The sequence below is a fragment of the Anabaena sp. UHCC 0253 genome (genome assembly GCF_009712085.1).
In the GTDB taxonomy this organism is placed as follows: domain Bacteria; phylum Cyanobacteriota; class Cyanobacteriia; order Cyanobacteriales; family Nostocaceae; genus Dolichospermum.
In genome coordinates, this window is sequence record NZ_VILD01000003.1 from 347,387 (window position 1) to 405,057 (window position 57,671).

General features: G+C 38.2%; 48 protein-coding genes, 1 tRNA gene and 5 pseudogenes (1 of these 54 cut by a window edge). 26 read left to right on the forward strand and 28 right to left on the reverse strand.

Going from position 1 to position 57,671, the window contains the following annotated elements:
* Positions 1 to 1,011 precede the first annotated feature (1,011 nt).
* On the reverse strand, positions 1,012 to 1,296 hold the full coding sequence (locus FJR38_RS09835) for an RNA-binding protein (protein WP_168495182.1): 285 nt from the start codon (positions 1,294 to 1,296) through the stop codon (positions 1,012 to 1,014).
* Between the two features lie 1,041 nt (positions 1,297 to 2,337).
* Positions 2,338 to 2,556: a hypothetical protein gene (locus FJR38_RS09840; protein WP_168536759.1), complete on the reverse strand. Its 219-nt coding sequence runs from the start codon at positions 2,554 to 2,556 to the stop codon at positions 2,338 to 2,340.
* A 199-nt stretch (positions 2,557 to 2,755) separates the two neighbouring features.
* On the opposite strand from FJR38_RS09840, the gene FJR38_RS09845 reads away from it, so the two are divergent.
* Complete coding sequence (locus FJR38_RS09845; protein WP_168536761.1) at positions 2,756 to 3,586, forward strand: DUF3598 family protein; 831 nt, start codon at positions 2,756 to 2,758, stop codon at positions 3,584 to 3,586.
* Between the two features lie 89 nt (positions 3,587 to 3,675).
* On the opposite strand, the pseudogene nrdJ (FJR38_RS09850) reads toward FJR38_RS09845, so the two are convergent.
* The 6 genes and pseudogenes from nrdJ (FJR38_RS09850) to FJR38_RS29305 form a co-directional block, all read right to left on the reverse strand.
* A pseudogene (gene nrdJ, locus FJR38_RS09850) lies at positions 3,676 to 4,749 on the reverse strand (ribonucleoside-triphosphate reductase, adenosylcobalamin-dependent); the annotation flags it as partial.
* 153 nt (positions 4,750 to 4,902) lie between these two features.
* Positions 4,903 to 5,508 carry a GIY-YIG nuclease family protein gene (locus FJR38_RS09855; protein WP_168537220.1) on the reverse strand — a complete coding sequence of 202 codons (606 nt, stop codon included), beginning with the start codon at positions 5,506 to 5,508 and terminating at the stop codon, positions 4,903 to 4,905.
* 139 nt (positions 5,509 to 5,647) lie between these two features.
* Positions 5,648 to 6,898: pseudogene (gene nrdJ, locus FJR38_RS09860) on the reverse strand (ribonucleoside-triphosphate reductase, adenosylcobalamin-dependent); the annotation flags it as partial.
* Positions 6,899 to 7,119: 221 nt separating this feature from the next.
* Positions 7,120 to 7,479, reverse strand: coding sequence for a hypothetical protein (locus FJR38_RS09865; protein ID WP_168536763.1), 360 nt, complete (start codon positions 7,477 to 7,479; stop codon positions 7,120 to 7,122).
* A 284-nt stretch (positions 7,480 to 7,763) separates the two neighbouring features.
* The gene (locus FJR38_RS09870) at positions 7,764 to 8,063 is read right to left on the reverse strand and encodes a hypothetical protein (RefSeq protein ID WP_168536765.1); all 300 of its coding nucleotides are present in this window, start codon (positions 8,061 to 8,063) and stop codon (positions 7,764 to 7,766) included.
* A gap of 98 nt (positions 8,064 to 8,161) precedes the next feature.
* Positions 8,162 to 8,382: pseudogene (locus FJR38_RS29305) on the reverse strand (ribonucleoside-triphosphate reductase); the annotation flags it as partial.
* A gap of 231 nt (positions 8,383 to 8,613) precedes the next feature.
* On the opposite strand from FJR38_RS29305, the gene FJR38_RS09880 reads away from it, so the two are divergent.
* Positions 8,614 to 9,639 (forward strand): isochorismatase, encoded by a 1,026-nt coding sequence (locus FJR38_RS09880; RefSeq protein ID WP_168536767.1) that lies wholly within the window; start codon positions 8,614 to 8,616, stop codon positions 9,637 to 9,639.
* A 168-nt stretch (positions 9,640 to 9,807) separates the two neighbouring features.
* On the opposite strand, the gene FJR38_RS09885 is transcribed toward FJR38_RS09880, so the two are convergent.
* Positions 9,808 to 10,689, reverse strand: a complete 882-nt coding sequence (locus tag FJR38_RS09885) for a M23 family metallopeptidase (RefSeq protein ID WP_168536769.1) — start codon at positions 10,687 to 10,689, stop codon at positions 9,808 to 9,810.
* A gap of 257 nt (positions 10,690 to 10,946) precedes the next feature.
* On the opposite strand from FJR38_RS09885, the gene FJR38_RS09890 reads away from it, so the two are divergent.
* Positions 10,947 to 12,149 carry an HhoA/HhoB/HtrA family serine endopeptidase gene (locus tag FJR38_RS09890; RefSeq protein ID WP_168536771.1) on the forward strand — a complete coding sequence of 401 codons (1,203 nt, stop codon included), beginning with the start codon at positions 10,947 to 10,949 and terminating at the stop codon, positions 12,147 to 12,149.
* Positions 12,150 to 12,240: 91 nt separating this feature from the next.
* Here FJR38_RS09890 and FJR38_RS09895 read toward each other — a convergent pair whose 3' ends face one another.
* The 3 genes from FJR38_RS09895 to ispD all read right to left on the reverse strand — a co-directional run bounded on the left by FJR38_RS09895 (position 12,241) and on the right by ispD (position 14,091).
* Positions 12,241 to 12,585, reverse strand: coding sequence for a DUF760 domain-containing protein (locus tag FJR38_RS09895; protein ID WP_168498835.1), 345 nt, complete (start codon positions 12,583 to 12,585; stop codon positions 12,241 to 12,243).
* Positions 12,586 to 12,709: 124 nt separating this feature from the next.
* Positions 12,710 to 13,252: an SMC-Scp complex subunit ScpB gene (gene scpB / locus FJR38_RS09900; RefSeq protein ID WP_174763569.1), complete on the reverse strand. Its 543-nt coding sequence runs from the start codon at positions 13,250 to 13,252 to the stop codon at positions 12,710 to 12,712.
* 158 nt (positions 13,253 to 13,410) lie between these two features.
* Positions 13,411 to 14,091, reverse strand: coding sequence for a 2-C-methyl-D-erythritol 4-phosphate cytidylyltransferase (gene ispD, locus FJR38_RS09905; RefSeq protein WP_168536773.1), 681 nt, complete (start codon positions 14,089 to 14,091; stop codon positions 13,411 to 13,413).
* A gap of 120 nt (positions 14,092 to 14,211) precedes the next feature.
* Here ispD and FJR38_RS09910 point away from each other — a divergent pair, with 120 nt between their 5' ends.
* Positions 14,212 to 15,153 carry a glycosyltransferase family 9 protein gene (locus FJR38_RS09910; protein ID WP_168536775.1) on the forward strand — a complete coding sequence of 314 codons (942 nt, stop codon included), beginning with the start codon at positions 14,212 to 14,214 and terminating at the stop codon, positions 15,151 to 15,153.
* Positions 15,154 to 15,297: 144 nt separating this feature from the next.
* Here FJR38_RS09910 and FJR38_RS09915 read toward each other — a convergent pair whose 3' ends face one another.
* Positions 15,298 to 15,786 (reverse strand): CRR6 family NdhI maturation factor, encoded by a 489-nt coding sequence (locus FJR38_RS09915; RefSeq protein ID WP_168536777.1) that lies wholly within the window; start codon positions 15,784 to 15,786, stop codon positions 15,298 to 15,300.
* Positions 15,787 to 16,020: 234 nt separating this feature from the next.
* Here FJR38_RS09915 and FJR38_RS09920 point away from each other — a divergent pair, with 234 nt between their 5' ends.
* Positions 16,021 to 16,455: a Fur family transcriptional regulator gene (locus FJR38_RS09920; RefSeq protein WP_168498843.1), complete on the forward strand. Its 435-nt coding sequence runs from the start codon at positions 16,021 to 16,023 to the stop codon at positions 16,453 to 16,455.
* A gap of 164 nt (positions 16,456 to 16,619) precedes the next feature.
* Here FJR38_RS09920 and FJR38_RS09925 read toward each other — a convergent pair whose 3' ends face one another.
* Positions 16,620 to 19,658 carry a pentapeptide repeat-containing protein gene (locus tag FJR38_RS09925; protein WP_168536779.1) on the reverse strand — a complete coding sequence of 1,013 codons (3,039 nt, stop codon included), beginning with the start codon at positions 19,656 to 19,658 and terminating at the stop codon, positions 16,620 to 16,622.
* A gap of 101 nt (positions 19,659 to 19,759) precedes the next feature.
* Between FJR38_RS09925 and FJR38_RS09930 the strand changes: the two genes are divergently transcribed.
* Entirely contained in the window at positions 19,760 to 21,457 is a 1,698-nt protein-coding gene (locus FJR38_RS09930) for a DUF3685 domain-containing protein (protein WP_168537222.1), read from the forward strand.
* A gap of 150 nt (positions 21,458 to 21,607) precedes the next feature.
* On the opposite strand, the pseudogene FJR38_RS09935 reads toward FJR38_RS09930, so the two are convergent.
* The 3 genes and pseudogenes from FJR38_RS09935 to FJR38_RS09945 all read right to left on the reverse strand — a co-directional run bounded on the left by FJR38_RS09935 (position 21,608) and on the right by FJR38_RS09945 (position 24,495).
* Positions 21,608 to 23,061 (reverse strand): annotated as a pseudogene (locus FJR38_RS09935) (NAD(P)/FAD-dependent oxidoreductase).
* Between the two features lie 49 nt (positions 23,062 to 23,110).
* Positions 23,111 to 24,184, reverse strand: coding sequence for a threonine-phosphate decarboxylase CobD (gene cobD / locus FJR38_RS09940; RefSeq protein WP_168498849.1), 1,074 nt, complete (start codon positions 24,182 to 24,184; stop codon positions 23,111 to 23,113).
* Between the two features lie 26 nt (positions 24,185 to 24,210).
* On the reverse strand, positions 24,211 to 24,495 hold the full coding sequence (locus FJR38_RS09945) for an HU family DNA-binding protein (protein ID WP_168498851.1): 285 nt from the start codon (positions 24,493 to 24,495) through the stop codon (positions 24,211 to 24,213).
* 733 nt (positions 24,496 to 25,228) lie between these two features.
* On the opposite strand from FJR38_RS09945, the gene FJR38_RS09950 reads away from it, so the two are divergent.
* Positions 25,229 to 26,590 carry a hypothetical protein gene (locus FJR38_RS09950; protein ID WP_168498853.1) on the forward strand — a complete coding sequence of 454 codons (1,362 nt, stop codon included), beginning with the start codon at positions 25,229 to 25,231 and terminating at the stop codon, positions 26,588 to 26,590.
* 53 nt (positions 26,591 to 26,643) lie between these two features.
* Here the strand turns inward: FJR38_RS09950 and FJR38_RS09955 are convergent, their stop codons facing one another.
* Together FJR38_RS09955 and FJR38_RS09960 are read right to left on the reverse strand one after the other, a co-directional pair.
* Positions 26,644 to 27,417 carry a Uma2 family endonuclease gene (locus tag FJR38_RS09955; RefSeq protein WP_168498855.1) on the reverse strand — a complete coding sequence of 258 codons (774 nt, stop codon included), beginning with the start codon at positions 27,415 to 27,417 and terminating at the stop codon, positions 26,644 to 26,646.
* A 90-nt stretch (positions 27,418 to 27,507) separates the two neighbouring features.
* Positions 27,508 to 28,377: a PD-(D/E)XK nuclease family protein gene (locus FJR38_RS09960; RefSeq protein ID WP_168498856.1), complete on the reverse strand. Its 870-nt coding sequence runs from the start codon at positions 28,375 to 28,377 to the stop codon at positions 27,508 to 27,510.
* Positions 28,378 to 28,494: 117 nt separating this feature from the next.
* On the opposite strand from FJR38_RS09960, the gene FJR38_RS09965 reads away from it, so the two are divergent.
* A complete protein-coding gene (locus FJR38_RS09965) occupies positions 28,495 to 29,922 on the forward strand; it encodes a phosphoglucomutase/phosphomannomutase family protein (protein WP_168498858.1) in 1,428 nt (475 codons plus the stop codon).
* A gap of 76 nt (positions 29,923 to 29,998) precedes the next feature.
* Positions 29,999 to 30,268 carry a DUF1049 domain-containing protein gene (locus tag FJR38_RS09970; protein WP_168536781.1) on the forward strand — a complete coding sequence of 90 codons (270 nt, stop codon included), beginning with the start codon at positions 29,999 to 30,001 and terminating at the stop codon, positions 30,266 to 30,268.
* A gap of 109 nt (positions 30,269 to 30,377) precedes the next feature.
* Here the strand turns inward: FJR38_RS09970 and FJR38_RS09975 are convergent, their stop codons facing one another.
* Entirely contained in the window at positions 30,378 to 30,653 is a 276-nt protein-coding gene (locus tag FJR38_RS09975; RefSeq protein ID WP_168498862.1) for a type II toxin-antitoxin system RelE/ParE family toxin, read from the reverse strand.
* Positions 30,643 to 30,885 (reverse strand): CopG family ribbon-helix-helix protein, encoded by a 243-nt coding sequence (locus FJR38_RS09980; protein WP_168498864.1) that lies wholly within the window; start codon positions 30,883 to 30,885, stop codon positions 30,643 to 30,645. The genes FJR38_RS09975 and FJR38_RS09980 overlap by 11 nt, the downstream gene beginning before the upstream one ends.
* Before the next feature lie 71 nt (positions 30,886 to 30,956).
* Here FJR38_RS09980 and FJR38_RS09985 point away from each other — a divergent pair, with 71 nt between their 5' ends.
* The 3 genes from FJR38_RS09985 to FJR38_RS09995 all read left to right on the forward strand — a co-directional run bounded on the left by FJR38_RS09985 (position 30,957) and on the right by FJR38_RS09995 (position 32,604).
* Positions 30,957 to 31,763, forward strand: a complete 807-nt coding sequence (locus FJR38_RS09985; RefSeq protein ID WP_168536783.1) for a DUF4351 domain-containing protein — start codon at positions 30,957 to 30,959, stop codon at positions 31,761 to 31,763.
* A 125-nt stretch (positions 31,764 to 31,888) separates the two neighbouring features.
* A complete protein-coding gene (locus tag FJR38_RS09990; RefSeq protein WP_168536785.1) occupies positions 31,889 to 32,317 on the forward strand; it encodes a hypothetical protein in 429 nt (142 codons plus the stop codon).
* Between the two features lie 83 nt (positions 32,318 to 32,400).
* The gene (locus FJR38_RS09995; RefSeq protein WP_371418185.1) at positions 32,401 to 32,604 is read left to right on the forward strand and encodes a DUF29 family protein; all 204 of its coding nucleotides are present in this window, start codon (positions 32,401 to 32,403) and stop codon (positions 32,602 to 32,604) included.
* Between the two features lie 107 nt (positions 32,605 to 32,711).
* On the opposite strand, the pseudogene FJR38_RS10000 reads toward FJR38_RS09995, so the two are convergent.
* The 3 genes and pseudogenes from FJR38_RS10000 to lepA form a co-directional block, all read right to left on the reverse strand.
* Positions 32,712 to 33,759 (reverse strand): annotated as a pseudogene (locus FJR38_RS10000) (cyanophycinase).
* A 165-nt stretch (positions 33,760 to 33,924) separates the two neighbouring features.
* Positions 33,925 to 35,112, reverse strand: coding sequence for a glycosyltransferase family 4 protein (locus FJR38_RS10005; RefSeq protein WP_168498876.1), 1,188 nt, complete (start codon positions 35,110 to 35,112; stop codon positions 33,925 to 33,927).
* A gap of 348 nt (positions 35,113 to 35,460) precedes the next feature.
* Positions 35,461 to 37,272: a translation elongation factor 4 gene (gene lepA / locus FJR38_RS10010; protein WP_168498878.1), complete on the reverse strand. Its 1,812-nt coding sequence runs from the start codon at positions 37,270 to 37,272 to the stop codon at positions 35,461 to 35,463.
* 366 nt (positions 37,273 to 37,638) lie between these two features.
* Between lepA and FJR38_RS10015 the strand changes: the two genes are divergently transcribed.
* Both FJR38_RS10015 and FJR38_RS10020 read left to right on the forward strand, forming a co-directional pair.
* Positions 37,639 to 37,875 (forward strand): hypothetical protein, encoded by a 237-nt coding sequence (locus tag FJR38_RS10015; protein WP_168498880.1) that lies wholly within the window; start codon positions 37,639 to 37,641, stop codon positions 37,873 to 37,875.
* A 174-nt stretch (positions 37,876 to 38,049) separates the two neighbouring features.
* The gene (locus FJR38_RS10020; RefSeq protein ID WP_168498882.1) at positions 38,050 to 39,756 is read left to right on the forward strand and encodes an ATP-binding protein; all 1,707 of its coding nucleotides are present in this window, start codon (positions 38,050 to 38,052) and stop codon (positions 39,754 to 39,756) included.
* A 34-nt stretch (positions 39,757 to 39,790) separates the two neighbouring features.
* Here the strand turns inward: FJR38_RS10020 and FJR38_RS10025 are convergent, their stop codons facing one another.
* Positions 39,791 to 40,039 carry a TIGR02450 family Trp-rich protein gene (locus FJR38_RS10025; RefSeq protein WP_168498884.1) on the reverse strand — a complete coding sequence of 83 codons (249 nt, stop codon included), beginning with the start codon at positions 40,037 to 40,039 and terminating at the stop codon, positions 39,791 to 39,793.
* A gap of 678 nt (positions 40,040 to 40,717) precedes the next feature.
* Here FJR38_RS10025 and bchL point away from each other — a divergent pair.
* From bchL to FJR38_RS10045, 4 genes are all read left to right on the forward strand, one after another.
* A complete protein-coding gene (bchL, locus tag FJR38_RS10030) occupies positions 40,718 to 41,584 on the forward strand; it encodes a ferredoxin:protochlorophyllide reductase (ATP-dependent) iron-sulfur ATP-binding protein (protein WP_168508042.1) in 867 nt (288 codons plus the stop codon).
* A 26-nt stretch (positions 41,585 to 41,610) separates the two neighbouring features.
* Positions 41,611 to 42,474 (forward strand): DUF5331 domain-containing protein, encoded by an 864-nt coding sequence (locus FJR38_RS10035; RefSeq protein WP_168536787.1) that lies wholly within the window; start codon positions 41,611 to 41,613, stop codon positions 42,472 to 42,474.
* Between the two features lie 175 nt (positions 42,475 to 42,649).
* Positions 42,650 to 44,053, forward strand: coding sequence for a ferredoxin:protochlorophyllide reductase (ATP-dependent) subunit N (locus FJR38_RS10040; protein ID WP_168536789.1), 1,404 nt, complete (start codon positions 42,650 to 42,652; stop codon positions 44,051 to 44,053).
* A 131-nt stretch (positions 44,054 to 44,184) separates the two neighbouring features.
* Positions 44,185 to 44,490 carry an SH3 domain-containing protein gene (locus tag FJR38_RS10045; protein WP_168498892.1) on the forward strand — a complete coding sequence of 102 codons (306 nt, stop codon included), beginning with the start codon at positions 44,185 to 44,187 and terminating at the stop codon, positions 44,488 to 44,490.
* A 564-nt stretch (positions 44,491 to 45,054) separates the two neighbouring features.
* On the opposite strand, the gene FJR38_RS10050 is transcribed toward FJR38_RS10045, so the two are convergent.
* A tRNA-Lys gene (locus FJR38_RS10050) sits at positions 45,055 to 45,126 on the reverse strand.
* Between the two features lie 50 nt (positions 45,127 to 45,176).
* Positions 45,177 to 47,075: a GAF domain-containing protein gene (locus tag FJR38_RS10055; RefSeq protein ID WP_168498020.1), complete on the reverse strand. Its 1,899-nt coding sequence runs from the start codon at positions 47,073 to 47,075 to the stop codon at positions 45,177 to 45,179.
* Positions 47,076 to 47,451: 376 nt separating this feature from the next.
* Here FJR38_RS10055 and FJR38_RS10060 point away from each other — a divergent pair, with 376 nt between their 5' ends.
* The 4 genes from FJR38_RS10060 (at position 47,452) to FJR38_RS10075 (ending at position 51,648) form a co-directional block, all read left to right on the forward strand.
* Complete coding sequence (locus FJR38_RS10060) at positions 47,452 to 48,639, forward strand: SLC45 family MFS transporter (RefSeq protein WP_168498021.1); 1,188 nt, start codon at positions 47,452 to 47,454, stop codon at positions 48,637 to 48,639.
* A 57-nt stretch (positions 48,640 to 48,696) separates the two neighbouring features.
* Positions 48,697 to 50,106, forward strand: coding sequence for an aspartate ammonia-lyase (locus FJR38_RS10065; RefSeq protein WP_168536791.1), 1,410 nt, complete (start codon positions 48,697 to 48,699; stop codon positions 50,104 to 50,106).
* An 83-nt stretch (positions 50,107 to 50,189) separates the two neighbouring features.
* Positions 50,190 to 50,639, forward strand: a complete 450-nt coding sequence (locus tag FJR38_RS10070) for a DUF29 domain-containing protein (RefSeq protein ID WP_168498025.1) — start codon at positions 50,190 to 50,192, stop codon at positions 50,637 to 50,639.
* Positions 50,640 to 50,679: 40 nt separating this feature from the next.
* Entirely contained in the window at positions 50,680 to 51,648 is a 969-nt protein-coding gene (locus tag FJR38_RS10075) for a DUF362 domain-containing protein (protein ID WP_168498027.1), read from the forward strand.
* A 136-nt stretch (positions 51,649 to 51,784) separates the two neighbouring features.
* Here FJR38_RS10075 and FJR38_RS10080 read toward each other — a convergent pair whose 3' ends face one another.
* On the reverse strand, positions 51,785 to 53,146 hold the full coding sequence (locus tag FJR38_RS10080) for an ATP-binding protein (protein ID WP_168536793.1): 1,362 nt from the start codon (positions 53,144 to 53,146) through the stop codon (positions 51,785 to 51,787).
* 368 nt (positions 53,147 to 53,514) lie between these two features.
* Between FJR38_RS10080 and FJR38_RS10085 the strand changes: the two genes are divergently transcribed.
* From FJR38_RS10085 to FJR38_RS10100, 4 genes are all read left to right on the forward strand, one after another.
* Positions 53,515 to 54,567: a permease gene (locus FJR38_RS10085; RefSeq protein WP_168536795.1), complete on the forward strand. Its 1,053-nt coding sequence runs from the start codon at positions 53,515 to 53,517 to the stop codon at positions 54,565 to 54,567.
* Between the two features lie 387 nt (positions 54,568 to 54,954).
* Complete coding sequence (locus FJR38_RS10090; RefSeq protein ID WP_168498033.1) at positions 54,955 to 55,719, forward strand: TIGR03943 family protein; 765 nt, start codon at positions 54,955 to 54,957, stop codon at positions 55,717 to 55,719.
* Between the two features lie 27 nt (positions 55,720 to 55,746).
* Positions 55,747 to 57,246: an Ig-like domain-containing protein gene (locus tag FJR38_RS10095; RefSeq protein WP_168498036.1), complete on the forward strand. Its 1,500-nt coding sequence runs from the start codon at positions 55,747 to 55,749 to the stop codon at positions 57,244 to 57,246.
* 146 nt (positions 57,247 to 57,392) lie between these two features.
* Positions 57,393 to 57,671 carry the beginning of a hypothetical protein gene (locus FJR38_RS10100; RefSeq protein WP_168536797.1) on the forward strand. It continues 1,095 nt past the right edge of the window, so the window shows 279 of its 1,374 coding nt (coding positions 1-279); it begins with the start codon at positions 57,393 to 57,395; its stop codon lies off the right edge, out of view.

Consider the following 57,671-nt stretch of genomic DNA (forward strand, 5'->3'; position numbering starts at 1 on the left):
ACTGAGGGTTTTTTTCTGTTTATGGTTAGTAAAACACAATTATCGTCATCCACCCATTTTTTTTCCGGAACAGTATACACAACCCCAGAACATTTAATTAGTAGATGCACCCTGATAACTAACTTCCCCTGGCTGGCTAACACCACTGGGGGTTTTTTGTATCTATCATTAATATAGTTACAGACTATATCAAAAATATTCTATTAACTATCCGGGAATTACTAGTCAAAGCTAGAACATTTAATTGGTAGATGCACCCTGATAACTAACTCCCCTAGCTGGCTAACATCCACTGGGGGTTTTTTCATTTTCAACCGTTTTATTATAAACCGCTGTGTAGTTGAATCGTGAATTTAAAACAAACGTGCTAAAAACAAATTTATCCGGAGACTAGTACAGCACCTGAGAACATTTAATTGGTAGATGCACCCTGATAACTAACTCCCCTAGCTGGCTAACATCCACTGGGGGTTTTTTCTCTAAAAACAGAAGCTCAACCTACCCTATCATTAAAACAAGTCTCTGGCAATATCTATAATCAGCAAGTTTCTTGTGACTTTAGCTGTTTTTACCCGTCGAATGCTCCCTGAAACTTAGCATAATGGCGATCGCTCACAATCGAACAAATCATCATTTAGTTCTGCTCTACAGATTTGGTTTTCCCATGAGCCAAGCTTACAAATTTTTTTGAATCACTTGAAATTCTATTGTGATCCCTGGCTCTAACTCCAGAATGATTACTACGATAGACAATAGCACTCTTAACTATTTTTTTATAATTGTTTGATGCTAAAAACTATTTTGTAATCTGTCACTATTCTATAACATATTTGAGATGAGAATGTCAATTTTTTAGCTGAAAGCAAAAGAAACCTCTCGCTCACCCGCAGAGTGAGCGATGAGATGAATTTTTTAGTTAGGAAGTTCCCAACTGGAAAGCAAGGTTCTCAAAGCTTCAGTGAATAGGGAATCGTGCGAAATCACTAATTACCCATCATCCACCTAGATTCGTTACCCCCAACTACCTCGGCGATTATCTTCTCGACGATTATCTTCTCGTGGTTTTGCTTTATTAACTTTCAGTTGACGACCCATCCATTCTGCACCGTCTAATTCAGTAATAGCTTTATCTTCTTGTTCGTCTACAACCATATCAACGAAGGCAAAGCCACGTAGTCTGCCAGTTTCACGGTCGGTAGGTAAAACAACTCTTTTTACCTCGCCATAATCAGCAAACACGGCTTTTAAGTCTGCTTCGCTCGCTTGGTAGGAGAGATTTCCAACGTAAATAGTCATAAGACCTTGCGGTAAGTGGGAAACTCAGTCACTTTAGTGCTGAGAGGAAAACGACACGAGCGGTTTTAACCGCCTTAAATATTTCTTTATTACCGCCTTGGAGTTAGGAAATTCGGGGTACTTTTGTGATGTACTTTCAACGGGACAATTACCGATTCAAATTTCCCAACTCTGTACGCATAATGTGTTGCACGCGATGTGCCTCCCTTTCGGGGTAATGTTAGCTTCGACCAGTTATAAGAGCTTGTTAGACTTGCAACACTGTTTCAGTGACCTTAAAACTGTTTAATTGCAAATGACAGAGCAGGGAACTAGCTACGCATTCCAAGGTGTCGTGACTCAAATAACGGCTACCATAAGACTTACGCTCAGGGTGGTCTGGTCAGTACGGCTTGCTTGATTACTCTTGCAAGCCCAGTCCCTTTAGGGCTGGGTTACTGACTATGTATCACGTAATTTTCAACAAACAGCGATTAATTCAGGTGCAAAACAGAACTAAGCAAATCTGAATTTTTAGGTAACAAAAATTGTAGTGTATTAACCTTGATGGATAATTCAGCGACAATTAAAGACACCCATAGCCTGAACATACGCACACCACTATGATAACTGATTGTCACATTTTTCAATGTATGACATTTTACAATATTCCATTAGCTGCTCTTATATATTTTATATTTTCAAACAATTTACTTTTATATTCAGCCACTGGGAAAAGGGAATAATTAGGGCTAGGATTCGTCGAGTCAGAACGTTACCCTGGAACTTTTTTACTACCTCAGCTAGAGCTAATGCAAAATGTAACTGAAAACTTTATTCTTGCGTAAGTAACTAGACAAAAATAAATCAACTTAGATTAAGTAATGTAAAAAATGTTGAGATGATTTGGTAGCAAGGGCTTCAGCCCTTAAATTAGGACTAAAGTCCTCACTACAAACCTGGAATTATTTAGTCCGTTCTACGTAGGGATAATTCATCAATTACCCCTACTTTTTGTTTTGCGTAAGTCTTGTCTTCACAAACCCTACTTAGCTACTTGGGCTAGTCAATAGTAATCTGCTGAGGTCCATTAGCTTTACTAGTTTGTGCATCTGTGCTAGAGTTACCAGAACTATCTCCACAACCCTTTTTATCTAGCCAACTTTTTACGGGATCTTCAGTTAGATTAAGTCGGAGGATACCAGAAACAAAACCACCAAGAAATGAGATCGGGTGTTGGGTAAGTTCTTGAAATAAGGGCGATAATTCAGTAATAAACATTAGACTCTCCAGGATTGCTGTTAAAAATTATTAATTCCTCATTAATCTTAACAGATACTGCCTAATAAGCAACTAGCAACAAATTTGATAATATTTGGCTATATGATGGTTATCATTGGTCAAATTATCACCAACAGCATTAACTGTAATTTGTCGCCAATACTCAACTAAAGTCAGCTATTTAAATAATAATTAAATTATGGCAAGCAACTGGGAAAATTTTCTCAAAAATTTAGGAGAATGGCGTGGTTCATTTACTAAAATATCACCCGACGGTGAAATATTAGATTCTACTCCTAGTATTTTAAATTTAGAAGCTGATGATAATCATCAAGCTGTAATTTTTAGATTACGTCGTTTCGATGCTAGTGGTTATGATAGTCCGCCCATTCAAGATTATCAACAGGAATACCGTTCTTTAGGAAAAGAGAACATCTTTTTTGCCACAGGAGCGTTTTCTAAAGGAACATTGCAACTAGCACCTTTTACAGAGTTTGGAGCAGAATACGGCTTTGTAGATAATGATAGGCGATCGCGTTTAGTACAATTATATGACAAACAAGGTAACTTTATTAGTTTAACCCTGATTAGAGAATTCCGCACTTCTACAGATGCTTACGAACGCCCACAACTAACTGTAGAACAGTTAATTGGTAATTGGCAAGGTAAGGCTTATACAAGTTACTCAGATTTAAGACCATCAACAGTATGTTCTACTTCTTTAGAAATTCAATATCTGGGTAATGGATATTTAGAACAAAAATTATCTTTTTCATCCCAAGTGATTACTTCAACAGCAAAAATAGAAGGTAATAAAATCATTTTTGAAAAGGAAGGAACTACGCGACAAATTTTGTTATTACCTGATGGAAATTCTAGCAATGTTCCTTTGCAACTGCAATTGAGAAAACCTTTTTTTGTAGAAGCAGGTTGGTTAGTTAAAGAAAATGAACGTCAACGTTTAATTCGCAACTACAGTGAAAAAGGTGAATGGATTAGCTCAACTCATGTTATTGAATCTAAAATTTAGTTTAAGGCAGAGCCTTCTGGAATTCATTCCCATACAGAGTATGGGAACGAGGAATCTGATCAGGGTTAAAGCCCAACTAGGTACATAAACTATGAAGTGGGTGGTTGTTCTGGGAACATACACTTATCAGAGTCACAACCGCTAGGACCTGCTTCTGTTAGTTCTCCCAAATCATAACGACTTAGTGCGCCACAGAAATCATCGGTTTTCCGTCTGACTTTGACTTCTTGAGACAACTCCTGATATGTGGCTTTGTCTATTGGTTCAAAGGGTAAACGGGGGAAAGATTGCAAATCATCAAACCGCGCTAATAATGCAGCAGAAATGTAGCCTTCATCATTTTGAATTGCTTCATAAATGCGTGTCCCCAGGATTTCTACTTCTTCAGAACGGAGTTCTAAGGTAGCAGATGTATTATGGGTGACATAGTGATTCTGCACTTGCATGATAAAGTCTAATTGCGCTAATGCGGAAAACTTAGACACATCAATGACATCAGCACCGGGTAAATCTGCCCAAGATACAGCGACGGGTATTTCTACCAACCATTCGGTACAACGAGGATCAAAAGGATCGTTGAGTAAGTTGCCGTTTTCATCTTTGTCAGATTGGGAGGGAATGACGTTGTAACCATAGTCTATACAAGCTAGGGCTACGGGGTCATTTTTACGGAAGGTAATCCGACGGATGAATCTTTGGGCTTTGGGGGGATGCCAACCGGGAGATGCTCCTGTTAACAGGGATTTGGTCCCGGCTGGCTGGACCGTAGTACAACGGTTGGGGTGTTTGATGTGATGGCGATCGCAATATTCCCAAACTGCTTTATGGACTATTTCTCTCCATCTGCTGAGATATTTCTGCTCACCGCGTTTGAAAACCAGTCCTTCCGGGGTTTCAGGTCTTCCTGCTTCCCACCAGCGCAACCAGTCCACACCAAAAGCATGAACAAAGAAATCGAATAAACCGGTGAAGGAAACACCAACAATAGGATCAAGTTCCCGGCTGTATTGATAGCGGGGTTCAAGGAATTGGTGGTTTAACAGTGCGGCCACTGACAAAGCACCTGCTGTAAATGCTTCTTCTTGTTCTTTGTAGTTATCGGGATCAAGTTGGTTTAAGTGTACCTCAGACAGATTACAGTGGAAGTTAGCGCCAATGATCTCCAGTATTGTTACCCTAGAGGCTTTTTATCCTCTAGTTCTACAGGTTCTATATTCCCTGTAGCTCGGCGTACATATTCATCTACATAAAATAATATAGATGCCCCACACTCTTGGAGCTATACCAAAAGGTATAGAAGGAAAAATTTCCTCGGATTATATTTTTTGTAAATTGTGTCTTTTAACCGCTCTTCTAACAGTTTCTTCGTGAACACCAAGACGACGTGCAATTGTTCGTTGAGAAAGTCGCTGAACTACGTAAAGTTCCAAAAGAATATCTTTGGTGACTTTACTGCTTCTATCAGGCAAATTGTGTTGTTTAGCTCTGGAAAGCCCTTGTTTACGAACAATCTTTTGTATAAGAGGTGCAGAAACTTTATACATTTGGCCTAAATGCCTACTGGAGTAACCTCTAATATACAGATTAGCAATTTCATCTTCAGGTAAATTGAGAGGTTTCTTTCTCCATTTTTGACATCCGGGACACAAGTTGTAACCATTGGAAATAGAATCATACTTTTGTATGTAAAACTCTTCACGTTGGTCTAACTGATCAAGAGGTATAGACTCTTCCAGCACCTCATAATAGAACTTATCTTTGCCGTACTTAGCGATCGCCTTACTAATTGTTTGAGAGCGGTTAGTTTTTAACAGCTTTAAATGCTGCTTGAACCTTTCTACAACAGGTTGTAAAGTCTGACCAATGTAGACTTTGGCATTTATTATGTTCTTGATAATGTAAATGCTACCTGTTGTTTCCATAACACCATTTTACAAAAGTTCACCCTCTACGCTCTACGGTGTCAATAGCTTTTTAGTTCTATTGATTACCACGGGATTAGCTTCTCAGCTTTCCCCGTATTTGCGGGGTTTTTTTACGTGAGGCAAGTATTAAAAAAATACCACACGGATTCAAGCCGTAGCGGCCTAAACGATGCTCTAATTCTTGAGAATTAATATCTGGGTGACGTTCTTGTATCCATTCTTTGGCTTTTCCTTGCTCGTAAGCTTGCAAGAAGTCTGTCTTTAGTCCTGCTGTAGTGAGTAAATCAATGTTAGCTCTAGCGACAGCTTCACCAGCCCATTGAATTGCTCCTTCACCGCTATAATATTGCTTTTGAACGGCTGCAATAGATTCTTCTAAGGTTGGTTTGCGGTGAAATACTCTGGTATGGTTCGCCATACGCAAAGAATCGCGTTCTGGATCAATACGCCAATTACCTTCTGCGTCTTGTTGCCATAGGTTGTCTTTAGCTGTTGCGCCTTGTTTATCTTCTGCAACGAATTGACGCATACCCGCGCTTCTACGAATATTGCCAGCAACAATCGTGACAGCAGCTTCATCAATTAACAAACAGCATTCAACTGAATTTAATTGTCTGCCTATTGCCTTATTGAGAATAGAGGCGCAACGCTGATACAATCCAGGTAATTTTACAGGATTAGCCATACCGCCAAAGCCTTTGAGGGTTTCCCCAGATTGGCGCACGTCGCTAATATCAACAATTACTTCAACGTCACCTGTATGGTCAGTGAGCGAAGTCGAACTGAAGCGTTCATCACTGGAGAGTTCTAAGAGGGTTTGATAGGATTTTACCCAACCTTCCCGGCTATCGCCAACGTGGATAGTAGCGGTGTTACCTTCTATATCGGTTTGTGTAAATTCACGACGTTGTTCTTTAGGAGTGCTGCCAATTTCACCCGTGATGGTAATATTTAGGCGATTACGGATAAGAGGCAGTTGATTAATATACTGGGGTTCGATGATAGCACCTGTACCGCAGCCCATCATGGCTAAGTCCATCATTAACCCGAAGGCTTTCCAGTCTACAAGGTTGGTAGAAGTACAGTTATAAGCACCGGAGAAGTTTTTGGGTTTGGTTAACCAATCTGTACCCCCAACCCACATCCAGCGGCCACTGGGCAAAGCTTTCATGTTGCGCTGCATCTTGTCTAAAATTGCAGCTTCTTCACGGGTGAGTTTTCCTAGTTCCACTAAACCGCGTAAAGTGCGATCGCATACTTGGTCCCATGTTTCTCTTAACCCCACCTCTGTCCGACGGCTGTAGGTTCTAAAAAACACCGGATTGGCTGCTGGCGCAGATTCTGGAAAAGTTGCACCCTGACGTTGACGTTCAAGTTCTCGAACCATAATAAAGTATGATTGCTTGTGGACAAACTATGACTATACGCCAAGTAGATTTAGGATTAAAGATTGAAAAATTTACCACTTTGCGCTATGGTTCTAAATGTGTAAATTATCACTATATTTTAGTTTTTTTATTTAAGTATAAAACCCTGACAGTGCATTGCCAGGGTAGTAAAGTCTCAAAATTTTACCTATCATTTTTATCAAAAAAGCTTATACATCTACTACGAAGCATTGATAGTAAGTAAAAATTCTAATTCATTGATATCTGTTACAACTTTACGTAATTGCTCACTAAAATAGACAACTTCATAATTAGGTGCAAGTTCTTTTTGTAGTTGTTTCCACAAACTAATTCCTTCTTGTTCAAAAGCTGCTTCTTCTTCTGGACTCAAATCTGGTGAATTAGCTGGATCTTGCCAATTTAACCGTGCATCATAAATATCTGCCCATTTTTCCAAACGGCTGATAGTTTCTTCATTTAATGGCATAGTTTCTGGATCAATATCTCCAGCTTTATCAGAACTAGCCCACCATAATGGGTAGCATCCATAATCAGCCATTAATTTTATTTTGATTGTCATAGCTCTGCGGTTGAAAAATTTTTGATGCCTATCAGGTAGAGGTTTAGCAATGCTCATAGGTGTCAACTTAACGTGAAATCTATAGCCCGTCTGGGAATGAATTCCCAGTCTAATAGCCAAAGTCATCTAAAGATGACTAAATATCCCGAAAATTTTTAGTAAACTTTAGTTTACTTTGGGTATTAGCCCTAAAATTCATTTCTGGGCGGGTGTGGAAGCCAATAGATAAGCCATTTTTGACTTAAGTTGACACCAATGAGCTTTTGCTTTACCCTTACTAAAAATTATTTCTTATGTTTGGGTATTGCTTGCAGTAATTCAGACATAGATGCAAGCAGTACCTTCACAAACCAAGCCATTGCAATAATCACTGCTACGGACACACCTCCATAGGTGAGTATAGGTATTAACTCTCCTGCATTTGGTTGTATGGGAGTATTTGTAGAATTAGCAGCTATCAGCCGATTTTCCACTTTTTCTGGGGTGTCCAGCCTATTTTGAACAATGATACTAGACGACTGATCTTTAACAGTCGGAAATTGTGGCTGGAAAATTCCAGTCTTATTGGTAGGTTTTTGGATCATAATAATGGATGAACTTTTTTATTGCATTACCCTGGCTTCTGATAAAAGCTAGGGAATTTTTTTGTGTATCGTCCGATAAGTCTTTGAGACTAGGTTTAGTTGCGCTGCGTCTTGTCTAAGAGTGCGGCTTCTTCTTGGCTGAGTTTGCTAAGTTCCACTAAACCGCGTAAAGTGCGATCGCATACTTGATCCCATGTTTCTCTTAAACCTAACTCTGTCCGACGGCTCGGCTGTAGGTTCTAAAAAACACCGGATTGGCTGCTGGAGCAGATTCTGGAAAAGTTGCACCCTGACGTTGACGTTCAAGTTCTCGAACCATAATAAAGTATGATTGCTTGTGGACAGACTATGACTATACGCCAAGTAGATTTAGGATTAAAGATTGAAAAATTTCCCACTTTGCACTATAGTCCTAGATGTGTAAATTATAACTATGTTTTATTTCTTAGTTTAAGTATAAAACCCTGACTGTGTAGCAGGGTTGTCAACTCTCCAGGTTTATTGCAAAAATTAATTTAGTTAGTAAAATTTACTACAACTTAATACAAATATGACAACCCAATTACCCCTTCCTCCCCACTTCAACCCCGCAAAAGTTGGCGAAGTATGGCGTGTACCTTACCAACAACGTGCCATTGAAGCAGAAGCATGGACAAAACAACAGAATATCCAACCAGCAGCTTTAGATAAAACTCGCGTTTGTCTATTATTAATAGATGTCCAAAATACCTTTTGTATTCCTGATTTTGAATTATTTGTGGGTGGACAAACTGGAACTGGTGCAGTTGATGATAATCAACGATTGTGTGAATTTATTTATCGTAATTTGGGAGTAATTACCAAAATTGTTCCTACGCTGGATACTCACACAGTAATGCAAATATTTCATCCCATATTTTGGGTAAATGCTAACGGAGAACACCCGACACCAGCCGCAACAAACATTACACCCGCAGATATTGAGCAAGGTATTTGGCAAGTTAATCCAGCAGTTGCTAATAGTGTAACTAATGGTGATTATGAATTATTAAAAAAACAAGCTTTTAATTATGTTAAACAACTTAGTCAAGATGGTAAATACCCGTTGACTGTTTGGCCTTATCATTCCATGTTAGGAGGAATTGGTCATGCGTTGGTTTCATCGGTAGAAGAAGCAATATTTTTTCATAGTATTGCTCGTCAAAGTCAAACTCAATTTGAATTAAAAGGTGAAAATCCTTTAACAGAAAATTATTCTATTTTACGTCCAGAAGTTTTAATAGGATTTGATGATAAGCCAATTGCACAAAAAAATACAAGTTTAATAAAACAACTTTTAGAATATGATGCGGTAATTATTGGTGGACAAGCTAAAAGTCATTGTGTTGCTTGGACTATTGACGATTTATTAACAGAAATTCAACAGGTAGATAGTACCCTAACAAATAAGATTTATTTATTAGAAGATTGTACTTCTCCTGTTGTTGTTCCTGGTGTAGTTGACTATACAGAACAAGCTAATACAATATTTGCTAGCTTTGCCAAAGCTGGAATGCAAATAATTAAATCAACGGAACAATTAACAATTGATAATTGACGAAGGTAATAGGGAGGAGAAGAGAAAAATGTTCTTTTTTATTCTTTGTGAACTCCTAAATTCCTGATAGCGTAGCGTTAGCCATACTCCTGTAAGGGCGAAGCATTCGGAAAATAAACTTGGGAAAAAACCGATAATTTATCGCCCGAATGCTTCGCCCCTACTTTCTTATTTCAAAAACCCTTTGGGATCTTTGGCTTCCCAACCGAGAGAACCGTTAGAACGCATTTCAAAATGAAGATGAGGTTGGGTTGAGGTTGGTTGTCCTGTTGTTCCAACTGTTCCTAAAATATCGCCTTTATTGACTGTTTGACCGAGATTAACTTTGATGCTGTCTAGTTGGGCGTAACGGCTTTGTAAGCCATCTGCATGGTTAATAATGACTAATTTGCCATAACTACCCTGTTCTTTGGCAAAAACGATGATTCCTGGAGCGATCGCTTCGACTGAAGTACCTACTGGTGCTAATAAATCTATGCCACTATGAAAAAAAACATCCCCTGTAATGGGGTGAATTTGCCAACCATAGGCTAATCCTGCATCTGCTCCATTTGGTAAAGGATAACCAGTGATGTTTCCTGTAGAGTTACTAGGTGTGGGGGATTTGGCAATTATTCGAGGAGTGGTAGCTACTCCGGGAAGTATGGGTAAAAAGACAAATTTTGGGTTTTTCTGACAACCATTGATTTCAAATACTGTATCTGGACGAACTTTATATTTGGATGCTATTTGTCGCCAAGTTTGATTGGGGGGGACTTCGACAACAATCCCATTGAAAGGGGGAATTTGTAGTTCTGTTCCTGCGTTTATTAGCCCATTCCTGATGGATGGATTCATACCGATAATTGTCTCTGGTGCTAAGTTATAGCGATTGGCTATAGCTGCTAAAGTTTCACCACGGTTGACTTGATAGCGTTGAATTCGAGCTAAAACGGGAATGGGACAACTACCTAGACTAGCATTAACGCTTTGTAGTTGTGGCAATGTGGTTAATAACCCCAAAGTGCTAAATAAGCTCAGAAAACAAAGTGAACGATGGGAAAATTTCATGTGAATAAGTCCAGAAATCGCTAATTTTTAGATTTTAGTTGGGGATTCGTAAAGCTAGGATAAAAATTTTTCCTCCATCTTTCTACTACTGATATTAGATAATTTCATGATGAAATCTGATAACTAGATGTGATCCCCGAATATGCTGACAAATTTCTTATATTTATATGTAAAGTAATCTTTTCACTGAACGTTTGTTTGACTACACTAAAGACATAATGAAAAGCTGTCTTTGAGTGCAATTATTCTTAAATATTATGAAGGTCTCCTGGAAGCAACTGGCTGTTTATCTGTGTTTGATAGCAATTGGCGGTAGTGGTGGTGTATTTGCGGGGCGATATTTTTGGTTACACAATCTTTCGTTTCAACAGTTAAAAAATATTACAGTATCTTTACCTACTGACTCTATAGTTTCTGAGCCAGTAAATGGAATGCTTAATTCTCCTGGGAGTGATAATGTGAATTTTATCGCTACTGCTGTGGGTAAAACTGGACCTGCGGTTGTGCGAATTAATGCAATTCGGAAAGTATCAAATCCATTTTCTGAAGTTTTAAAAAATCCCTTGTTGCATCCGTTTTTCAAAGATTATGAACAACCAGCACCTGCACAAAAAATTGAGCGGGGGACAGGTTCAGGATTTATTCTTAGTGAAGATGGTAAGTTACTGACTAATGCTCATGTAGTTGCCGATACAGACACGGTACAAGTTACCCTCAAAGATGGACGGACTTTTGAGGGGAAGGTGGTAGGAGTTGATACGGTTACAGATATAGCCGCAGTCAAAATTTCTGCTAATAAATTACCGACAGTCACGTTAGGTAATTCTCAAAATTTAATTCCTGGACAATGGGCGATCGCTATTGGCAATCCTTTGGGTTTAGATAATACTGTCACTATTGGTATTATCAGCGCCACAGACCGAACCAGTGTCCAAGTCGGTGTTCCTAATAAGCGGGTGAGTTTTATTCAAACAGACGCAGCAATTAATCCTGGTAATTCTGGCGGACCGCTTTTAAATGCTCAAGGACAAGTTATCGGCGTGAATACTGCTATCCGTGCTGACGCTCAAGGACTCGGTTTTGCTATCCCCATTGAAACCGCTTTTCGTGTCGCTAATGAACTATTTACTACAGGAGAAGTTGCTCACCCATTTTTAGGAATTGAGATGGTGGACATTTCCGCAACAACAAAACAGCGACTTCAAGAAGAAGATCAACTGAATATTCAGCCAGATGTGGGTATTGTCATCAGGAAAGTCATGGAAAAGTCACCAGCACAGACAGGGGGACTGCTTCCTGGTGATATCATTCACAAAATTAATGGTAAACAAATCAAAATTACTGCTCAAGTTCAGAAGATAGTTGAATCTAGTACCGTTGGGGACATTCTTGTAATAGAAGTCAACCGCAAGGGGAAAACTCAAGTCTTTAAAGTCCGTTCAGGAACTTATCCTCGATAGTAGGGAACGGGGAACGGGGAACGGGGAACGGGGAACAGGGAACGGGGAAAACTAAAACTACAGCTATGATTAATCACACCTGTACTATTAACTATTGATTAGATAAGTGTTCCAATTGCATCCTTTGTTCCATTTGGCGGAGAAAATAACCCGTCATCATTGCCGATGCCAGTAGCCCCGCTAGATTATCCCGGTCTGTGGTAATTTGTACGTTAAAATGCTCTGCCGGCATCATCCCCACGAGTCCTTGGACATTCTGGGAAATGATTTGTTTAATTTCGGGGCTGACGGATTGGGCGACACGGGCTAAAACTTCAGGGGATTGATGCTGTAAATATTTAAGTAACTGATTTGGGTTTTCCCCAAAGTGATCATTCAGAAGTTGATTAGGGTGTTGCTCAGAGTCGTCATGCAAAAAATCAGGATCAAACACCATTGGCGATTTATATTAGCTTAATTGCTAATTCTACTCTAAACCATATTACTAGAGTAGCGCATTTTCTACAGAGAATAGGGAAAAGGGAACAGGGAACAGGGAATAGGGAACAGGAATTTAATCTTTAATTGGTGACTTCTGGTGCTTCTAACTCTAGTTCTAATTGTTGTTCTTTATTTTGAGTGGTCAAAATTTGGGGAAGTTGTTCGATTTGAAAATACTGATGAAATTTTGGTGTTATTTGCAGAGCAAAAGAGCGAGAGTCATTATCTCGGCGTTTGCGGACAAAACCTGATTCTACTAATTCTTGAACGTGCTGATAAGCACCAGAACCCCGGAGGTTAATCAATTCGCTTTGCAATATGGGATTATGGAGAGCGATCGCTGCTAATGTCCGCAAAGCCCCTACACCAAATTCTACTGGTATCAAAGCTTGCACTAAATCATGGAATTCTGAACGCAGTTGTAAACTATAACCATTGTCAGTTTCCACAACTTCTAAAGCTGTATCTCGACGGGCATAATTCTCAATCAGTTCAATAATTCCTTCTTCTGCTGTCAGGCGATCGCACGCCGCATATTCAGCAATTTCACTGACGGATAACGGTTTTCCTTTTAAATAAAGAATCGCTTCTATTTTGGTAGCTATAGGTATATTCTTGGCCATTCAGTATTTTGGATTTTGGATTTTAGATTTTGGATTTTAGATTTTGGATTTTAGATTATTAACTAAAAAAATTCTTCCCCCTCTGCTCCTCTGCTCCTCTGCTCCTCTGCTCCTCTGCTCCTCTGCTCCCCTACTCCCCTGCTCCCCTGCTCCCCTACCTATGATCTATAACTAAGTATAAATTCGGCGATCGCTAAATCTTGAGGAGTGGTAATTTTTAAATTAGTCTCCTCTCCTGGAACTATTTTCACTTCAATACCGCATTTTTCAAATAAAGCCGCATCATCAGTCACTTCCCACCCTTGACGCACACCTTCAGCATGACACTGTTTTAACAATTTTACATCAAACCCTTGAGGAGTTTGGGCTGCCCAAAGCTGCTGACGATCTGGTGTACTTTTAATGATGTCATTTTCATCAACAACTTTAATTGTATCTTTAACAGGTACAGCCGCAATTAAACCAGAACAATTAAAAATTCTTTCCGAACAAGCATTAAATAAATCTGGTGTTGCCAAACAACGAGCGCCGTCATGAATCAATACTTGTTTTGCATTAGCTGGTAATGCCTGTAAACCATTATATACTGACTCCTGACGAGTAGAACCGCCAGGAATTAATTCTATTGTTTTTTTCAGCTTTAATTCAGCGATAATGGACTTAAAGTCGTCCCAATCGGGAGGTTGAGAAACAATTCCTATCCAACTAATAGAACTTGCAGCTTCCACTGCTAACAAAGTCCAAGCAATCAAAGGTTTTGAATGTACCTGTAATAAAAGTTTATTACGGTCAGCCCCCATTCTTTTGCCGCTTCCGGCTGCGGGAATTAGTAAATGCACAACTTTTCCTAATCTTTAACTAAAGGATAATAAATTCAAAGTTCAAAAACTCCTGAACTTGTGAACTTCTGAATTCCTATATTCTCCTAAAATATAGAACGATAAGCGTCAATAAATATTATGCGTGTAGTAGCCCTTGTACCTGGCTCAATTGATAACCAAATTCTGTTTTTTGCTACTCTTGATGATCTCAAGCGTTATTATCCCCACGCGCAGATTGATGTCATTGTAGAACCCCAGTCAAAGGCAGCTTACAAGATTAGTAAGTCCGTTCATGATGTATTAACCTTTGATTACAAAGATCGTAATAGTCTCGCTGATTGGGGTAACTTAGTCGGCATGATCCGCGATCGCGAGTATGATGTGGCTATTATTGTCGGACAAAGTTGGTTAATTGGTTTACTAATGTGGTTAACAGGAATCCCGACTCGTATTGGCTACCAAGGCCAAGGTGCAGTTTTCCTCACTAACTCAATTACAGCGAAACTATCCCAATATGTAGCGAAAACTTACCATGATTTACTAAAGCCCTTAAAGATTGATACTCCTTGTCCAGCATTATCAGTCAATGTGCCTAAAGTAGATATTGAATGGGCGCAAGCAGAACAAAAACGCTTAGGAGTAAACGAAACAGGCTTTATTCTCATTAATGGTGGTGGAACTACTTTAGAGACAACTTATACAGTAGAAAGTTGGCAACAAATTATTGAAGCTTGTCAACAAAAACAGCCAGATTTACCTGTTGTTGTCATTAAAGAAGCCAATAATGAGGTTTTTGTGCGATCGCTCCTGGAATGTTGTCACAATCTTAAAGTCACTTCCCCAGATGATATTGGTAAATTAACTGCCATAATTGGTGGTGCTAGTTTAATGTTGTCTGTAGAAAATAACCTCCTCCAACTGGCTATAGCAGTAGAAACATATACAATTGTCTTACTCGGTTCTACTGAGGCGGAGAAATTATTACCCACAAGTGAAAAAGTCTTAGCCGTCACTTCACCTACTGGAAAAATCACAGATATTTCACCACAAACAGTATTAGAAAAAATCTGGGGTGGATGAATATGAATTTTGGATTTTGGATTTTAGATTCAAAATCCAAAATCATCAAAGAACTTTCAAAAGAAAGCTCTGGGATCTTTAACTTACATAAGTTTGATTGTGGAGAAAAAATGTTAATCTTTCTCCTCTGTCTACATATTGCCTCTAGGAATTACCTTTTTCAATCATTTCAAAAAAAGCATCATCTAATTCATAACCCAGAAGTTGTGCTAAAGATTTTAGTCTAGATGGACTAGCAATATCTTGTTTATGCAACCAATCACTTAAAATAAAGATTTTGTGCATCAAAAATATTTCTAAAGCTTCGGGGTTGTATTGGATACCTTCTTTAGCACTAAACTGATGAGGGACTAACATAGCTGCATAACGAGCTAATTCTCCTGCTTTCCAGTCTAGTAAAAATGGCAACCAAGGATACTTAGCATCAAGACGCACGAACCAAAGTCTTACCTCTGGAATTTCTGATAGTTCCCGTGGATCATTTGCTTCTCGTTCATAGTTAATTTCCAAATGCAGTTGCTGTTCGTGGGAGGAAATACTTCCCGTTTGCAACAGTGGTTCAATCACCATTAATGCAGGTGACAAATCCAAATTATAAATAGAGTCGTTGTTGAGGGTGATTGTGATTGTCATGGACTAAATATCTACTTTCTTACTTACTCAACAGTGATGAAAATCAACATTAGCAGCTTTTCATCCACTTTTGATGTACACTTATCAGAATTTTAAGCTAAAGTTGTAATGAGTTTGTTTTAGATTAAAACTGTGTTACAGCAGGAGTCAGGAGTACGGAAAGACTTTTTCCGTCAGCCATAGGTATATTTTGAATTGATTTTTTACAAATTCCTAGAGTTCATCAATTGAAATATGTATAAACAAGCGAGTTCTCCTAAACCTATTCGTTCCTTAGAAGATGCTTTAGATCGGTGTCAAATGTTAGGAATGCGTGTTAGCCGTCAACGTCGCTTTGTTTTAGAATTACTTTGGCAAAGTAAGGAACATCTTTCAGCCAGAGAGATTTATGATCATCTTAATCAAGAAGGTAAGGGAATTGGACATACTTCTGTATATCAAAACTTAGAAGCTTTATCTAGACAAGGTATCATAGAATGTATTGAACATTGTGATGGGCGATTATACGGAAATATTAGTGATTCCCATAGTCATGTGAACTGCATAGATACAAATAAAATTATAGATATACATATAGAATTACCGGATGAGTTGCTACGTCAAGTAGAAGCACAAACAGGAGTCAAGATTTCTGAATATACTATCAACTTTTATGGACACAGTGAGTGATTGGTGATTGGTGATTGGTGATTTGTCAGTTGTCCGTTGTCTGTTGTCTGTTGTTAAGAAGTTTTCCCTACTCCTCTGCTCCCCTGCCCTCCTGACTCCTGACTCCTGACTCCTGACTCCTGACTCCTGAATGGGCGCAGGCCCTGCGCCCATTCAGCCTTAATTCAAAGTTCCATAAAGTCGGTTGGTAAAATGGGGATGCCTTCTGCCATTTGAATGACTGAATCTATGGGGTTATGAGATTCCCAAATACTTGTGTCATTATTACTACTAATATTTTCAGGATGAGCGGGTGGTTCACTTGGCGGTAAATCAATTGTAGAGGTAATGTTATTTGGGGAGAATAAAGCACCATTGAGGGCGGCAAATTCTTTATCAGCATTATCTAAAATAGCCCCAAATAACAGAGTTTGAGTGAGATTGACGGAGTTAAGATTTACTCCTGTCAAATTGGCGTTAGTGAGGTTAGCCTTAGTCAGGTTTGCTCCTGTGAAGCTGACTCGTTGGAGATTTGCGTCTGTGAGGTTTGCACCTGTGAGATTAGCCCCTTGTAAGTTAGCCTGTTGTAGGTTGGCATTGACTAAATTTGCACCAGTTAAGTCTGTATCGGATAAATTTATTCCTTGAAGATTAGCATCATTCCACATAACTCGTGATAATGATGCTTCTGAAAGATTGATACCTGCTAAGGATTTGCTCAGGAGACGAGATGAAAAGGCATTTTTATGTAAAATTGCGATCCGATTCATTAATTCTATGAGGGCATTGGGATAGAATTCTTTTAAATTACTGGGGTTTCCACAAGGATAAAAGATGGTTTTTATTTCCTGAGAAATACTACAGAGAAGTAAAAAGATATTCAATCCCACAGCAGCATTTATTTGTTCAACATTCAGAGGGTTATTGAGAGTTTGTAAATAGTTCCAAGCTTGATGGGCTATACCTTCATTTAGCCAACGTCCTTGACAGTAATCATGCCAAAAATCTTCTAAGCGTTGATACAAGATTGCTAAAGAAAAGTTATTTTTTTGCTGTTTTCTTAATCCTTCCAGTAGCAAATTTTCTATATCTTCTGTCAGGATACCATAACCAAATAGGTGATAAATTTTCTGGGGTAAACTTGTAGTTGCTTCGAGGACAAAGGTAATTTTTGCATAATTATCCTCTTGTTGTTGGGTAAGTTCTTGTAGTTGGTTAACTATAGCTTGGACATAAAGATATTCTCCCAGTTTGGGGTGAGAGAATTCGATTCTAATTTGTGGTTCTTTGTGTTTGGTAATTAGACGAGAACGAAAATAAAAAGCTGGGAGATTTTGGTTAATTGATGCTGGGGAAAAATGGACTTGATGGCGATCGCTCTGGAGAATCTTTAAAGCGATATCTTGCATTTGATTGAGTAAATCTTGGGGATGACGATCTCCAAGCAAATTAGCGATCGCTGTCGGTGTTCGATGAATATGACTAGTACCTGCCCGCAATAACATAGTTTTAATGCCATCTGGTTGCGGATACCCTAAAAACCAACTATTTAAACGCTGATAAATTGCCCACAATAAAGGCGCATAATTCCCCTGTTCGTTACCAATTGATAATTCTAATAGTTCATGATCTAGCAAGCCATCACGGTGTAAAATAGCCAATAAATATAACATTAGTGGTTGACGAACAAAACTAGATAATCCTGGTAAATTCGATGGTTTAGCAAATACACCAGCTTTTTTCAAGAATGTAAAAAAGTTTTGGGCAACAGATAAAGACTGGACTATTGACCAATGTTGAAACCATTGTCTGAGTTCATCTACATCCAACGGCTGAATTGTAATTATTTTTGATATTTGTAATAATTGGGGAGGAATTTCTGTCAAGCTTTTGCTACAATTTGTTAATATAATCTTGTGTTTAGCCAGTGATTGAAATTTAATCAACTGATCAATAAAAATTGTTTTAGCTCGATTTGTTTGCCCATGAGAAAATAATTCATTCCAACCATCTAAAATTAACAAACAGCGGGGATAATCCTTTTCTAGCCAAGTATATAGATTAATTTTTTCATGTAAACTAAAAGCAGAATTAAGTGTTTCTACTAAAGTTTGACCATAATTTATATCCCGCAACTGAATCAATACTGGCATCCAATTGGGGTAATGTTCCTGAGCTATTCGTGCTGCCAAAGTTTGACAAAAAGTGCTTTTCCCATAACCAGATTCTGATTGAATAATTGTCATAGTTGTTAAATCATCCAATTGTTGTTGACACCAAGTCATTAAATCTAAAGTTACAACTTCTTTTTCCTCCTGAGTATCAACATTACTTTCTTCAACTAGCACACCCGTCAGCGGAACAAATATATCCTTGAGAGCAAAGGATTCCATGAATAAAGGTATACTACGATTTTGCAGAATACTGGCTCGGTAATATTCTCTGTATAAATCAATTTTGTCAGCGACCGTAGGGAAATTAACTATACCTGATAATTCAATTTGTGAGTTAATAGTATTTGGGGGTAATAAATTACCCAAACGGACAAACTTTTGTAGTTGGGCTAAGGAGGCTGCATTATTAGTAATAACTATGAGTAAATCACCTGGAAGTGAGTAAAGCAAACGCTTTGTTAACAGTTTGGCTTCTGGTTCTTCCGCACCGTTAGCAATTAACCAAGCCACTGTCGCTCCATTCATTTGTTGAACTAGCAAAGAGTCGGCTACTAAAGCCAGTGCTTGTTCGGCTTGTTTATCCGTGAGTTTACCAGGGCGAAGATTTTTGAGCAGTTCTTCTAATTTGCTATCGGAAAGGGTAAGTTCTTCTACTTCTTCATGTATTGGGGCTATAGGAATGATAGCTCTATCCAACCATTGTCTTTTGAGACTAACTTCCTGAAGTAGAATCTGTTGTAAAGCCTGAAGATAGGCAATTTGGAATGCTAACCATGTTCCCTCGTTTCGTCTTAAAGCCTTTTTTTGGCTGAGACTATCCAAGATACTTTCTGTTAACTGGGATAAAAGATGTATGTCTTCCCACACTATACTGAGAGGTAATACAAACACCTCCGCCAACGGACAAATATCAAATGGTGTTAGAGTTTTGGCTTCTATCTCTTGCACAATTCGATAAGCAATAGCCGCGATTTGTCCAGTTGACAATTCTTTGTTCTGTTTGATAGCAAGATGACGCTCTTTTAACCAACGTCTAATACTCAAGTTCATTTAATTACACAGTAAATGGTCGGATATCGAAATTATCATGCAATTTATGACACATTGATCAATAAACAACAGGTAACTATTGAAACTATTTGAGCATACTAATGAGCGATCGCCCTTTACAATTCTTATTGATTGACCCAGATCCCATCTTCCGTTTAGGACTAAAGGTAACATTGGAAGCTATTCCTAATCTACAGGTAGTAGCCGATGTAGCCACAGACACCGCTGCTTTACAGGTTTTAGCAGAAATACTGGCTGGAAATCCCCAAAAAATCAAATTAATCATTTTAGAACTAGATAGTAAACAGACAGGGCTGCAATTTTGTAGCCAATTGAAAGCTTTATACCCCCACATACCTATATTACTCTTAAGTAACCTATCTCGACCAGAACTGCTCATAGCCGCAAAAGCGATAGGGATAAATGGCTATTGTCCTAAAGGTATATCAATTTCGCAATTAATCCCCATTATTCAAACAGTAGCGAATGGGGGTTATTATTGGTTCGCAGAGACAGAAATTTCCTCTGTTTTATCATCTCCTCTCCCATTTGCTAAGTTGCGAAATAACTTACAAAATTCAGGAATTAATTATATTGATCATGCTCTTCATCAAGTTACAGAACAATTAAAATTACCGGGAATAACACTATTAAATAAAGCAATTTTAGCAGGACAACGGCGCGAACTTTTATCGGCTCGTTGGGTAATGAAACACTTATTAACATTACCTCAGGAAAGACAAAATTTACCGCCTGAAAATCAATTATCATCAGTTAAATCTATAGTTAAATTAGATGCACAACCGTTGATAAATATACCACCTCTAGTTAACTATCAACAACTACAATCTGAATTATTGAAATCATGTATAAATAAACTGCAATTCCCCTTGGAAAATCTGACTAATACACCTTTGGAAATTGATATTCTTCGAGAATATAAAAAGCGAGAGTTACTGGAGATTATCATTCATAAATTTTCCCAACAATTAGAAGAAATCCATGCTTTCAAGTTTGATGAAAATCAATTATTTAATTTAAAAGATCAGATTCTTGTGGATTTATGGGAATTTGCAATTACAGCTTTTTTTGGAACTTATTCCCATCTAATTTTAGACAAACGCGAAATAAACATAGTTAAATTCTTATTAGATAAAGCGAAAGATTCAAAAACTCAACTTCTCAGCAAAGTTCCTTTATTTTGGGAATTATTATCTTATTTACTATTATTGAAAGATTTACATATTGATAACACTTCTTATCCAGCAGGAAGCAAAGAGGCTCAATCTCAAGCATCAGTAATTTTAGAAAATCTCATAATTCACATAGCTAATTGTGTGATACAACCATTGTTAAATAATTTAGCAGACGAAGAAAGCATTAAACAAAACTTTTATAATCGTCAAATGATATCTACTAGAGAAATTGAAAAATTTAGAAATAACCTCTCTTGGAAATACCAATTATCTCAATATATAACTGAAGCACAAACAATTTTTGAAAGTCGCTACGAATTATTTGTTTTTACACCTCGTGGTATCGCTAAAATATCAATTTATGCACCCCGTAACCAAGAATTAGCTAAACTTTCTGGAATTCCATTAGGAGTAACGTTAATTCTAGAATTTCGAGATGCTGTTTCCCCACGTTTACAATCACTATTAGGCTTTTTAGGAACTGGAATTGTTTTTGTGCTTACTCAAGTAGTTGGAAAAGGTTTAGGTTTAGTTGGAAGAGGTATTTTACAGGGACTTGGTAATGTTTCTTTTGCGGAAAAGGGACAACGGAAGGATAAATAATTGACAATTGATAATTGACAATTGATAATTGGGAATTGGGAATTGGTGATTGGTGATTGGTGATTGGTGATTGGGTACTGGGTACTGGGTACTGGGTACTGGGTACTGGGTCATTTTCTTCCTTCTTCCTCCTGCTGTACCTTTTCCTTATCAATTCCAATCACGAAGAACATTGAATAAACTGGCTAAAAATTCTTGTAAAGTATGATTTTTCTGAATTCTGTTTTTATTCCATTCTCGCGCAGTTTGAATTAAAATTTCGGAAAAGCTGGGATAAATAGGCGATAATTTAGCTAAATTCTGAATCTTAATATTTTGCGATATTGCTAAAGCAATTAAATTAATTAATTCTGCTGCTTCTATTCCTAAGATAGAACATCCTAAAATTTTCCCATTTTCTAAAACTACTAGTTTACAAATACCTGTAATTTCGCTGTGAATTTGGGAAGCGGTAGCTATTTTAAAATATTGTTTGAAACTTAAAATTTGCTTTAGAGGATATTGAAGTTTTGCTTGTTGTTCTGTCAAGCCAACTTGTGCTACCATTGGCTGAAAATATATTCCCCAGGGAACACATTCATAATTAACTTTCAGTCTGGGGAAAAATAGGGCATTTTTGATAGCAATATTAGCTTCATAGTTACTCAGATTTATTAAATCATAACCGCCTATGACATCACCACAGGCGTAAATACGATGATTTGTAGTTTGTAATTTTTCATTGACTACTAATCGCTGTTGATACCATTTTACTCCTACTGCTGGTAAATTTAGGTATTCTAAATTTGGCTGTTGTCCAGTAGCAATCAAAATTTCATCAGTTTCAATGGCTTTATTTCCTGCTTGAACCCATTTTTTATTTTCTATATATCTTACCTGTGTAATTGTTGTTTGTGTGAAAACACGCACACCATCAACTTCTAATTGTGCTATTATTAATTAGATATTTCGGAATCAAGATTAGGAAGAATATTGGAGTATTTAATAATTAAAGTAACATGACAACCAAACTTAGCTAAAATTTGAGCAATTTCTATACTTTGAGGAATACCACCAAGAATTACCCAATTTTTAGGTAATGCTGTTCTTTCTAAATATTCCCAAATATTAGCTATAGTTAGATATTCGATAGTCTCTAATCCGTTAATATTAGGAATTAAGGGACGAGAACCATTAGCGAGTAAGTAGGTGCGACTATATAACCGACGATTATTAATTGTAAAACTTAATTTGCGAGAAGACTGAAATTGACCATTACCAACAATAATATCAACTCCTTGGGCAACTAAATTGCCAAAAGAATTGATTTGAGTAATATTTTTGGAAACAGCATCTGCATAAACTAATCCATTTTTCCAGTTGGGAGATGCTGTGTTTAAATTAATATTTTTTTCCTGAATTTCTAGATTTACTAAATTACGAGATTGCTGTGTAATTTTACTAATTTCGCTGAGTACATATTGAGGATGCAAATTGTAGGGATGAGCAGAATCCGCACCGACAATTAAGGCAACTTTAGCGCCTAGCTGAGTAGCAGTTAAAGCAGCTTGGTATCCGGCAATACTGCCACCAATTATAACGATATCATAGTCAACATTAGTCATTGGTCAGTTGGGATGAAGTGGCCGTTTTTTAATTTTTAATTCTTAATTCTTAATTTTTAATTGTTTTAATAATGGCTGTTAACAGACGCTGGTTATCGGACTCTGTACGGATTGCGACGCGGAAATAGCGATCGCCTAATTCTTTAAAGCTTAAACAATCACGAATTAAAATTTGGTGTTGCTGAAGTAAGTTTTGTTGTAACTGGGATGTAGACTGTGACGATTCTATCAATAAGTAGTTAACAGCGCCTTTAAGGGGGCGTAATCCAGAAATTGAGGATAAACCTTGATATAGTTGATTTCTGGCGGCTGGTAGCCATTTCCAAGTGCGGTTTTGAAATTCTGTATCTTGGAGGGCGGCGATCGCTGCACCAGCAGCTAAAGTATTTACAGGCCAGGGATCTCGCCATAATTTCCATGTAGCTAGACGGTGGGGATGAGCGATCGCATATCCTAATCTTAGCCCTGGCAAACTATAAAATTTAGTGAGCGATCGTAAAATCACTAAATTCTCATATTCCTGCACCAACGAAATCAGGCTTTCTTCCTCATCAGGTGGCAAAAAATCCATAAACGCCTCATCTACCACCACCAAAGCAAACTTCTCTAAATACGGTAAAACAGATTCCCGTGCAAATAACCTACCCGTTGGGTTATGGGGATTATTCAGTAGTAACCCACATTCTGAAGTCTGAAAATGGAAACTTGGAAACAGACAAATATCCTCATTCCCTCCTCCCAAATCTACAGGAAACTCCAGCACCTTAGCGTTATTAGCCGCAAGAGTGCGGTAATAGTCGCCAAAGGCCGGAGTCAATAAAACTGTTGCCGCTAATTGTCCTAATTCTCTACCCGCCAAAGTTAATAATTCGGCTGAACCATTACCCGGCAAAATCCATTCAGAAGGTATTTGATGGAAGTTACCCAAAGCTAGTCTCAATTCACTATACTCTGGGTCAGGATAATTTCTCAGACTACCCAATTGGGATAAAATCGCAGCAATAACGCTGTTTGGTGGTCCCAACGGGCTAATACTAGCAGAAAAATCCACAATAGCATCAGGGGAACAGCCAGCCAGCGCTGCTGCCCAAGCCAAGTTTCCCCCGTGTGCTTGTTGTGGCATCAAAAAAAGTCTCCCTATAACAGAACTTACTCTTTTGGGGGTGCTACTCTTTCTCTAAATAGTTTCCCAGCCGAGAAAGCAGGAACTCTAGTCGCTGGAATTTCCATTTTTTCGTTCGTTTTGGGGTTACGGCCTTCACGGGCTTTGCGTTCCCGTGATTCAAAAGAACCAAATCCCACCAAAGTTACCTTGTCACCGGAAGAAACTGCCTCAACAATGGTTTCTATGGCAGCACTCAACACTTGATCAGCCTGTTTCTTGGTAACATTAGCCTTTTCAGCCACTGCATCAACTAATTCGCCTTTGTTCATATCAAACTCCTAAAGTTTACTAGATTTATTTAAAGATGCACCATGGAAGCATCTTTACGTAAATCTCTGTTTGTAGAAATACGAAAATCGTTCCTTGAGAGTATTTACACTCAAAACCGCCGTAAATCTCATTGACTCGACTTTTCAATGAATCATTCTAAGGCGTTGTAGCCCGAAGTGGATAGATGAAACTATTAATTTATATAGATTTCAGGATTTTTTATCTTTTTTACCTCTTTATTGTAATCAAAATACACTATTTTAAGCAGAAATACTGGGTAGCAAATCCAAGCACTGGGTGATTAAAGTCAGTACGTGGATCAACTTCCCACCCAGCCTACCAAATTCTTCCCTATTCGCATAGCCCAATATTGGCCGAAACCGGTTTTGGTTTTTCCCTCTCAGCAATTCAGTAGAAATTAGGTTTAAAAACTTCTCAGTATGTACCTACCATTTGCAGCAATTTTACAGCAAATCTCAATGATTACCATTGATCAGTGACTGTCATCACCGATTTATCTTTATCAAAAAATTACTATTGTGGTAGTAAAAGTTTATTTCCCCTTTACTACTGAAACTCCGTAACTTCCCAGAGATATGGTAAAATATCTACAGAGATAGATCAACGATCTAGATCATAAATATCAGATATTCCTAAACATCGGGTTTTTACGGTTGACCAACCTGAAGAATATACAAAAACACATTGATACCAGGTTACAGGTAATGAAAAGTGAGTAATTGGATTGGTTATGACCCAGAGAAAACAGTGCCACAAGCGCCTTCGACGACAATAATCGGCGGTAGATTAGATTATGCCCATAATTCTCACGGCTGTTATCACGAAGAACAGTTAATATACCAACACTTTCTCCACTTAGTGCAGAAAGAATCTCCCGATCAAATGGTAAATAGATTCCGGGCGCTATTTATTGAAAGAGCTAATTATCCTGAACCAGAAATTATTGCCGTTTTAGACAAAATTACTGGCTCGAAAACCGCATCTGAAGAATTTAAGTTTTTCCTCAATCGGTGTTGCCATATTCTCATCAACCGTTGGCACATGAAACCCCAATTGCACAGTGCAATTGCCGATTTAATCAGTTTATTTAATGCTATACCTGCTACTTATAGAGTCAATAACCTACGTTCCCGTGAACTGAATCGTCTTCGTGAATTAGTCAAGCTATTTGTTAGTAGCGAACAATATTTAATTTTACAACGTTTTACTCAAGTAGTAAATCAATCTCCTGCGGTAGCACAGAAGCAAAATAATCAGCCGCTAATGACATTAATCCGTCGTTATCCTTATTTATATGAACATTGTTTAATTAGTGAAGACTCTACTTTTGAACAACAGGAAACAGTTCGACATTTTCAGTCACAAGTACAAAAAAAGTTTGAAATTGATTTATCACAATATGTAACTTATAAAGTCCGTCGCATTCATATGTTGAAAAACACTTCACCTACTGAAGCAAATCGGATTTTGCGCCCTGTAAATAATCCTACATTATTAACCGATAGTGAACTATATACCACCTTAAAACATTTTGTTGGCAAAATTGACCATGGGGACACATATCATGAGTCAGCCCAAAAATTCATTAACTATGGTGGACAAAGCCGGAATTTCCGCCAATTTAAAGGGGATTTATATGAATATCTTATCTCTTCTGTAGATAACTCCTACGGAAAAAAACAATTTAATCAGAAACTATATAACCATATACAAAATATTTTGCCTCATGCAGATGAGCAAAAACTTAATGATTTATTATTAGTCAGAACTTGCAGTAATTTATTAAACTTTTTAGTTGTCAATAACCCATCATCACCACAACACTTTGTTTTCTTAGATTTAATTAGTAATCAAGGAACAGTACCAACAATGGGTTTATTATTAAAAATTGTCTTAATTTGCCATAAAGTCAAACCATATTTAGAAAGAAAACTTTCAATTTTATTTAATCACTATGAGACAGTAACTACCAGCAGTATTGGCTGGTTAGTGGGAACTTTGGAACAATTAAATATTGCTTTTAGTATACATTTTGGTAACATTGATTTATCCTTCTTTAAGAAATTTTGCTAAAAATAAAGTATTGAGGACGGGCTTAAGATGCCCGCACCATTGGCATATGTAAATTATCTATTTTCTAAGTTAGTTGGATCAATCCCTTGCGATCGCAAATAGGCCATCAACCGTTCTTTTTCCTGACGTTCTTGTTCAGCCCTTTGATGTTCTTTTTCAGCCCGTTGGCGTTCTTCAGAAATCTGTTCTACAGCCCAAAGTAACAAATTACCAGATTGATTCCACCATCTTAACCAATAGCCTGTTCTACCTTCTTTTGTTCCTTGCCAAGTTCCTAAAAATAAGCCCATTGATTCAATCCAATGACGGCCATTTTCATCCGGTTGTTTTAATTCATAACGGCCATTTTCCAGTTGATAAAATTCTAATAAACCACCGTCAGGATCAAAAATAACATAAACAGGAACTTGTAAAATTTGCTCGTAAAAAAACCATTTTCCTGGTGGATAGGTACGCTTGAAAGAATATTCTCCCCCGTCAGTATGAGATAAAAACTCCATTACCACCGCAGGGATATCACCTTCGAGAATTGGTGTATAGCTTCTTCTTTGGGGTAAAATCTCTTTCACAGAAGGAATATATAACCAATCTGGGGCTTTAGCGATAAATTGCTCATTAATTGTGGCACAAAGACCGAAATTGGAAGCTATCAGCATTTGTGGTTGAATAAAACCTGCAATTTCTAAACTTTCCCGTAATGCCCCAGCCAAAATAGGCTGTCCTGTATTTTCCACTGGTTCATCCTCTAACTGAAAATCATCGGGTAAAGCTTCCCAAGAGATTACCAGTTCTGTTGATGATTTGGTTTCACTAAGTTGGGTTGCCATTTAGATTACCTCTGGTTGACTTCTGTTGATTTTATCATTTTTGTAAAAATATGAGATAGATACCGGAGTTTTTTCGAGAAGTCCGGTATCTTAAGAAGATGTGGGAGAAGAGTGAGATTTTGTAATAGGCATAGAACAAGATTTTGGTTGTTTTAAATCAGCGAATTCACAGATAGAACTAAAAGCACAAAAACGGCAATGATTTCCGGGATTTGGGGGAAATATTTGACTGAAGTTGCTATTTTTAGCCTCATATTGTTGCAAATCTTGTTGATGTTGATGGGCAATCTTTGCTAACTCAGATTCTAAAGATTTAAATTCACTATTACTAATAGTAATTAATTCCGATTTTTTGCCAACTTCCAAATTATAAAAAGAGGCAACTGCGGTTTTACCAGGATAAAGATAACGGGCTGCCAGTAAATAAACAAATGCTTGTCTGTGATCAAAAGCCGATCTACCAGTTTTAAAATCTAAAATATGTAAAGTGCTATCAGACTCAATAAATATACAGTCCATAGCTGCATATAAACGAAAACAATAATCTTTTTTTTCAATGACGATAGGTTTAGGAAAACCTTCATCACCTGAAGTTAACTCCAAAATCCGCTTACCTAATAATAAAGGGGCATTTTGATATTTTCTTAAAATTTGCATGACCCGATATTTAACAGTTTCATGAGTCTGACTTAATCCCAATAACCGGGCAACTTTTTCCACACCGTCAACCTGAGTTAACCAATGAAGATGACGATGAAATTCATATACACCTTTTTGGGCAAGAATCCCAATCCGCTGGGGTGGAGTAGCTGTTGCCAATAAAGCTTTAACTTGTGGTTCTCGTTGCCGGGCTTTAATAAATCCCCTTCTCATTTGACAATGCCAACGTTCTTGTCCCCTGGTGGGGGCAAATAAAGACCAAAGGTGGTAACTAACAAAGGGTCTATCGGGGGTTGACATTGCTCAGGTAGAGTGAGAGAAATGACCTTGGGGATACTTGTACCCGCAGTGGCTAATTCAGCGGCTTGGCGGGATGCTTCCTAATAGTAATAATAATTTACGAGAGAGATTGGCAATATGAGCAACCCTAACAATTCCGGTAAGATTAAGTTTGGGACTGATGGTTGGCGCGGAATTATTGCTGATGATTTTACTTTCCCCAATGTGCGGAAAGTTACCAGAGCAATAGCTAGTTATCTGGAAACTGCCTATAGTAAGGACAGACCAGTTTTAATCGCCTACGATACCAGGTTTTTGGCTGACGAGTTCGCCCGCACATCTGCCGCGGTTCTGGCGGATTTAGGGTGGAATGTGAAAATTACTGATCGGGATTGTCCCACTCCAGTAATTGCCTACAATGCCCGTCACCTTAATTCGGCGGGGGCTTTGATGTTTACAGCTAGTCATAATCCTGCACCTTATTGTGGGATTAAATATATCCCTGATTATGCCGGTCCTGCGACTCCAGAAATTACTGATACTATTGTGGCCAATATAGAAACAGCATCGGATGAGTTACCTGGAAGTAATCCATCTGGTTCAATTTCTACTTTTGATCCGAAGCCCGATTATTTGCATTTTATCTACACCTTACTGGATGTGGAAAAAATTAAAAGTGCGAATTTAAAGGTGAAGTACGATGCCCTTTATTCTACCTCGCGTGGCTATTTAGATGAAGTCTTGCAACACTGTGGCTGTCAGTTAGAAAGTTTCCACGATTGGCGAGATGTGCTGTTTGGGGGTGGTATGCCCGAACCCAAAGGGGAACAGTTAGTTGAGTTGGTGGCAGCGGTAAAGGCTGATAAAGCTGATTTGGGTTTGGCTACCGATGGTGATAGCGATCGCTTTGGGATTGTTGATGAACAAGGTAATGTCCTCACTCCAAATACAGTGCTGTTAGTTCTAGCACGACATTTGATTAAAAACAAGGGTAAAACTGGGGCAATTGTTCGCACTGTGGCAACTACGCATTTGTTAGATAATTTTGCTGCTAAGTATGGGCTGCAAATTTATGAAACTGCGGTAGGTTTTAAATACATTGGTGAGAAAATGCGGGAAACCGCTGTTTTGATTGGTGGGGAAGAATCCGGTGGTTTAAGTATCATTGGGCATATTCCTGAAAAAGACGGGGTTTTAGCAGATATGCTAGTGGCTGAGGCGATCGCTTATGAAGGTAAGCCTTTGAGTCAGTTGGTACAGGAAGCTATAGCCGAAGCTGATGGTCCTTTGTATAACGATCGCTTGGATTTACACTTGACTGAATCTCACAAAGTGGCCGTGATTGATTCTTATACCCAAAATCCGCCTTCAGCAGTGGCAGGAATCAAGGTGAAAGAGGTGGGAAGGAAAGATGGTATTAAACTGTATTTAGAAGAGGGTAGCTGGGTGTTGCTGCGTCCTTCTGGGACAGAACCGTTGGTGAGGGTGTACATGGAAACTAACTCACCAGAAAAACTTAGCCAGATTGCTAAATTCATGGAAGGTGAAATTGCTAAGTTAGCTTAGTTTTTTAGCTCAATCCGATGTAGAGATGTTTTATGGAACGTCTCTACACTTTGTGAGAAATTTATATATTTAAGTTATGAAAAATTTTGTTAATTTTTTAATATCAATAATTATAGCTATTTGGATGGTGGCGATCGCTCTAATTTCTGTCCAAAATGCCACTCCTATATCTTTACGGTTTTTGGGTTTTCAATCAATACAAATTCCCTTTGGATTAATGTTAGCTTTTAGTGTGGCTGTCGGTTTGCTAAGTGCAGCAGTTTTGCAGCCTCTCTGGAGATTAGGAGAGTCGCAATCTAGGGGAGATGAAGATGCAGAATTTTTTATTGATGATGAAGATTTTTAGAGTTTTCTCACGCAGAGGCGCAGAGAGGAGGAAATGAGTTTTTTTGTTAGTCGGTTAAAACCGACTTTTGCTTTTAGACAGGGAATTTATTCCCAGGCTATTCTGGTTATTATGGATAGCGTTTTGATGTATGCAAAACTCGCAGGATTTCTACAGATTCTTCCTTAACTCGGTAAATAAGAATATACGGAGAGTTAGAAATTATCAATTCTCTTGTACCTTCAACTCTTCCAGATTTACCCATAAAGGGATAATTTTGTAATTGACTGGCAGCATTTTGAATCTTGATTATTAATTCCTGTGCTGAGGTAGGATTTTCTTGGAAAACGTAATTATGCGCTTGTTCTAAGTTACGCAGCGCCTGACGTAGCCATTTAACCTGCATGGTTAAGTTTTGCAAATGTAGCTTTTACTTCTTCATCACTAGCAAAATCTCCAGCATCCGCTTCTGCAATACCCTTTTGGATTTCTTCAATTTGCCATTGGTACATTTCTAAATAAGCGTTTACTGCTTCGTTGAGAATATAGCTTCTATCGCGGTTTATGCCTTTTGCTAATGCGTCAATGGCGGCTTTTTTGGTGCTGTCTATTCTAAATGTAATGTTTTCTTTACTCATGGGTTTGTGAGAATCATTTGTATTGCATGATATTATATAATATAACAATGTTAGATATTTACTAAAAACTTTTGGCTTACGATAATATTTGCCGTTACCTCACGGATACTTACCCTTTATCTTTTGTGCAATGGTTAATTGCTGAAGATATAAATGAAATTGAGGTGCTACCTACCGAGTTACCTATTAATCCCATTCGTGCTGATGCGTTGTTTCGACTACCGAAATTAAACCGCATTTTGCATTTGGAAATTCAAACTACACCAAAATCTGATACTCCCATGCCAGTGAGAATGTTAGATTATTGGTTGAGGATTTATCGTAAATATTTATGTCCTGTACAACAGGTAGTAATTTTTCTACAAGAGACAAATTCACCTGATGTTTTTGTTGATAGTTTGATAGTGGGAAATACACGATATCAATATCAAGTAATTAGAGTATGGGAAGAAGACAGCGAAACACTTTTAAAATCTCCTGCTTTATTACCTTTAGCAGTTTTAGCCAAGACAGATGAACCAAATAAGTTACTTCAGCAAGTTGCTTTGGAAATAGATAAAATAGAAGAACAAGCACAACAAAACACTATAGCAGCTTGTGTGGAATTATTGGCTGGTTTAAAGTTTGAGAAACAATTGATTAAACAATATTTTCGGGAGGAAACTATGGAAGAGTCAGTCATTTATCAAGAGATTATTAACCGTGGGAAGTTACAGCTTATTTTCCGCTTGTTGAAACGTCGTGTTGGTGAGGTTTCAGCAAAATTGGAATCACAAATTAAAGAGTTATCTGGTGAAAGCTTAGATGAACTTTCGGAAGCACTTTTAGATTTTTCACAACCTGATGATTTGGTAAATTGGATGGCGAATCAAAATTGATTATTTTTCTCACACAAAGAGATTTTTTATGAGTCGGTTAAAACCGACTTTTGCTTTTATACAGGGAATTTATTCCCTGGCTGTCTTATATAGTACGATAAACAATGATTAACGGTAAAAAAATTATGACTACTTTACTTGAACAAGTCGTTGAACAAATAAAACAACTTTCTCAAAGTAAACAAGATGAAATTGCTAAACAGATTCTCAAATCACTAAATCATAATCGATCATCTAATGACTACAGAGAAACTACTTTTGAGTTTACAAAGATGTTAAGTGAATTTAATAAACTAGAAGGGTATTGCAACCTGAATAATGACACATTAGCCAGTCAATTAAAAGAATTAAATTTATTAGGAGAAAATTTAGAAGCAGAAAATAAAGTTTATGATGAAGCAAAAATCGCTATATATAAAAAATGGTCATTTACATTTAGTTTTATGCAGATGTTAAATGCTTGGCAGTGGTTTTTTGCTGGCATTTTGTTACAAAGAAACTCTCATTTAAATAATCAAGCTATGCAAATGTATTATTATTCGATTATGATTTGACATACTATTTACTCCTATTAAAAAATTGAGAATATCATCTTATTCTAAGATAGTACAAATATACTTGTGAATGCTTAGATTCTATCACAGATGCACGTACTCAACTTGAATTAACTATTAAAGATAGTCCCAGTCTGAAAAATTATCCTCAAGCACAATTAACAGAAAGCTATGCAAAAGCCCGTCGTCAAGCAGCTAAACAAACAGGATTGATAATTTCAGTATTTCCAGAAGAATGTCTTTATGCTTTGGAATTAATTTTAGATGAAAATTGGTTGCCACAATAGCAAATACACTAGAAATTATGACACACTAATAATTACAAAGCCAAAGTTTGTAGTGAGGACTTTAGTCCCAATTTGAGGGCTGAAGCCCTCACTACGAACCACCTGTATTAATAAGGATCGGAATCAAATCTTCCCCGCTTCACACTTCTGAGATAATAACCTCGTGACGGTAATTTATTTAAATCGAAGGTGTCACCCCTGGGAACTCTCCAAATTTTGTAGTCGTGATATGTGAGAGGAGTTCCCTGTTGACAAATTTCCGGGGGGATGATCTCCTAAGATAAAATACGCTGCACCTTTGCCCATGACTTTAGCAATACCGTATTTATCAACTAGTAAAGATGTCTCTTCACTAATTGCTATTCCTAAAGCAGTTGGAGATACACCATCTTGAATTTGCCTAGCAATAAAAACCATAATTCTCCCCATTCTTTTGCGTTCATCAAAATGGGTATCAATGATAGTTCCGCGCAAATATTTCCACTGGAAAAAGTTATAGGTAAAGGTAATATTCCCGTAAGGATCATCAAGGGCTGCGCTGGTTTCAATGCTATCTTCACAGGCGCAAGAATCATAAACATATTCACTTTGAATCATAGCCCCGGCACTTGTGCCACCAATAGCGCCGCCTTTATCATAAACCGACTTAATTGCAACTTCCAATTTAGTATTTTTCCAGTGGCGAATATATTCACATTGATCACCACCAGCAAAGAAAATTACGCCAGCATTTCTGACTTTATCAAAAATGTCTGTCCTGTTTGCTTCTTGTCGGTTACGAATGATGAGTGTTTCTACATATTTGACACCTTTCATGCGATAAATTAGTTCATTATAATTATCGTCACCAGCCGCACGAATCACTAAAACATTAACTTTATTGTCATTGAGGCTACCTCCCCGGACTTGATTAATCATCCACTGGATAGCGTCATCAACATCAGGTCCACCACCACCTAAGTTATGAACAGGTCCGGCTAGTTGAGGTAATTTATAACCCGGTTTAGAGGAGGGGGGCTGGATATCGGCGATGATGTCCTGAAAGAACCGCCTTAAATTTCTGGTCAGACGGTCTATGATTCGGTTTACCATCCTCAACAAGCTATGTTTTGCATTCTGCAACCGCCTGGATATATGTGGGAATGCTTTTGTCATATTAAAATCTTGTTAAGCAAACAGCAATCATTTCTAACTGTCGCATTTCCAAGGGCTAAATTCCCAGCGTACACCGTTTGTACTGTTTTTTCACGGCAAATAGTCAGAGTAATATTTAATTCTCATGGATAATCTGGGAAAATCTCATTTTTTTGTGGTTTTTTATCACCATAAAACTTGTGATAGCTCTTTGACTACTCTTTCATAAACCATCTCGGTTTGTTTAGCTAATTTGGGCCAGCTAAATCTTTTTTCTAAATCTGCATAAGCGTTATCTACCAACCATTGACAATAATCTGGGTTTCTCAATACTTCCAAAATTCCCCAAGCTACAGAGTCAGGATTATTTACCCAAGTGGTAATTCCCGTTTTTGAGTGTTGGACTACTTCGGGAAAACCACCAGTATCAGAAACTATGACTGGTACACGAGATGCAAAACTTTCTAAAGCAACAATACCAAAGGGTTCATAAAGACTGGGGAAAACAGCACAGTCAGCGATGGTTTGAAATTTATCCAAGTAGTTATCAGCTAAGAACCCAGTAAAGTAACATTTGTTCCAAATTCCTAATTCCCAAGCTTGACGTTTGAGATGGTCAGTATTACCACCACCAACGATCACAAATTTAACATTACCATCCATTTCCTCAAGCACCTTGGGAGCAGCATTAAGTAATACAGGTACACCTTTTTCATGGGTCATACGACCAAGGTAATAAACAATTTTTTCATAATCTGCGGCAAATTGACGGCGAAAATCTTGAGCATGAAAATCCCCATGATGTATTTTCTTTTCTGGGCGAATGCCATTAAAAATTACGTCAATTTTATCACTAGGCATATATAGCGATCGCACTAATTCCTGACGCATATATTCGGTGCAGACAATTATCCGCCAAGCATTGTGAGCTAGTACATATTCTTTATCGTGAATATAGCGTTGGGTATGATTGTGAATACCGTTGTAGCGTCCGTGTTCTGTGGCGTGAATTGTGGCAATTAAGGGAATTTTAAAGATATGCTTGAGAGCGATCGCTGCATCCCCAACTAACCAATCATGAGCATGAATTAGATCAAATGGTCCTTTCTCCATCAGTAACTTACCACCATGAGATCCCATGCTCTCATTTAAGTTCACTACCCAGTGAAAAAAATCGTTACTGGCAGCCACTTCTACTCGATGAATATGAATTCCTTCCACCACCTCATACAAAGATGCTGGACCAAATTCAGGGGTAATCAGGTGGATGTCATGGCCTAGCTTTATGAGTTCCGGGTACAACTCAGCAACGTGACGAGCAATTCCGCCAACTATCCTCGGTGGAAATTCCCAACTCAGCACTAATATCTTCATTGACTTGACTCCCCGATGATTTACAAAAAGCTAAAGAACTATATTTATCTCAAACAGTAAGTTTGGCAATTGGTGTGAGTTTGGTTAAAGGAATTTTTAGCTTTTTTAATGTTTATTGTGATAAAGCTTATCAAAGGTTGTCAAGTTTGGTAAACTTTTAAGAAACAATACAGTAAAACTAATATTTTAAGAAAAAATACAGTAAAACTAATATAGGACTTACCCAAAACAGAAATAAAGTAGGGGTAATTCATGAATTACCCCTACGAAAGAATCAGGTTTTCAGTTACATCTTAGAGGGCGAGGTAATTCTCAATTGTTGAAGTAGGTTCTATAGCAATTTGGGAATTAGCTTTGATCTAACCGCAATACTGCCATAAAAGCCTCTTGAGGTACATCCACTGTCCCTACAGCCTTCATTCGTTTTTTACCCTTGGCTTGCTTTTGTAAAAGTTTCTTTTTACGGCTGATGTCTCCACCGTAGCACTTAGCAAGGACATCTTTCCGCATTGCGGGGATATGTTCACTAGCGATGACTTTAGCGCCAATAGAAGCTTGAATGGGGACTTTGAACTGATGACGGGGAATTAGTTCTTTGAGTTTTTCCGCCATTGCTCTGCCGACGTTGTAAGCTTTATCTCTGTGGACGATCATGGCCAAGGAATCCACTGGATCACCGTTAATCATAATATCCAATTTCACCAAGGGATTTTCCCGGTAGCCAATCAGATGATATTCCATACTGGCGTAACCGCGAGAACGGGATTTCATTTGATCAAAAAAGTCGGTAACAACTTCAGCTAAGGGTAACTCATAAGTTAGTGTAGTTCTTCCTTGGGTGAGATACTTCATATCTTTGAAGATCCCCCGGCGGTTTTGTGACAACTCCATGAGAGAACCCACATAGGTTTCGGGAGTAATCATTTCTACTTTGACATAGGGTTCTTCAATTCTGTCGCGCTCATTTGGTCCGGGTAAGCGGCTAGGATTATCAATGTACAGTTCTTCACCTTTGATGGTGACGACTTTGTAAACCACCGAGGGGGCGGTAATGATTAAATCGAGGTTATACTCACGCTCTAAGCGTTCCTGAACAATTTCCATGTGCAGTAACCCCAAAAACCCGCACCGGAAACCAAAACCCATGGCGCTAGATGTTTCTGGTTCATATTGTAAGGCTGCATCATTCAGTTCCAGTTTTTCTAAAGCTTCCCGCAAGTCTTCAAACTGATCTGCATCTATGGGGAACATCCCACAAAATACCATCGGGTTGGCTTCTGCGTAACCAGGTAAAGCTTCAGTAGCTTTGTTTTTACACAGGGTAATGGTGTCTCCGACTCTGGCATCTGCTACGGCTTTAATGGCTGCTCCTAAATAACCTACTTCTCCAGCATGAAGTTCTTCAACTTGCTTTTGAGTGGGAGAAAGTACGCCTAGTTCGTCAATGACATATTCTTTACCGGATGCCATTAAGTAGATGCGATCGCCTTTTTTCACAGTCCCATCCATCACCCGGAAATAAACAATTACACCCCGGTAACTATCATAGTAACTATCAAAAATTAACGCCCGAAGACTCTCATTTATAGTATTGGCTGGTGGGGGAACTCGTTCGACAATTGTTTCTAAAATCTCAGGAATACCAATGCCTTCTTTGGCTGAAGCCAAAATTGCTCCACTACAATCTAAGCCAATAATTTCTTCAATTTCGCCAATTACCCGCTCTGGTTCTGCTCCTGGTAAATCAATTTTATTCAAAACAGGGATAATTTCTAGATTACTCTCTAAGGCTAAATAAACATTTGCTAGAGTTTGCGCCTCTACACCTTGGGACGCATCTACTACTAACAATGCTCCTTCACAAGCAACAAGAGAGCGTGACACTTCATAGGAAAAGTCCACGTGTCCAGGAGTATCAATTAAATTGAGAACATACTGCTGACCATCCTTGGCAGTATAATTCATCCGGGCAGCTTGCAGCTTAATTGTAATGCCGCGCTCCCGTTCTAAATCCATGTTATCGAGAAACTGCTCTTTCATCTGTCGGTCTTCTACAGTACCAGTAGCCTGTAGTAAACGATCAGCGAGAGTTGATTTCCCGTGGTCAATGTGAGCAATAATACAAAAATTGCGAATGCGAGCTGCGGGAACGTCAGTCATAAATCAACTTGCCCTAAAGCAAACCAAAGTGAAAGCTATTTACTTAATGTATTTTAATGCTTTCTGAGGTAATAAGGCAAAAGGGATTGGTCAGTTGTCAGTTGTCAGTCGTCAGTTGTCAGTTGTCAGTTGTCAGTTGTCTAATATTTCTCCCTGCTCCCTGCTCCCCTGCCCCTCTGCTCCTCTGCTCTCCTGCTCCCCTGTTCCCTATTCTCTGCTATAGCAACTTGGGTTATTATGTAAAGTCTATTTATAGCTCAATGGTATTGATTGCCCAGAAGCTTACAATTGAGATGGGTTGAATTAATCAATATCATAACTGCTTGACAATGCTTTCAATAAAACCATTTCAGAGTATTTAAAACAATGAATATGCAAGAAAATTCTAGCAGTGCGGACAATAGACGCGCTGAAAAAACGGAAATCGCTCTCCATCTAGATTCTGAATTAATAGAGCAAATTCAACATCTAACTAATGATCCCAGTAAAGTAATTGAGGTGGCTATTCGTCAATGGTTACGCGGTGATTTCACTAGAGATGATGAGTTAACACGTACCCCTATACGCACACCTGTTCCTCCCCGTGGTGAGTGGAATGATTAGAATTACTTCACAAGTATCAGCTAATGATAAGAAATGTAAAATTTAATGCCTTAAATGCCAGAAAATTCAAAAATCCACAATTAAAAAGTGTGAAAGATGTAAAACTTTATGCCAAAATTTAAGTAGCTTTAGTATAAGCACGGTGGGAAGCCTTTTGTCTATCCAACTCGATTAATGACTATTACTGCCAATACCCAATTGCCGAACTTAATTCCTCAAAATCTGGAATCTATTACCCTCAGTACGGATGGCTCATCTCCACCTCTAGGAGCAGAGTTGGTATATACCCAAGATGGTTCTGGGCGCTATCTGACTTTTTATTGGCAGCACAGCGAATACTTAGGCTGTGATACCCAGAAAATAGTTGATGAACTCAATGAGAATGATAGCTTTGCTCCAGTAGATAAAGTTGTTTATCTAGAACATTTACACCGGATTTTGAGCAGTTCTGTGCCGGAAAGGGTTAAATGTTGGTTTAAATGCCCAAATATTGAATTATTAGAGTTGGAATTGACAATTACGCCAATTCTGCCACAATGTGGTCAACCGACAACGACGGTCTTGGTAATGGGTAGAGTGTTACCATCGAAAATTAACTCTCAAAATGTGAATCAGGCTATAAAACCGCCGACAGCATTAGAGTTAGCTTTGCGATTGCAGCGACACCAAAAGTTATTAAACAGAATTACCAGAAATATTCGCCGGACTCTAGATTTAGATATTATTTGGCAACAAACAGTTGATAGTTTAGGGAAAACACTTAACCTAGAACGCTGTATTATCTGCCCTTATCAACCTTCTAGTCACAAAGTTCGGATCATTGCTGAGTATCATCAACCAGGACAAAATTCTATTCTTGGCTCAGAAATAGATATATCTTCTGAGCCAGCTTTTGCTCAAGCATTGGCTACTTTAGAACCTGTGGTTATGGCTGTTCCTTGTGATAACCAATCTCTACAGTACAAAGTTCTTGTTGTTGCTACTTGTTATAAAGATAAGGCAAATGGGTTAGCCGCTTTGAGTTTTGTTAATGAGTGCTATCCTTTAACACAAGCAGAATTAGAATTAGCTAAAGAAGTAGCAGATCAGTTAGGAACAGCGATCGCTCATGCTACTTTATATAAAGAACTAGAAGAATCCCGCCAAAAGGCTGAAGACGCATCCCGCTTAAAAAGTGAATTTCTCGCTAACGTCTCTCACGAAATTCGCACTCCCCTCAATGGCATGATTGGCTTCTTAAAGCTAATTTTAGAAGGAATGACAGATGATCCAGAAGAACAACATGAGTTTATTACAGAAGCTCATGAATTGTCTTTGCATCTTTTAAATATCCTCAATGACATTTTGGATATTGCCAAAATTGAAGCTGGTAAAATGGAGTTAGACTGTTCGCCTGTCAACCTCAAAGAACTATTCGATGATGTTGAAAGCTTTACCCGTACTCAAGCTGAGACAAAAAATCTCAGTTTTCAGATGCAAATGCCGGCAATCTCTGATGACATTATTGTTCAAGGCAATTATAAGAGATTATTACAAGTAATGCTGAATTTGGTAGGTAATGCCATTAAATTTACCCATGAAGGTGGTATTACCATTAGTGCCGATTTAATGCTCAAAAAACACCCTGGAATAGTCAAGGTTCGGGTTGCTGATACAGGTATTGGTGTTTCCCTAGACAAACAAGATAAACTATTTCAACTATTCTCTCAGATTGATGGCTCTCGTACTCGCCACTATGGTGGTACAGGCTTAGGATTGACGATATCTCAAAAGCTGATAGAAGCAATGGGTGGTGAAGTCCATTTCTATAGTCTCGGTGAAGGACTTGGTTCAACTGTAACTTTTACTGTGCCACTATATCAACAACCATTGATGGTATGAACAATTGACAATTGATAATTGACAATTGCTGAAATTAGCTCGTTTCGATAGAGTGAATTTCCTGTAAAGTTTGCCATCCTGGTTGCCATTGGGAGTTGTCTTGTAATAATTTAGCATTCAACCAAAAGCGGACTTGAGGATCGCAAGCTGCTACCATTTCCGCATATACCCATTTACCTTGATTTTTGCGGTTAACAACCTGAAAATGTCGCCAACCATCAACTTTTTGCTGTGCAGTCCATTTAGATGCAAGTAAGTAAGGAAATTTTTGTTTTTTAGGCATTTGTCAGTTGTCAGTTGTCATTGGTTAAGAACTTTCTTATCTTCCCTGTTCCCTGTTCCCTGTTCCCTGTTCCCTATTCCCTATTCCCTGTTAAGTTTTATATCAGATATTTTCTAATTTAATAAATATTTACTAATCCAGAAGTAATGCTGATTGTTTGGGAAGTCATGCTTTGGATGATAGCTGCGATCGCTTGTGAAAATCACTTCAATACCGATCTTACTACTTAATCAGAACTCCTCATTAATGTGATCCCAATATCTTGTCTTGATTGCTAACCTAGTGGTAACAAGGCTTTGCTCGTCGCATACACCGTAAAAACATCTAATATCATCAACGGCGCTTATACTCAGTTAATACTATGTAACTAATAGATTTTTATCTATGGCTGATTTTTTTGTCTTTTGAAACTCTTTTTATATAAACAAGGAATAAAAAAACTTAAATCATGATTTTAAAGTCTTTTGAGAATAATTAAAAAGTTTTTAACCCTAAAAGCTTCCATTTTTATTATTAAACTGCCTATATCAGCATTTTTTAGATTCTCACCCCCTTTCCTTTCTCAGAGATTTGCACAATAATGGCACTCACATACCTCACACATCGCCGAATCAAACTAGGTGCAGGCAAATGTTTGAGCTAAGAGTTTGTGAAAAAACTATAAAGAGGGTAACAAAAGTGAAATTAGCAGTTTACGGAAAAGGTGGAATCGGCAAATCTACAACCAGTTGTAATATCTCTGTAGCCCTAGCTAAACGCGGTAAGAAAGTATTACAAATTGGCTGTGATCCTAAGCATGACAGCACCTTTACCCTCACAGGGTTTTTGATTCCCACCATTATTGACACACTGCAAGAAAAAGATTATCACTACGAAGACGTTTGGCCAGAAGATGTAATTTACAAAGGCTACGGCGGTGTTGATTGTGTAGAAGCAGGTGGTCCTCCAGCCGGTGCTGGCTGTGGTGGTTATGTAGTTGGGGAAACAGTCAAATTATTAAAAGAACTTAATGCTTTTGATGAATATGATGTAATTTTATTTGACGTACTTGGTGACGTTGTATGTGGTGGCTTTGCTGCACCGTTAAATTATGCAGATTATTGTCTAATTGTTACAGATAATGGCTTTGATGCCTTATTTGCTGCCAACCGGATTGCCGCTTCCGTCCGTGAAAAAGCCCGGACTCACCCCTTACGTCTAGCCGGCTTAATCGGTAATCGTACCTCCAAGCGTGACTTAATTGATAAATATATAGAAGCCGTACCCATGCCAGTTTTAGAGGTATTGCCTTTGATTGAAGATATCCGCGTTTCCCGCGTCAAAGGCAAAACTTTGTTTGAAATGGCAGAGTCAGATCCTTCCCTGAGCTACGTTTGCGACTATTACCTAAATATTGCTGATCAAATTCTGGCACAACCAGAAGGTGTTGTACCAAACGACACTCCTGATCGTGAACTTTTTTCTCTATTGTCAGATTTTTATCTCAATCCAGTAAAAGTTAAAGCCACAAATGCTGAAGAGGAACTAGACTTGATGATTGTATAAAACATTTTACCTCTCAGGATGGGCATATGGCTTTTTTTGATAGTTTTACCGATTCACTCAAACAAAAGTGGTTGCAATTCTTTCAAGCTAATCGTGAATGGATTACCCTCCAGATGACCGTTGAATCAGTTTATACTCCTGATGGCGGTAAACGACCGTCTTCTTACCTCATCCTGGGAGTAGTCAATGCTCTAGAACCGAAATTAGCCCAGCTAATGTTTCCCTTTGCCAAACTCAATCCAGATGCGGATACTTTAATTGAAGTTCTAGATTTGAATTTTGATCCAGATATTGCCCTGGGTAATAGTATCAGTCCGACCGTAGAACCAGCGATGTATTCCCGTCCGCCAGCTGTGGTAATGGAAGAGGTATCTGAACCTGAAGAGGAATCCTTTCCAGTGACTGATATCAGTATCAATGGTTTGGGAGAAGAGACACAAGAATCTTGGGCTGTAGAGAGCGATGATGACGGCTTTGGGGAAATTTCTTTATCCGATGAAGATATTACCAATGAGTCAGAAGAATCATTAGGTGATTTTGGTGAAGTCTCCTTTGATGCGATGTCTTTAACGGATGAAAGCGATGATCAGGGTTTCAACGCGATCGCTTCAGAAGATGACAATGCTTTTGGAGAAATAGCCGAAAATGCTTTTGGGGAAATTGATGAAAATGCTTTTACTGGGCTGAATTTATCGGCAGAAAATGGATTTGATACTCTAAGTACATCCGAAGAAAGTGGATTTGATGCCCTAAGTACATCTGAAGAAAATGGATTTGATGATGTAGTCTCGGACATCTGGGGTAACGAAAATAACGATTTGTTAATGGAAGAACTGCCATCTGAGGTTTTTGATGAATCAGAAATGGCTCGTCTCTTCCCCAACAATTAATTGTTGAAAGCAGAATTTAGGTGATAGGTGACAGGTGACAGGTGACAGGGAAGAAAGTAGGGGGAAATAAATAACCCAATCACCAACCCTTCGGCTACGCTCAGGGCAAGTCACCAATCACCAATCACCACTCATCTGCTTGACAAGCTAAAAAAATTAAAGGGAGAATATTAATATGACTGTTGCTCAACAGCCAGAAGCTTTAAATTTTGAATGTGAAACCGGAAATTATCACACTTTTTGCCCGATTAGTTGCGTTGCGTGGTTATATCAAAAAATTGAAGATAGCTTCTTTTTGGTAATTGGCACAAAAACCTGTGGTTACTTCCTGCAAAATGCTATGGGAGTGATGATTTTTGCTGAACCCCGCTATGCAATGGCAGAGTTGGAAGAAGGGGATATTTCTGCACAGTTGAATGATTATGAAGAATTAAAACGGTTATGTGAACAAATTAAACGCGATCGCAATCCTAGTGTAATTGTCTGGATTGGTACTTGCACCACCGAAATTATTAAAACCGATTTGGAAGGTTTAGCACCTAAATTAGAAGCTGATTTAGGTATTCCTATTGTTGTCGCCCGTGCCAACGGCCTCGACTACGCATTTACCCAAGGAGAGGACACTGTGTTAGCCGCCATGGCTCATCGTTGTCCTGAAAAGTCTCCTGTGTCGGAAACTGAAAAAGGCGAGCGTAACGCCATTCAGAAGCTGATGAATTTCGGTAAGAAAAAAGAAGACATCGCCCAAGATGAATCTGAGTATGTAGATCATCCGCCTTTGGTACTGTTTGGTTCTTTACCTGACCCAGTAGTTACCCAACTAACCTTAGAACTGAAAAAGCAAGGTATTAAAGTTTCTGGTTGGCTACCTGCAAAACGGTTTACAGAATTACCTGTGATCGAAGAAGGGTATTATGTTGCTGGTGTTAATCCTTTTCTGAGCCGCACTGCTACAACCCTAATGCGTCGCCGTAAGTGTAAACTCATAGGCGCACCTTTCCCCATTGGTCCCGACGGAACTCGCGCTTGGATTGAAAAAATCTGTTCTGTGTTTGGGATTACTCCCAAGGGTTTAGATGAACGGGAAGCACAAATTTGGGCTGGTGTGGAAGATTATGTGAAATTAATTCGCGGTAAATCGGTGTTTTTAATGGGTGATAACCTGTTGGAAATTTCTATGGCGCGGTTTTTAATTCGCTGCGGTATGACTGTTCAGGAAATCGGGATTCCTTACATGGATAAACGCTATCAAGCTGCTGAGTTGGCTTTGTTAGAAAAGACTTGTCGGGAAATGAATTCACCTCTACCAACGATTGTAGAAAAGCCTGATAATTACAATCAACTTCAACGGATTTATGAGTTGAAACCTGATTTGGTTATTACTGGTATGGCTCATGCTAATCCTTTGGAAGCACGGGGTATTAATACTAAGTGGTCTGTGGAGTTTACTTTTGCTCAAATTCACGGTTTTGGTAATGCGCGTGATGTTTTGGAGTTGGTAACTCGTCCTTTAAGAAGGAATAATAATTTGAAGGATTTGGGTTGGGATAAGTTGGTGAGAGAAGAAGCGAAGATTTAAGTTTTTTCGGCAATTTTAAGGGCGGACTTTTTAGTTCGTCCTTTTTTATGAAATAACGAACCGCAGAGGACGCAGAGGAAAAGAAGAAGGATATTATAATTTTGGTAAGTTGAAAGTAAGGAGTAAAATTTATGAGAATGTGGTCTTATTTGGTTGTTTCTGTAATTTTATTCGGTGGTGTTAATGCTGTAATTCCACCTGCGAAAGCTGAGGAAGTTTGTAAAGTGACTGACCCTACAGGTACTCCTTTGAATGTAAGAGATGTACCCAATGGTCGAATTATAAATCAATTGAAAAATGGCAAGGAAGTTTATATTATTGAAATAATTTATGATAATAAAAGAAGACCTTGGGCAAAAATATCTGGTTATCATAATGGCAAATATAGAGTTTGGGGTTGGGTATTTAGAGAATTTGTTAGTTGCTACAATCGCTAATTATATAAGATTAGGACTTACGCATTGACAGGATCAACCAAATATGAGGTATGGGTTTCGGGCATTCTAACGTGATTTTTTGATGCTTTTTGAGCGATCGCTTTTGAGCGGAAGTTAATCACCAGAAGCCTGAAACGACGGATTTTCGTTCATGCACATCATAGTCAATTTGTACAGTGCGTAAGTCCTAAAGATTATCAATAACGACTATTTTTAACACCAACCTTGTATCTTAGAGGTATGTTAGAGGAAGTGGTGGACTGCTCCCAACGCTTGAGTAGGTGTGACTGTTTGAGCAAAGGTCAAATAAGTCGGAAAATGTTGGTTGAGCCATGTTAAGTCTATATTGCGATACTGTCATATCAGTATATGCCTATATAGTTTGTGAGTGATTGTTTTGCTAAAAAAAAGGAGAATTAAACTCCCTTGTAATTAAAAATTTATAAAATTTAGTCAAGAATTTTGTATCAATTTTCCAGCCAAAATAAGCTTTTAAGATGGGGATATTGCCTGACTTTAGGCAAGAATTAGGCAATCCCTAAAATACGAAATGGTGAAAGCTAATGGGTGAGGAGGGAATCGAACCCGCAACCAATTGATTAAGAGTCAACTGCTCTACCGTTGAGCTACTCACCCGCTGATAAAGCCATGATATCAGACTTTTGACGTTGGCGCTAGTGTTGCAGTTAAAAAACTGGGTGTAGAGGAAATTGCATGGTAAAACTAATTTGACTATTAGCACTGGCAACATGAATTAATCCATTTAAGCGATGCACCATGGTCTTGACTAGTATTAATTCTAAACCCGTGTTCTGTGCTTGCCAAGAAGAATGTTTGGGGATACGGTAAAATGGCTGAAAAACTTGTGATAGTTCATGATGGGGAATCTCCACACCGGAAATACTAATTTTTAATTCTACTGTCTCTGCATTCAGATGAGCGGACACTGTGATTGATTTACCCGCGGGTGTGCATTGACAAGCTTGGTTAAGTAACAAGGTAATAATTTTTTCTAAATCGGTGATATCTGTGGATAAATCTGGAATTTCTGATTGGATATCCAGGTGTAAATACTGTTGTTGACAACTGGTAACATCTCGAAAAGATTCAACAATGGGAAATAACCAAGTGGGGAAGTCAATAGTAATTAAAGTAGGTGGTTCAGGATGGGTTTTGAGATATGCAAAGGTGAGAAGATCGTTAAGTAATTTGTTTTCTCTACCACATTCATTATGAAGAATTTGTAATAATTGGGGGACTATTTCTGGATCTAAAATTCCTGTTGGTGTCATGAGACTTTCTAATGTTTGAGCCGCAAGACTAATATTAGTAATAGGTGTCCGTAATTCTTGGGAAAGGTGTTTAAGAAATTCGTGTTTATGACGTTCTTGTTTTTCTATCTCCTTAATCTGGGCTTTGGTTTGGGCTTGTAGTTGAGATTGACGAATAGCGATCGCACATTCATTCGCTATTTGTCGTAAACAAGATATTTCTAATTCTCCAAATTTTGTCTCTGTCTGTCGAGTTAACCAAATATTACCCAAAATTCCTTGATCATCAAAAATTGGACAAGCTAATTGACTCATCATCTGTAAACTAGAATAATATCCTGGCATAATTTCCACCGATTGCCAGATTTGTTTTTGAAATAAAGATTGATAAACCTGCGGAAAGTCAGCAATTTCTCTAGTTAACCCTTGAGAAGTTGGTAAACTAGAACTGTATTCATAAGTAACTGTCGTGGAAGTTAGAGATGGATTATAAAGTTCAATTTGACAACTATTAAGTTGGAATAAATCAGCTAGTTCCTGAGTCACAAGTGGTAATAATTTCTTAGCATCTAGACTATCCCGGATTTTTTCCAAAATACGTTGCAGTAATACTTGAAACTTCAGATTTTTCTGTAAATTATTTTTGTATTCTTGTCTTTCTGACTCTATTTGTATTTGTAATTTTTGGATCTGCTGTTGTAATTGTGTTTGCTGGGTAGCCATGCCAAATTGCATAGATATACATTGGAGAATGTCAATTTCTTGCTGTTGCCATTGCCGAGTTCCTCGACAATGTTGAGTTATTAATAAACCCCATAAATCTTGTTTTAATAAAATAGGGATAACGAGATTTGCTCGCACTTCTATTGATGCTAAAAAATCTCGTTGACAAGGATGTAACCCTGTGGAATTAATATCTTCTATAATGTGAACAGAACCCTGTTGATAATATTCTTGATATTCTTGATCAAAGCAGGTATTATTCATATTTTGCCCTAAAAGGGAAATACCAGCAGTAATAGTTGATTCGGCTATAAATATACCTGTATTATCAGTCTCAAAGCGATAGATAAGTACGCGATCGCAATCGAGGAAATTTCGGACTTCCTTAACTGTCTTTTGAAGAATTGTTGCTATATCTTGACTTTGGCGAATCCGATGAGAAATTGATTCTAGTAACCGATAGCCTTCCGTTTCTATCCTCAGAAATTGTTGATGATTATGACTTTGTTCATATTCTTCTATCTTACGGAATATGGATGGAGATGGTGATTGTGTCCATTCTGGGATGGATTCAATTTGATTTAGATTCATGCAACAGATTAAGAAACAGGTAATGGATAATTGGTGATTGGGGAAGAGGTAATTGGAAAGAATATATTACTCATTACTGATCTTCCCATCTGCCTATTACCTATCCCCTAACTCAAAACTGACGTTAGTATGGGTGAGCATACCAAATATTGTGTATTGCTGATAACAACCCTTGTGACGGTTTGTGAACAGGTACTTTAAGTTACAGCTAATTCCATACCATCATTTTACTACATTGTTCAAAATTAATCCTAAATCTTTATGAATCTGCATATCATCCGAGACATAAAAAGCCTATACTACAAATATTTATTTCCCAAATCATCAACCCATAACTTGGGAAAATGATAATTTAAAGAATTTTCCGATCTAATTTATGAATATCTCAAAACCTCAACCCAGGATTTTATGGGTACAAGTTTGGGTTTTAGCAGGGGTGCAAGGGGCAATTACCCTAACTTGGTTAGTTTATAATCTATATTTACCCCAACTTTTAACTCAATTTGGATTTCCTGCATCCTTAGCAATTGGTTTATTGGTGTTAGAAAATGCCCTGAGTGTGGTATTAGAACCACTTATGGGGGGACTTTCAGATCAAGCTATTCGCTGGGTAGGAAGTCGTTTTCCCTTCATTTCCGCAGGTGTAATATTAGCATCAACCTTATTTATTGTTATCCCCTGCATTGTTACTTTCATTCCCCCAACAGAAGTAATTAGAGGAATTTTACCATTAACTTTGGTAGCTTGGGCATTAGCAATGACAATTTTTCGTTCTCCAGCAATATCCTTATTAGGCAGATATGCTATCCCCAAAGAGTTACCAAAAGCCGCCAGTTTTCTAACTTTAGCTGGGGGAATAATTGGGGCTTTTCGGGGAATTGCGAATACATTTATTTTAAGTTTAAGTCCTATTTTTGCTTTTTCTATAGCTTCCTTTGTACTTTTAGCTGCTGCTTTTACCTTACGGTTTTTTCATCCTCCCGAAATCCCTGAAAATCCAGACAAATTAGCAATACCAAAAATATCAATTACCAAATTATCTTTAATTTTAGGAACAGGTTTTAGTGTAGCTTGGGGTTCTCGACTACTCATGGATACTATTAGTAAAACACTCAAAACCCAATTACAGACAAATGATATTAGTGTAATCATGTTAGGCATTGGCTTAATTATAGCTTTTGCTGCCTTACCTGCGGGATTTTTCGCTGTCAAAATTGGGAATCGTCAAGCAATATTAATCGGTATTTGTGCAACTATTTTGTCCATAATATTCATGTTAAATCTAGGCGCACATTTCCTAATTATATTATTGACAGCAGCCGGATTTAGCTTAATTATAAACGGGGCAATTCCCTTTATTTTAGAATTAATGCCTCAACGGTGGGTAGGTTTAGGAATTGGGATGTATTTTGGGGGATTTTCCTTAGCTATGAGTCTATTTGTCTTTGTATTTCCACCAACAATCACATCTGTAGTAGCTGGAATTAGCAGTATATTGGCATTTTTGCTGGCTAGTGTGTGTATTATAATAAGTGGGAAATATAGCAATCTTAAATTGAGTTAAAAACAAATTTTTTGCCTGTTCCCTGTTCCCTGTTCCCTGTTCCCTTCATAAGTAATCATGACTAACAATACAGATTTTCGCATTGAAAAAGACTCAATGGGCGATCGCCAAATTGCCAATAACGTTTATTATGGTATTCAAACCCAAAGGGCTATCGAAAATTTCCCCATTAGCGGTATTAAACCTTTACCAACTTATATAGATGCTTGTTTATATATTAAAAAAGCCACCGCTATTGTGAATGGAGAATTGGATTGTATACCCGGAAATATCAGCACAGCCATCATTCAAGCAACTGATGAAATCTTAGCAGGTAAATTACGGGATCAATTTGTCGTTGATGTTTATCAAGCCGGTGCGGGAACTTCACACCACATGAATATTAACGAAGTTCTCGCAAATCGCGCTTTAGAAATTCTCGGTGATCAAAAAGGTAATTACAAAGTCGTTAGTCCCAACGATCATGTAAACTACGGACAGTCTACCAATGATGTCATCCCTACAGCTATCCGCATTGGTGGATTATTGGCACTTTCTCGCACTTTGCACCCAGCCTTAGAACAGGCCATTTCCGCCTTAGCAGCCAAAGCCACAGAATTTCAAGATATCGTCAAATCTGGGAGAACCCACCTCCAAGACGCTGTACCAGTGCGATTAGGTGATAATTTCGCTGCTTGGGCGCAAATTCTCTCAGAACATCAAAACCGGCTTTACATTGCTTCAGGGGATTTGATGGTATTGGGTTTAGGTGGTAGTGCTGCGGGAACAGGAATGAATACCCACCCGGAATATCGTCAAAGAGTTGTAGATATCCTCTCGCAATTATTGGAATTTCCCCTAGAACCTGCACCCCATTTAATGGCTGCTATGCAAAGTATGGGGGCTTTTGTGAATGTTTCCGGGGCTTTGCGGAATTTAGCCCAGGATTTAGTCAAAATATCTCATGATTTGCGATTAATGGATTCAGGACCCAAAACCGGATTTAAGGAAATTCAACTTCCTCCTGTACAACCTGGTTCTTCAATTATGCCCGGAAAATATAATCCAGTTATGGCAGAGATGACATCAATGGTATGTTTTCAGGTAATGGGATATGATAATGCGATCGCTTTTGCTGCTCAAGCGGGACAATTAGAATTAAATGTGATGATGCCCCTCATTGCCTATAATTTAATTCACAGCATTGAGATTTTAGGTAATACAATTTCGGCTTTAACTACAAGCTGTATTCAAGGAATTACTGCTAACAAAGAAAGATGTTTAGCCTATGCTGAAGGCAGTTTAGCATTAGTCACCGCCTTAAATCCTCACATTGGTTATTTGAATGCTGCGGCTGTGGCTAAAGAATCTTTAGAAACTGGTAAATCTCTACGGCAAATAGTTCTTGAAAAAGGTTTAATGACAGAAGCAGAATTAGCCACTGTGCTAGATTTAGATCAAATGAGTGCGATCGTGCCTTTAACATAAATACAAGGTCCTCGACTTCTGAAGGAATTCGGGGATCTGAAAGGATTACTATATAATTAGAACACTCTCACTAGGTCAGAGTCATGAAAAGAATTACTAATTTAAAACAACTTTACGAAATTGATGATTCTCAATGGCTAGAAGAAACTATAAAATTACTTAAAGAACACCAATTTCAAGAATTAGATTTAGAGAATTTAATTGAGGAGTTAGAGGATTTGGGAAGAAGAGATAAAAATGCTGTAGTCAGCCTTTTAGAACAGATTATCCGTCATTTATTACTACTTCAATATTGGACAAGTGAATCCGAGAATAATTCAGTTCATTGGCAAGGAGAAATTTATACTTTTAGAACTCAATTAAATCGAAGAATTACAACTAATCTTCGCAATTATTTAGCATCAGAATTAGATTCTATTTACAAAGATGCGTTAGGATTTGTGAAAATTAAAACTCAAAACTCTGTGAATTTTCCCCCAGAATGCCCTTACTCTCTTGAGCAATTACTGGATATCGAATGGTTTTTCCATTAAATTTCCTTTATATTATTATATAATAACGCAATTATTCCCCATGCAAATACAACAACCATCTGTTAGTCTAATTCGGGCTAAATCCTACGAACAAGACGCTTTAAAAGAATCCTTGGAAACGCTGCTAGAACCTTTAGGAGGCATGGCTGCTTTTGTCAAACCAGGCGATCGCGTTTTACTCAAACCTAACCTCCTTACAGGTTCTCGTCCTACTAAAGAATGTACCACTCGTCCAGAATTAGTTCGTGCTGTTGCCGAAATGGTAATTGCAGTTGGTGGAAACCCATTTTTAGGAGATAGTCCCGCTTTTGGAAGTGCTAAAGGTGTGGCAATAGCTAATGGTTTATTACCAATTTTAGAAGAACTAAAATTACCACTTGTGGAATTTCACGGTAAACGTTATCAAACTGTCAACGACAATTTTAATCATCTGCTTTTATCGAAAGAAGCAATGGAAGCAGACGTGATTATTAATCTTCCCAAAGTTAAATCTCATATGCAATTGACTCTAACTTTGGGCGTAAAAAATCTCTTTGGTTGTGTTCCTGGAAAAATGAAAGCTTGGTGGCACATGGAAGCAGGTAAAGATGCTGACAAATTTGGAGAAATGTTGGTAGAAACTGCCAGAGCAATTAATCCAACTTTAACAATTTTAGATGGAATTATTGGTCATGAAGGTAATGGACCAAGTGGGGGAGAACCTCGGAATTTAGAAATTTTAGCAGCTTCTACAAATGTATTTGCTTTAGATAGAGCAATGTTAGAGGTTCTCCAAGTTGCACCTGCACAAGTTCCTACTGTTGCAGCTTCTCAAAGATTAGGAATATGTCCAGAATTAAGTGATATCAATTTTCCTAATTTATCACCTGATTTACTACAAATTAACGATTGGCAATTACCTGAAAAGTTAATGCCTATAGATTTTGCCATGCCTCGTGTCATTAAGTCTACTTTTAGGCATCTTTACATCCGATTTATCAAAGAACCAATGAGTGCTTATATTAAGTAATTGGGGATTGGGTAATTTTCTTCTTCCTGACTCCTGTAAGGGCGTATCCCTAACGGGGGCTGAAAGCATCAGCATTCGGAAAATAAATTTGGGAAAAAACCGATAAATTATCGCCCGAATGCTTCGCCCCTACGAATCAAACTAAAGGTAATAAAATTTCAATATCAGTGCCAATATTTAATTGAGAACGAAAATGAAATTTTCCGCCATGTTTAGAGGTGATAATTCGATAACTCATCCCTAAACTGGTTTCTTTGTCAGCCATTTTTTCTGAAGAAAAAGATTCTAAAATTCGCTTTTGTAATTCTGGAGATATTCCTGGTCCGTTGTCAGTAATGCGAATAGAAACCCAACGAGAATCAGGTGCGTGGGAATTGGTAGCTGGTTGAGAAACTACTTGGGTTGTAATCTCAATTCTGGATTTTTGCTGGGGATTTAAACTATGAGAATTATATTGATTAGATGATAAAGAGGTATTTAGTAAAACATTGACGGTTTGACTTAATATATTTATAAATACCTGATTTAATTGACTCATAAAACAGTAGACTGGTGGCAGATTACCATAATTTTTAATAATCTCTATTTCTCCTTTAATGCGAGTATTAATTAACAAAATTGTACTATCTAAACAAGCGTGTAAGTCTACAGGTTTCGGATGAACTTCGTCAATATGACAGAAATTTTGTAAACTAGTAACTAGCTTTTTTAATCTTTCTGCACCACTGCGAATGCTATTTAATGTACTTGATAAATCTTGTTCTAGAAAATCAAATTCTATTTCCGATTTGAGTGTATTTATTTCTGTAGAACTATGAGTTAAGTTTTGATCATAGGCATTGATGAGTTTCAATAAATCCTGAGTATAGCTAGTCACATAAGTTAAATTACCCCAAATAAAACTTACAGGATCAAGAATTTCATGAACGACTCCATCTACTAAGCGTCCTAAGTTCGCCATTTTATCATTTTGAATCATTTTAGCTTGACTGCTTTCGTAGCGTATTTGATTCGCTATAGTTTGAATTTGCCAAGCAGCGAAATTTAATGCTTCTATAGCTAATAATTTATAGGTATTATCTGCTGTTTGCACAACAATTGGTTCAGCTAAAAGTTCAGGCGATCGCTGTAAACTATGTTGCATAGCTGTTAATATAGGTGTTGTCTCCGGTAATAGTAAAATTTCTACCCGTGCATAACTATAAATAACCCTTAAAGATTCTTTAAAAAATATCTCTTGCCCATAAGGACGAATTAAAAATTCTAATAGTCTTCTTCTAGATATCATCCCTATATAGCGACCATGTTCTAGTAAGATTACTCCTGGTAGTAACGGATATTGATCCAAAAATTTTGCAAATTCTTGGACAATACAACCAATCTCCACCTCAAAAGTGTACATTGGTAGTTCTTGGAGATTGGATTCTAAATTAAGAGCATGATTGCTCCCGACAGACAACAATAGTGATGAAATTTGAGAATTTAACTCTTGTGACACCAGAAACACCAAAAAAATATATAAGCAGTTATTAATGCTTTCAAGCTTCCTCAAAAATCAGGAATTTAAAAATAACTGCATCAATCATTAATTTTATAACCTATGTAGTCCTCTTACCTAAGTTATAAATTTACAGGTGGAAGGTAAGAAGCAAGAGATTTTCTCACAAATCATTGAGGATTGTTATAATTCCCTAACTATAATGAGGTTAAATTTTAGCAATCCCATGAATCATGAATGATCCCCATTTAGATAGAATGTCGAATTATCCCTCTCAGGTCTAAAGATACGCTCGTTTCCCACTTACCGCGAGGTCTTATGACAAAACAAAACCCTAAAACTCAGAACCGCTGTTGACTGCAACGCCCATGAATCAACTGAACAATGGTTTTACAATATTTCTCAGTCTACTAGTTGAGGCGATGCCCTTTTTGCTGCTGGGTGTATTTTTATCTAGTGTGCTACTACTCTTTATTGATGAACGCAAATTGATTGAGAAAATGCCCAGACATCCCCTATTGGGTGCTTTATGTGGCAGCATGATCGGTTTTTTGTTTCCAGTTTGTGAGTGCGGTAATGTGCCTGTAGCCAGGCGGTTATTGATGCAGGGAGTACCCACACCGGTTGCAATCGGCTTTTTATTAGCAGCACCGACAATTAACCCAATTGTAATTTGGTCAACTTGGTCTGCATTCCGCGATCAGCCAGAAATAGTAGTGTTAAGAATAGTATTTTCTCTGATTATTGCTACAACTATTGGTTTTATCTTCAGTTTTCAATCAGACTTAGTGCCTTTTCTGCAACCAGCGATCGCTCGCTATCTCAAGTTTAACCCCCCCGTCCAGCCGAAAACACAACGCCAGGGAAGACAATCTCAACTACAACCCCAAACTACTACATCCAGTTTATTGCAATCAGGAACGTATATACTCGGTGGCAAAGCAGGCTCGCCAAAACGCATAGATGATAGTTATGATGAATTAGCAGCAATTTCTAATGTCGGTAAGCCATTACCAGAGAAACTCCGTTCCCTTTTAGATAACATCATTCAAGAATTGCGGGAATTAGGAGGAGTAATGGTCATAGGCAGCGCCATAGCCGCCGCTATTCAAGTTTTAGCTCCTAGAGAACTAATTCTCAGTCTTGGTGCAGGACCGATCACTTCAATTTTAGCCATGCTAGTATTAGCAACAGTCGTATCAATATGCTCTACAGTTGATGCCTTTTTTGCCCTATCCTTTGCTTCAAGCTTTACCAGTGGGTCATTATTAGCATTTCTAGTATTTGGACCCATGATTGATATTAAAGGCATTGGTTTGATGTTATCAATTTTCAAACCGAAAGCCCTCATCTATCTTTTTATCTTGGCCGGGCAATTGACATTCTTATTCACCTTAATCATGAATCTGCACGTGATCTAAATATTGATGCCCACCCATTTTTAGCAGGAGTCGTAGGCGCGAAGCATTCGGAAAATAGCCTTGGACAAAAATTGATAATTAGTCGTCCGAATGCCTCGCCCGTACAGGAGTCAAAAATAAAACTGGTTTTGTATATAGGTTGCAATCTAGATTTTGTACCTCATTGATCTGCAATCTGCTGTATATATCAAGATTTCTCTCTTTAGATTTTTGGTTTACTTGCTTATTGCATTAGTGAAATGTGGGGTGTGGGGTATAGGGTTTAAATCCTCGTAAAGTGGGAATATAGGAAAGTCATTGGTGATAGACAATAAATATTCTATCTTTCACCAATCACCCTTCACCTGTCACCAATCACCCGTCACCTGTGATACTTAAATAACTTCAATGCTAAATTCCCAAACTAAACCCCCAAATAAATTTATTCCTTGGCTAGACGTGGTAGCTATTACAGCTTGGGGTATTCTAATGCTGAAATACTGGCTGACAGGTAAACTCTACTTGTTGATTCACCCTGATTTCTTTTGGTTAGTAATTTTAGCGGGAATAGCTTTATTAATTATCGGTTTTTCCAAGGGGTTACAACTGTTGAAACACCGTCGCCGTCCGGAAATACCTAATGCTTCCCACATGAGTTTATTTCCTCCTGGTTGGGGCAGTTTTCTACTACTGACAACTGCAATTTTAGGATTAATGATTACACCTCGTGTCTTTGCTAGTGAAAAAGCACTAGAACGGGGAATTACAGAATTAACTGGTACAAGTCGCGCCCAACCCCAAGCATTTCGGGCGACAATGCGGCCAGAGGAGCGATCGCTCGTAGACTGGGTAAGAACACTTAACGTCTATCCTGAACCAGACGCATACACAGGACAAAAAGTAAAAGTGCAGGGATTTGTGATTCATCCCCCTAATGTTGGTGAAGAATATATATTGTTAGCCCGATTTGTCCTCAGTTGTTGTGCCGCAGATGCCTATCCTGTAGGATTACCAGTCCAAATACCTGAATCACGTCAACAGTACCCACAGGATACGTGGTTAGAAATAGAAGGACAAATGACAACACAAACCGTAGCCGAAAAACGCCAACTGACAATCAAAGCTAACACCCTCAAAAAAATTCCTCAACCTCAAAATCCTTACAGTTATTAGTCAGTAATCAACTGGCAACTAACATACATGAGCAAATCCTCTAAATTTATTCAACCATTAGATCGGGTGGCGATCGCCTTCATGCTCCTCATCAGCGTGCTAATCGGGGTGATCATTTGGCAAGGTGATGCAGTCAAACCGATTGTCCGCACCTTTACCTGGGAAAATCAACAAATCGGCGCAGATGATCTCTCCTTCTCCCTCACCTTTAGTCGGCCAATGGAGTACAAAAGCATCGAGGAGAATTTAACAATCAATCCCCCTCTAGCTGGTAAATTCAGTTGGGCAGGAAGAAGAATGGTGTATACACTCCTCACACCAGCCCCTTACGGCACAAATTACCAAGTTAAACTAGAAAAAGGTCGAGATAAATACTCCCAAGCAGAAGGACAAAACCGGGTGATGCAGCCTTTTACAGGTAGCTTTACCACCCGCAACCGCGTCATTCTTTATATTGGTGCTAGTCCAGAAGTCCAAGGGCAGTTGGTACTTTATAACTTAACCCAAGAACAAAAAAAAGTTCTTACCCCTAAAGACTTAATTGTTATGGATTTTGAACCATTCCCAAATGGTGAAAAAATAGTATTCTCTGCTCGTTCTTCTAACAATCCTGACCTCCTTTCAGCCCAACTATATACTGTCACCACAGGTATCAAGAGTCAAGTTGGTGAAGAAACAGAAGTAGCAGGTAAAGTAGACCTGATTTTAGATAACAAAGAATATCAAAACCTCAAATTTGACCTCTCAGCCGATGGCCAAACCATTGTTATTCAAAGAGGTAAACGAGATAATCCTGGTGACTTTGCTCTATGGTACTTAGCAACCAGCAATGATATTTCTGCCGAAAAACCGACCCCCAAACGCTTACAAGGCCAACCAGGTGGAGATTTTCTGATTACACCCGATAGCAAAGCCGTAGCTGTGTCTCAAGGTCAAGGAACAGCAATTGTCTCTCTAGAAGGTGATAGCAGCAAACCTCTAGATTTTCTCCCCCAATTTGGCTTAGTCCAAGCCTTTTCTAAAGACGGTTCACAAGCAGCAATGGTCAAATTTAATACTGACTATACGCGAGATTTGTTTTTAGTCACCAACCAAGGCGTACAAAAACAATTATTAAAGACTACAGGCTCAATCCTCAGTTGTCAGTTTGATCCAGCTTCCCCTACCGTCTATTGCTTAATCACACAACTTCTTTCTAAAGAACAATTTGTAGAACAACCTTATTTAGTCTCTATTGACTTGAAAACAGGAACGCAAAAACCACTGCTACTCTTACCTCCTGCTCAACGCAATGTCCAAACCAGTTTAGCACCCGACGGTTTAGGCTTCTTATTCGACCAAGTAGTTCCCATTGCTAATAACATGACACAATTACCAGCAAACACTTTAAAAACTGATGATGGTGAACCGATTTCTACTAGTAGTCTCTGGTTGATGCCCTTGCTACCGATCGCTGATAGTACAAATATTGACATTAAACCAGAGCAACTCCCTTTAGTCGGCTTTCATCCCCAGTGGCTACCCTAATTAATTGACAATTGACAATTGATAATTGACAATTAATTAGGGTTTGCTGAATGAATACACTAATTAATTGACAATGTGTAAATAAATGATAACGGTTACGTATTTGTGGATAATGACAATATGACCGTGACAAATTTACCTCTTTTATGGCTAACGCCACGCTACGCTATCAACCAGCTACAGATCATCACTATGAAGCCGTAGTTATGGAAAAATTGGAAGACAGCAACCAACAAGACTGGATTGCAGAACCTGATATTGATCAACAAGCACAGGTCAATTTAGAATTTCAGCAGCTATTACAGTTAAATACAGAATTACGTACAGCTAATAATGATTTATTTACTCAAGTAGAGCAGTTAAAAACTGAATTAGCTGAAGCGGAAAAAATTTTGCAGTGGCAAAAAACACGATCTAGTGTTACA

Coding starts and splice junctions, on each gene's coding strand:
- FJR38_RS10005 (WP_168498876.1), bottom strand. CDS start 35,112: ATGAAGATATTAGTGCTGAGTTGGGAATTTCCACCGAGGATAGTTGGC.
- FJR38_RS09930 (WP_168537222.1), top strand. CDS start 19,760: ATGAGCGATCGCCCTTTACAATTCTTATTGATTGACCCAGATCCCATC.
- FJR38_RS10025 (WP_168498884.1), bottom strand. CDS start 40,039: ATGCCTAAAAAACAAAAATTTCCTTACTTACTTGCATCTAAATGGACT.
- FJR38_RS10055 (WP_168498020.1), bottom strand. CDS start 47,075: ATGAATCTAAATCAAATTGAATCCATCCCAGAATGGACACAATCACCA.
- FJR38_RS10095 (WP_168498036.1), top strand. CDS start 55,747: ATGAGCAAATCCTCTAAATTTATTCAACCATTAGATCGGGTGGCGATC.
- FJR38_RS10045 (WP_168498892.1), top strand. CDS start 44,185: ATGAGAATGTGGTCTTATTTGGTTGTTTCTGTAATTTTATTCGGTGGT.
- FJR38_RS09980 (WP_168498864.1), bottom strand. CDS start 30,885: ATGAGTAAAGAAAACATTACATTTAGAATAGACAGCACCAAAAAAGCC.
- FJR38_RS09890 (WP_168536771.1), top strand. CDS start 10,947: ATGAAGGTCTCCTGGAAGCAACTGGCTGTTTATCTGTGTTTGATAGCA.
- FJR38_RS10075 (WP_168498027.1), top strand. CDS start 50,680: ATGCAAATACAACAACCATCTGTTAGTCTAATTCGGGCTAAATCCTAC.
- FJR38_RS09920 (WP_168498843.1), top strand. CDS start 16,021: ATGTATAAACAAGCGAGTTCTCCTAAACCTATTCGTTCCTTAGAAGAT.
- FJR38_RS10065 (WP_168536791.1), top strand. CDS start 48,697: ATGACTAACAATACAGATTTTCGCATTGAAAAAGACTCAATGGGCGAT.
- FJR38_RS09945 (WP_168498851.1), bottom strand. CDS start 24,495: ATGAACAAAGGCGAATTAGTTGATGCAGTGGCTGAAAAGGCTAATGTT.
- FJR38_RS09910 (WP_168536775.1), top strand. CDS start 14,212: ATGCGTGTAGTAGCCCTTGTACCTGGCTCAATTGATAACCAAATTCTG.
- FJR38_RS09845 (WP_168536761.1), top strand. CDS start 2,756: ATGGCAAGCAACTGGGAAAATTTTCTCAAAAATTTAGGAGAATGGCGT.
- FJR38_RS09925 (WP_168536779.1), bottom strand. CDS start 19,658: ATGAACTTGAGTATTAGACGTTGGTTAAAAGAGCGTCATCTTGCTATC.
- FJR38_RS10015 (WP_168498880.1), top strand. CDS start 37,639: ATGAATATGCAAGAAAATTCTAGCAGTGCGGACAATAGACGCGCTGAA.
- FJR38_RS09835 (WP_168495182.1), bottom strand. CDS start 1,296: ATGACTATTTACGTTGGAAATCTCTCCTACCAAGCGAGCGAAGCAGAC.
- FJR38_RS09865 (WP_168536763.1), bottom strand. CDS start 7,479: ATGACAATCAAAATAAAATTAATGGCTGATTATGGATGCTACCCATTA.
- FJR38_RS09895 (WP_168498835.1), bottom strand. CDS start 12,585: ATGGTGTTTGATCCTGATTTTTTGCATGACGACTCTGAGCAACACCCT.
- FJR38_RS10040 (WP_168536789.1), top strand. CDS start 42,650: ATGACTGTTGCTCAACAGCCAGAAGCTTTAAATTTTGAATGTGAAACC.
- FJR38_RS09855 (WP_168537220.1), bottom strand. CDS start 5,508: ATGGAAACAACAGGTAGCATTTACATTATCAAGAACATAATAAATGCC.
- FJR38_RS09965 (WP_168498858.1), top strand. CDS start 28,495: ATGAGCAACCCTAACAATTCCGGTAAGATTAAGTTTGGGACTGATGGT.
- FJR38_RS09880 (WP_168536767.1), top strand. CDS start 8,614: ATGACAACCCAATTACCCCTTCCTCCCCACTTCAACCCCGCAAAAGTT.
- lepA (WP_168498878.1), bottom strand. CDS start 37,272: ATGACTGACGTTCCCGCAGCTCGCATTCGCAATTTTTGTATTATTGCT.
- FJR38_RS09885 (WP_168536769.1), bottom strand. CDS start 10,689: ATGAAATTTTCCCATCGTTCACTTTGTTTTCTGAGCTTATTTAGCACT.
- cobD (WP_168498849.1), bottom strand. CDS start 24,184: ATGCCACAACAAGCACACGGGGGAAACTTGGCTTGGGCAGCAGCGCTG.
- scpB (WP_174763569.1), bottom strand. CDS start 13,252: ATGGCCAAGAATATACCTATAGCTACCAAAATAGAAGCGATTCTTTAT.
- FJR38_RS09960 (WP_168498856.1), bottom strand. CDS start 28,377: ATGTCAACCCCCGATAGACCCTTTGTTAGTTACCACCTTTGGTCTTTA.
- FJR38_RS09870 (WP_168536765.1), bottom strand. CDS start 8,063: ATGATCCAAAAACCTACCAATAAGACTGGAATTTTCCAGCCACAATTT.
- FJR38_RS09990 (WP_168536785.1), top strand. CDS start 31,889: ATGACTACTTTACTTGAACAAGTCGTTGAACAAATAAAACAACTTTCT.
- FJR38_RS10070 (WP_168498025.1), top strand. CDS start 50,190: ATGAAAAGAATTACTAATTTAAAACAACTTTACGAAATTGATGATTCT.
- FJR38_RS09840 (WP_168536759.1), bottom strand. CDS start 2,556: ATGTTTATTACTGAATTATCGCCCTTATTTCAAGAACTTACCCAACAC.
- FJR38_RS10085 (WP_168536795.1), top strand. CDS start 53,515: ATGAATCAACTGAACAATGGTTTTACAATATTTCTCAGTCTACTAGTT.
- FJR38_RS09970 (WP_168536781.1), top strand. CDS start 29,999: ATGAAAAATTTTGTTAATTTTTTAATATCAATAATTATAGCTATTTGG.
- FJR38_RS10035 (WP_168536787.1), top strand. CDS start 41,611: ATGGCTTTTTTTGATAGTTTTACCGATTCACTCAAACAAAAGTGGTTG.
- FJR38_RS10020 (WP_168498882.1), top strand. CDS start 38,050: ATGACTATTACTGCCAATACCCAATTGCCGAACTTAATTCCTCAAAAT.
- FJR38_RS09915 (WP_168536777.1), bottom strand. CDS start 15,786: ATGACAATCACAATCACCCTCAACAACGACTCTATTTATAATTTGGAT.
- FJR38_RS09955 (WP_168498855.1), bottom strand. CDS start 27,417: ATGGCAACCCAACTTAGTGAAACCAAATCATCAACAGAACTGGTAATC.
- FJR38_RS09975 (WP_168498862.1), bottom strand. CDS start 30,653: ATGCAGGTTAAATGGCTACGTCAGGCGCTGCGTAACTTAGAACAAGCG.
- FJR38_RS10090 (WP_168498033.1), top strand. CDS start 54,955: ATGCTAAATTCCCAAACTAAACCCCCAAATAAATTTATTCCTTGGCTA.
- FJR38_RS10060 (WP_168498021.1), top strand. CDS start 47,452: ATGAATATCTCAAAACCTCAACCCAGGATTTTATGGGTACAAGTTTGG.